43 protein-coding genes, 1 tRNA gene and 1 pseudogene are annotated in these 53069 nt (G+C 67.8%); 21 read left to right on the forward strand and 24 right to left on the reverse strand.

Annotated features, from left to right (window positions below; all coding sequences use genetic code 11):
- Positions 1–269: 269 nt before the first annotated feature.
- Complete coding sequence (locus tag VJ655_RS04325; protein ID WP_324109837.1) at positions 270–3299, reverse strand: glycosyl hydrolase family 28-related protein; 3030 nt, start codon at positions 3297–3299, stop codon at positions 270–272.
- Between the two features lie 20 nt (positions 3300–3319).
- On the reverse strand, positions 3320–6328 hold the full coding sequence (locus VJ655_RS04330; RefSeq protein WP_324109838.1) for a glycosyl hydrolase family 28-related protein: 3009 nt from the start codon (positions 6326–6328) through the stop codon (positions 3320–3322).
- A 172-nt stretch (positions 6329–6500) separates the two neighbouring features.
- On the opposite strand from VJ655_RS04330, the gene VJ655_RS04335 reads away from it, so the two are divergent.
- Positions 6501–7073 (forward strand): gluconokinase, encoded by a 573-nt coding sequence (locus VJ655_RS04335; RefSeq protein ID WP_324109839.1) that lies wholly within the window; start codon positions 6501–6503, stop codon positions 7071–7073.
- Here the strand turns inward: VJ655_RS04335 and VJ655_RS04340 are convergent.
- Positions 7062–7739, reverse strand: a complete 678-nt coding sequence (locus tag VJ655_RS04340) for a FadR/GntR family transcriptional regulator (RefSeq protein ID WP_324109840.1) — start codon at positions 7737–7739, stop codon at positions 7062–7064. The two genes, VJ655_RS04335 and VJ655_RS04340, sit on opposite strands and share 12 nt — an antisense overlap.
- 601 nt (positions 7740–8340) lie before the next feature.
- Between VJ655_RS04340 and VJ655_RS04345 the strand changes: the two are divergent.
- Positions 8341–8544, forward strand: a pseudogene (locus VJ655_RS04345) (response regulator transcription factor); the annotation flags it as partial.
- Positions 8545–8593: 49 nt separating this feature from the next.
- Here VJ655_RS04345 and VJ655_RS04350 read toward each other — a convergent pair.
- The gene (locus VJ655_RS04350; RefSeq protein WP_324109842.1) at positions 8594–9526 is read right to left on the reverse strand and encodes an AraC family transcriptional regulator; all 933 of its coding nucleotides are present in this window, start codon (positions 9524–9526) and stop codon (positions 8594–8596) included.
- A 121-nt stretch (positions 9527–9647) separates the two neighbouring features.
- Between VJ655_RS04350 and VJ655_RS04355 the strand changes: the two genes are divergently transcribed.
- The 5 genes from VJ655_RS04355 to VJ655_RS04375 all read left to right on the forward strand — a co-directional run bounded on the left by VJ655_RS04355 (position 9648) and on the right by VJ655_RS04375 (position 14224).
- Positions 9648–10391, forward strand: a complete 744-nt coding sequence (locus tag VJ655_RS04355) for an SDR family NAD(P)-dependent oxidoreductase (protein WP_324109843.1) — start codon at positions 9648–9650, stop codon at positions 10389–10391.
- 117 nt (positions 10392–10508) lie between these two features.
- Positions 10509–10997, forward strand: coding sequence for a nuclear transport factor 2 family protein (locus tag VJ655_RS04360; protein WP_324109844.1), 489 nt, complete (start codon positions 10509–10511; stop codon positions 10995–10997).
- A gap of 172 nt (positions 10998–11169) precedes the next feature.
- Positions 11170–11787, forward strand: a complete 618-nt coding sequence (locus tag VJ655_RS04365) for a glutathione S-transferase (protein ID WP_324109845.1) — start codon at positions 11170–11172, stop codon at positions 11785–11787.
- 74 nt (positions 11788–11861) lie between these two features.
- Positions 11862–13883 (forward strand): pyridoxamine 5'-phosphate oxidase family protein, encoded by a 2022-nt coding sequence (locus tag VJ655_RS04370; protein ID WP_324109846.1) that lies wholly within the window; start codon positions 11862–11864, stop codon positions 13881–13883.
- Positions 13884–13903: 20 nt separating this feature from the next.
- Positions 13904–14224, forward strand: coding sequence for a hypothetical protein (locus tag VJ655_RS04375; protein ID WP_324109847.1), 321 nt, complete (start codon positions 13904–13906; stop codon positions 14222–14224).
- On the opposite strand, the gene VJ655_RS04380 is transcribed toward VJ655_RS04375, so the two are convergent.
- Positions 14221–15132, reverse strand: coding sequence for an AraC family transcriptional regulator (locus VJ655_RS04380; RefSeq protein WP_324109848.1), 912 nt, complete (start codon positions 15130–15132; stop codon positions 14221–14223). The two genes, VJ655_RS04375 and VJ655_RS04380, sit on opposite strands and share 4 nt — an antisense overlap.
- Before the next feature lie 205 nt (positions 15133–15337).
- Here VJ655_RS04380 and VJ655_RS04385 point away from each other — a divergent pair, with 205 nt between their 5' ends.
- Positions 15338–16303: an MBL fold metallo-hydrolase gene (locus VJ655_RS04385; RefSeq protein ID WP_324109849.1), complete on the forward strand. Its 966-nt coding sequence runs from the start codon at positions 15338–15340 to the stop codon at positions 16301–16303.
- Between the two features lie 123 nt (positions 16304–16426).
- Here the strand turns inward: VJ655_RS04385 and VJ655_RS04390 are convergent, their stop codons facing one another.
- The 6 genes from VJ655_RS04390 to VJ655_RS04415 form a co-directional block, all read right to left on the reverse strand.
- Positions 16427–16900 (reverse strand): hypothetical protein, encoded by a 474-nt coding sequence (locus VJ655_RS04390; RefSeq protein ID WP_324109850.1) that lies wholly within the window; start codon positions 16898–16900, stop codon positions 16427–16429.
- A 114-nt stretch (positions 16901–17014) separates the two neighbouring features.
- Positions 17015–17791 carry an alpha/beta fold hydrolase gene (locus VJ655_RS04395; protein WP_324109851.1) on the reverse strand — a complete coding sequence of 259 codons (777 nt, stop codon included), beginning with the start codon at positions 17789–17791 and terminating at the stop codon, positions 17015–17017.
- A 3-nt stretch (positions 17792–17794) separates the two neighbouring features.
- Positions 17795–19195 carry an aldehyde dehydrogenase family protein gene (locus VJ655_RS04400; RefSeq protein ID WP_324109852.1) on the reverse strand — a complete coding sequence of 467 codons (1401 nt, stop codon included), beginning with the start codon at positions 19193–19195 and terminating at the stop codon, positions 17795–17797.
- Positions 19196–19340: 145 nt separating this feature from the next.
- A complete protein-coding gene (locus tag VJ655_RS04405) occupies positions 19341–22196 on the reverse strand; it encodes an ATP-binding protein (RefSeq protein ID WP_324109853.1) in 2856 nt (951 codons plus the stop codon).
- 69 nt (positions 22197–22265) lie between these two features.
- Complete coding sequence (locus VJ655_RS04410) at positions 22266–22469, reverse strand: hypothetical protein (protein WP_324109854.1); 204 nt, start codon at positions 22467–22469, stop codon at positions 22266–22268.
- Positions 22466–23056, reverse strand: a complete 591-nt coding sequence (locus VJ655_RS04415) for an AraC family transcriptional regulator (protein ID WP_324109855.1) — start codon at positions 23054–23056, stop codon at positions 22466–22468. The genes VJ655_RS04410 and VJ655_RS04415 overlap by 4 nt, the downstream gene beginning before the upstream one ends.
- A gap of 245 nt (positions 23057–23301) precedes the next feature.
- Between VJ655_RS04415 and VJ655_RS04420 the strand changes: the two genes are divergently transcribed.
- Both VJ655_RS04420 and VJ655_RS04425 read left to right on the forward strand, forming a co-directional pair.
- Positions 23302–23763 carry a nuclear transport factor 2 family protein gene (locus tag VJ655_RS04420; protein ID WP_324109856.1) on the forward strand — a complete coding sequence of 154 codons (462 nt, stop codon included), beginning with the start codon at positions 23302–23304 and terminating at the stop codon, positions 23761–23763.
- 222 nt (positions 23764–23985) lie between these two features.
- Positions 23986–24327 (forward strand): carboxymuconolactone decarboxylase family protein, encoded by a 342-nt coding sequence (locus VJ655_RS04425; RefSeq protein WP_324109878.1) that lies wholly within the window; start codon positions 23986–23988, stop codon positions 24325–24327.
- 3 nt (positions 24328–24330) lie between these two features.
- On the opposite strand, the gene VJ655_RS04430 is transcribed toward VJ655_RS04425, so the two are convergent.
- Entirely contained in the window at positions 24331–24927 is a 597-nt protein-coding gene (locus tag VJ655_RS04430; RefSeq protein ID WP_324109857.1) for an AraC family transcriptional regulator, read from the reverse strand.
- 13 nt (positions 24928–24940) lie between these two features.
- Positions 24941–25948 (reverse strand): zinc-dependent alcohol dehydrogenase family protein, encoded by a 1008-nt coding sequence (locus VJ655_RS04435; protein WP_324109858.1) that lies wholly within the window; start codon positions 25946–25948, stop codon positions 24941–24943.
- Positions 25949–26051: 103 nt separating this feature from the next.
- Between VJ655_RS04435 and VJ655_RS04440 the strand changes: the two genes are divergently transcribed.
- The gene (locus VJ655_RS04440) at positions 26052–26921 is read left to right on the forward strand and encodes a LysR family transcriptional regulator (RefSeq protein ID WP_324109859.1); all 870 of its coding nucleotides are present in this window, start codon (positions 26052–26054) and stop codon (positions 26919–26921) included.
- Positions 26922–27219: 298 nt separating this feature from the next.
- On the opposite strand, the gene VJ655_RS04445 is transcribed toward VJ655_RS04440, so the two are convergent.
- The 3 genes from VJ655_RS04445 to VJ655_RS04455 all read right to left on the reverse strand — a co-directional run bounded on the left by VJ655_RS04445 (position 27220) and on the right by VJ655_RS04455 (position 32858).
- Positions 27220–28134 carry an ABC transporter substrate-binding protein gene (locus VJ655_RS04445; protein ID WP_324109860.1) on the reverse strand — a complete coding sequence of 305 codons (915 nt, stop codon included), beginning with the start codon at positions 28132–28134 and terminating at the stop codon, positions 27220–27222.
- A 161-nt stretch (positions 28135–28295) separates the two neighbouring features.
- A complete protein-coding gene (locus VJ655_RS04450; RefSeq protein ID WP_324109861.1) occupies positions 28296–31064 on the reverse strand; it encodes a TonB-dependent receptor domain-containing protein in 2769 nt (922 codons plus the stop codon).
- Between the two features lie 777 nt (positions 31065–31841).
- Positions 31842–32858 carry an alpha/beta fold hydrolase gene (locus tag VJ655_RS04455; RefSeq protein WP_324109862.1) on the reverse strand — a complete coding sequence of 339 codons (1017 nt, stop codon included), beginning with the start codon at positions 32856–32858 and terminating at the stop codon, positions 31842–31844.
- A gap of 195 nt (positions 32859–33053) precedes the next feature.
- On the opposite strand from VJ655_RS04455, the gene VJ655_RS04460 reads away from it, so the two are divergent.
- Positions 33054–34478, forward strand: coding sequence for an aldehyde dehydrogenase family protein (locus VJ655_RS04460; RefSeq protein WP_324109863.1), 1425 nt, complete (start codon positions 33054–33056; stop codon positions 34476–34478).
- Between the two features lie 6 nt (positions 34479–34484).
- Here the strand turns inward: VJ655_RS04460 and VJ655_RS04465 are convergent, their stop codons facing one another.
- Both VJ655_RS04465 and VJ655_RS04470 read right to left on the reverse strand, forming a co-directional pair.
- Positions 34485–35480 (reverse strand): NAD(P)H-quinone oxidoreductase, encoded by a 996-nt coding sequence (locus VJ655_RS04465; protein ID WP_324109864.1) that lies wholly within the window; start codon positions 35478–35480, stop codon positions 34485–34487.
- 22 nt (positions 35481–35502) lie between these two features.
- Positions 35503–36357 carry a DNA-binding transcriptional regulator gene (locus tag VJ655_RS04470; protein WP_324109865.1) on the reverse strand — a complete coding sequence of 285 codons (855 nt, stop codon included), beginning with the start codon at positions 36355–36357 and terminating at the stop codon, positions 35503–35505.
- 204 nt (positions 36358–36561) lie between these two features.
- Between VJ655_RS04470 and VJ655_RS04475 the strand changes: the two genes are divergently transcribed.
- Positions 36562–37338, forward strand: coding sequence for an SDR family oxidoreductase (locus VJ655_RS04475; protein WP_324109866.1), 777 nt, complete (start codon positions 36562–36564; stop codon positions 37336–37338).
- A gap of 49 nt (positions 37339–37387) precedes the next feature.
- Here the strand turns inward: VJ655_RS04475 and VJ655_RS04480 are convergent, their stop codons facing one another.
- From VJ655_RS04480 to VJ655_RS04490, 3 genes are all read right to left on the reverse strand, one after another.
- On the reverse strand, positions 37388–38734 hold the full coding sequence (locus VJ655_RS04480; RefSeq protein ID WP_324109867.1) for an MFS transporter: 1347 nt from the start codon (positions 38732–38734) through the stop codon (positions 37388–37390).
- A gap of 126 nt (positions 38735–38860) precedes the next feature.
- Positions 38861–39664 (reverse strand): hypothetical protein, encoded by an 804-nt coding sequence (locus VJ655_RS04485; RefSeq protein WP_324109868.1) that lies wholly within the window; start codon positions 39662–39664, stop codon positions 38861–38863.
- A 3-nt stretch (positions 39665–39667) separates the two neighbouring features.
- Entirely contained in the window at positions 39668–40549 is an 882-nt protein-coding gene (locus VJ655_RS04490; protein ID WP_324109869.1) for a 3-keto-5-aminohexanoate cleavage protein, read from the reverse strand.
- Positions 40550–40757: 208 nt separating this feature from the next.
- Here VJ655_RS04490 and VJ655_RS04495 point away from each other — a divergent pair, with 208 nt between their 5' ends.
- The 4 genes from VJ655_RS04495 (at position 40758) to VJ655_RS04510 (ending at position 46316) form a co-directional block, all read left to right on the forward strand.
- Positions 40758–41684, forward strand: a complete 927-nt coding sequence (locus VJ655_RS04495) for a DUF6282 family protein (RefSeq protein ID WP_324109870.1) — start codon at positions 40758–40760, stop codon at positions 41682–41684.
- Complete coding sequence (locus tag VJ655_RS04500) at positions 41681–42424, forward strand: HpcH/HpaI aldolase family protein (protein ID WP_324109871.1); 744 nt, start codon at positions 41681–41683, stop codon at positions 42422–42424. The genes VJ655_RS04495 and VJ655_RS04500 overlap by 4 nt, the downstream gene beginning before the upstream one ends.
- A complete protein-coding gene (locus VJ655_RS04505) occupies positions 42424–43266 on the forward strand; it encodes a hypothetical protein (RefSeq protein ID WP_324109872.1) in 843 nt (280 codons plus the stop codon). Before VJ655_RS04500 ends, VJ655_RS04505 begins: the two co-directional genes overlap by 1 nt.
- Before the next feature lie 95 nt (positions 43267–43361).
- Complete coding sequence (locus tag VJ655_RS04510; protein ID WP_324109873.1) at positions 43362–46316, forward strand: TonB-dependent receptor domain-containing protein; 2955 nt, start codon at positions 43362–43364, stop codon at positions 46314–46316.
- 355 nt (positions 46317–46671) lie between these two features.
- Here VJ655_RS04510 and VJ655_RS21025 read toward each other — a convergent pair whose 3' ends face one another.
- Positions 46672–46773, reverse strand: coding sequence for a DUF6538 domain-containing protein (locus tag VJ655_RS21025; RefSeq protein ID WP_414646939.1), 102 nt, complete (start codon positions 46771–46773; stop codon positions 46672–46674).
- 133 nt (positions 46774–46906) lie between these two features.
- Positions 46907–46996, reverse strand: a tRNA-Ser gene (locus VJ655_RS04515).
- Between the two features lie 173 nt (positions 46997–47169).
- On the opposite strand from VJ655_RS04515, the gene msrA reads away from it, so the two are divergent.
- Both msrA and VJ655_RS04525 read left to right on the forward strand, forming a co-directional pair.
- A complete protein-coding gene (gene msrA / locus VJ655_RS04520) occupies positions 47170–47823 on the forward strand; it encodes a peptide-methionine (S)-S-oxide reductase MsrA (protein WP_324109879.1) in 654 nt (217 codons plus the stop codon).
- Positions 47823–48173, forward strand: coding sequence for an MmcQ/YjbR family DNA-binding protein (locus tag VJ655_RS04525; protein ID WP_324109874.1), 351 nt, complete (start codon positions 47823–47825; stop codon positions 48171–48173). Before msrA ends, VJ655_RS04525 begins: the two co-directional genes overlap by 1 nt.
- 6 nt (positions 48174–48179) lie before the next feature.
- Here the strand turns inward: VJ655_RS04525 and VJ655_RS04530 are convergent, their stop codons facing one another.
- Positions 48180–48809 carry a TetR/AcrR family transcriptional regulator gene (locus VJ655_RS04530; protein WP_324109875.1) on the reverse strand — a complete coding sequence of 210 codons (630 nt, stop codon included), beginning with the start codon at positions 48807–48809 and terminating at the stop codon, positions 48180–48182.
- A gap of 367 nt (positions 48810–49176) precedes the next feature.
- Between VJ655_RS04530 and VJ655_RS04535 the strand changes: the two genes are divergently transcribed.
- Positions 49177–51687 carry a TonB-dependent receptor gene (locus VJ655_RS04535; RefSeq protein ID WP_324109876.1) on the forward strand — a complete coding sequence of 837 codons (2511 nt, stop codon included), beginning with the start codon at positions 49177–49179 and terminating at the stop codon, positions 51685–51687.
- A gap of 128 nt (positions 51688–51815) precedes the next feature.
- Positions 51816–53069 (forward strand): glycoside hydrolase family 2 protein (locus VJ655_RS04540; protein WP_324109877.1); only part of this gene is annotated, 1254 nt, incomplete at its 3' end.

Raw genomic sequence — 53069 nt, forward strand, 5'->3', positions numbered from 1 at the left:
TGGCGCTGGACGCCTCCTGCGCGGGCGGCGTCTGCGTCGCCTGCGCATTGGCCGCTCCGGCCGCCAAAACACTCGCGAACGCACTCGTCGCGAACAAAGCCTTCAGAAAGGACGATCCCCCTCGCGTGCTACCGACAGCACTCATCCTGCAACCCTCCCATTATTCATTGGACCATGTTCGATGGCCTGGCGGGAATTTGTCAGACGAGAGAGAACCGAACTATACGACCATGGTCGTAGGCGCCGCGGAACAGGGTTCTCCGGCGCGGTTATTCGGCCCGAACCGCATAGAGCGCGCGATGGGTCAGCACGAAAAGCGTCCGCTTGTCGGCGCCGCCGAACACCAGCTGCAGGGGCCGCTCCGGGATGTCCAGGCGGCCCAGCTCACGCCCATCGGGCGCATAGACGAACACCTGGCCGTTGGCGACATAAACCCGCCCCTCCGCGTCCGTGGCGACGCTCTCGCCGCCGCGGTCGGCGAAGGGCTTCAGGTCGGTGATCGCCCCGCCCTGCCCCACCAGGCCGCTATAGGTCTTGTTCTCCGAACTGTTGGCCACGAACACCCGCTCGCCCGGCTTGGCCGCGGTGAAGCCATAGGTGTCCAGCGAGTCGGAGAAGCGCAGTCCCCGGTGGTCCGCCGGCCCCTGCTGGAAGACCCGATAGGCGGGCAGGACGAGGCTGCCGTCGGGCGAGACATATTCCTTGGCTTTCGGCGCGGCCATGTCGCGCGCGAACATCTCCGCCAGGGTGGTGAACTGGTAGGTCTGCGGATCGAGCTGATCCTTGAACTCGCCGTTGTTCCACCAGTTGACGGGCAGCACGGTCGCCGCCCCCGCGTGGGCGCTCGACGGCGTCGCCGCGATCACCGTCACTTCGGTGTCGGGGCTGCCCGGCTTGAAGCTGTAGACCGAGCCATTGCGGCCGTCCGACGACAGCACCAGCAGGTTCCCCGACGCATCGACGGCCAGGTTGATCGGGTCCAGCGTATTGTCGCGGACGATCGACAGCTTGCGCGCCTGCGACCAGCTGTAGATGCGCTGGAAGCGGCGATCGGTGAAGTAGAGGGTCCCGGCCGCATCGACCGCGCCGCCGCCCAGCGAATAGAAACCGTCGGCCAGTTTCTCGACCTTCGCCCCCGCCGGAAAGACGGATGGCGCGACCGGCGACGGCGTGGTGGTCAGGTCCAGCACGGCGAATTGGCGCTCGCGCACCTCCAGGCCGCTGGTGACGTCCTGGATGGCGTTCTCGTAGGGATACTTCGTCAGGCGCAGATAGGTCGCGCAGCCGGCCTCGTCGCAGGTCGAGAACCCGCTCTCGCCATTCACCGCCACGTTGCGGAACCGGATGTCCTGGGAGTTATAGACCCTGACCGCCGCCGGCGCCGGCTTGCGCGTCCGGGTGACGCGATAGCCGTGATAGTTGGCCAGCAGGATGTTGCGCGAGTCGCGGATCTCCACCGACACGGTGTCCTCGCCCTCGCCGGCCTCCTCCTCGGTCTGGGGGGCCAGGAACTCCCAGTTGGCGACGCGATTCAGGGTGATCTCGGTGCGCAGGTGATGCTCGACCGAGGCCTGGTAGACGTGGCCGGGCGTGGTGGTGTCGGAGACGTAGATCCCGGAATAGGCGTAGGTGTTGGGGCTCCAGACATTGGCGAAGGTCCCGCCGCCGCCGTTCGTCACCCAAAGGCTCGGATATTGCCCGGCCCAGCGCTTGGCCGGATCGGCGTCGGCGGAGGCGTTGGCGTTGTAGGGGTTGAACCGCGAACCGTCGGCCAGATTGGTGCCGTGGCCGCCCTGGAACTTGACGTCGTTGACCATCGAGGCCGCGCCCGCCGTCCATAGCAGGGCCGTGGCGCGCGGGTTTTGCCCGTCGGTATAGAGGCCTAGGCCCGAGACGATGGCGTCGCCGCCGGCCGCCGACTGGACCAACGCCTTGGGCGCGCCGACGCCTTGGTAGGCGGGCGTGCGGTCGGGCAGCACGATCTGGGTCAGGCTGGGATGCAGGCCGATCAGCACCGTGTCGGGCCGCAGCTTCAGGGTGTCGGTGACGTGGTAGAACCCCGTCGGAAGATAGACCACGCGATGGGTGTCGATGGCCTTCTGCAAGGCGGCGGTGTCGTCGGTTGCGTTGTCGCCCTTGGCGCCCAGGGTGCGAACATTGACCCATTCGGAGGTCGGCGGCAGGGGACGGATCGCCGCCGCGGCGAGCTTCGGCGCGGCCGAAAGGGCTTCGGCCTGGAAGGTCGTTCGGTACTCGCCCATCTGGCCCAGGGCCGGCACGGTCAGGCCATGATTGAAGGCGGCCACGTGATAGGCGCGGCCCTTGCCCGCCACGGTCTTGCCGCTGTCGCGGAAGCGCGCGAACACCGGGGTGTTGACGGCCGAGGTGTTCTCGAAGCCGACCTGGGTGTAGACGTTGCGCTCGTTGGAGATGATGACGCCAGCCTTCGAGACGTTCTCGAAGCGGACGTCCCTCCCCCACAGCCAGTCGCCGTAGCCGCGGTCGATCTCGATCCCGACCGGCGTGTCGCGCATGGCGACATTGACCAGGGTCAGGCCCGCCTCGTGCTCGCGGATCGCCGCGTCGCGTTGCCCCTCGAAGGTCGAGTCGAGCAGGACGAAGCCCCACGCCGGCGACGGCTTTTCGGTCAGAATGCCATAGCGCCCGCCCTTGAAGTGCAGGTCCTCGGCCTCGTTGCCGATCTGGTACAGCCCCGCCAGGCCCGATCCGATGTCGAAGGTCATGTGACTGAGGAAGGCGTGCTGGGCCGCGTGGAAGCGGATCGCCGTCGCCGCCGGATTGCCCTTGCCGATCGTGAAGTCGACATTGCTGATCGCGGTGTAGAAGGTCCCGGAATTGGCGTCGGGCACGTCCTTGGCGAAGGGCACGCTGCCCGGCGGCGGGAACGGCACGCGCCGCGCCGGATCGGGCTTCGCGCCGGCGACGATCAGCATGTTGCTGACGCCCTTCTGGAAGCCCGGCGTGGCGTCGCCCAGCACGATCTCGGGACGCGTGGCCCCGACGCCGAAGATCCGCACGCCCGGCCACAGGAAGAGCGTCCGGCTGATCCGATAGCGGCCCGAGGGCAGGAAGACGATCCCGCCGCCCGGCTTGGCCGCCGCATCGATCGTCGCCTGCAGCGCGGCGGTGTCGTCCGCGCGGCCATCGCCCTTGGCCTTGGCCACGATGGCGGCCGGGTCGTCAGGCGCCGTCGCCAGGACGGAGGCCGAGGCCCATGTCTCGCCGGCCGCCGAGGCCAAAGCGATCGATGCCGCGAACGCGACGAGCCAGAGCTTCATGCCAAACTCCCTAGAACGACCTACGGCGCCACTGCGTACAAGGAATGGTGGGTCAGGACGAACAGGGTCTTGTTGTCCTCGCCGCCGAAGATCAGCTGCAGCGGGCGTTCCGGCACGTCGATGCGGCCGGCCAATTGGCCATCCGGGGCGTACCGGAAGATCTGCCCGTTGGCGACGAACACATTCCCTCGGCCATCGACCGCGACGCTCTCGCCGCCCCGGTTGGCGAACACCTTCAGGTCGGTCAGCGTCCCGGCGGGACCGACCTTGCCGCTATAGGTCTTGTTCTCCGAGCCATTGGTGAAGAACAGTCGCTCGCCCACGCCCCCGGCGATCAGGCCATTGGCCTGCAGGCTGTCGGCCCAGCGCCAGCCGACATGGTCGGGCGGCCCCTGTTGCCACACCCGGAAGGCCGGCAGCGAGAGGCTGCCGTCGGGCGAGACATATTCCTGCGCCTTGGGCGAGGCGACGTCGCGGGCGAACATCTCGGCCAGGGTGGTGAAATGGTCGGTGGCCGGATCGTACTGGTCGCGGAACTCGCCGTTGTTCCACCAGTTGACCGGCAGCAGGGTCTTGGCCCCGGCTCGCGCGGCCGCGGCCGTCGGCGCGATCATCGTCAGCTGGTCCTTGGGACCTTCGGGATCGATCGAATAGACCGTGGCCTGCGGACCGTAGGACGACACCACTAGGAGCTTGCCCGAGCGGTCGATCGCCAGGTTGGTGGGGTCCAGGGAGTGGTCGCGCACGACCTCCAGGCCCGTGGCGGCCGTCCAGCGATAGATGCGCTGGAAGCGCTTTTCGATGAAGTACAGCGCGCCGTCGGCGCCGACCGTCGCGCCGGAGATCGACCAGAAGCCAGTCTCGAGCTTGCGGACCCGGGGATCGCTGGCCGGCGCGACGCCGGGCGACGGGGCGCCGGTGACGTCCAGCACCGCGAACTCGCGCTCGCGCACCTCCAGCTTGCGCGTCTTGTCCTGGATCGCGTTCTCGAACGGATACTTGCTGGCCCGCAGATAGGTGCCGCAGCCGATGTCGTCGCACAGGGCCACGCCGCTCTCGGCGTTGATATGGACGTTGCGGAAGCGGATGTCGGTCGAGTTGAACAGCTTCACCGCCGTCTCGGCCGGGTGATACGACCGGGTCACGCGATAGCCGTGATAGTTGGCGAACAGGATGTTCTTGGAGTTGCGCACCTCCAGCGACACCGCGTCGGGGCCGTCGCCGACCTCCTGCTCGGTCTGGGGCGCCAGGAACTCCCAGTTCTCGACATTATCGAGCACGAATTCGTTACGGACGTGGTGCTCGACCGAGACCTCGTAGATGTGACCCGGCGTCTTGGTGTCGCTGATGTAGAAGCCCGCCGAGGCGAAGGTGTTGGGGCTCCAGACGTCGGCGAAGGTGCCGCCGCCGCCGTCGGTCACCCAGATGCTGGGATACTGCGCGTCCCAGCGGCCGTCGGCTACCGGATCGCCGCTGCGGGCCTGGGCCGCGCCCAGCGGCTTGCCGTCCGAAGTCGGGGTGCCGCCGCCGCCCATGATCTTGACGTCCGTGACCAGGGAGTTCGCGCCCGACCGCCACAGCAGGGCCGAGGCGCGCGGATTGATGCGTCCGGTGAACAGACCGATGCCGGACAGGATGTTGTCGCCGCCCTTGGGCGTTTCCAGGATCGGCCTCACCGCGCCGACACCGGCGTGGCGAACATTGCCGTCGGGAATGACCAGCTGGGCCAGCGCCGGGTGCAGGCCGATCAGCACCGTATCGGGTCGAAGCTTCAGCGTGTCGGAGACCATGTAGAAGCCGGTCGGCAGGTAGAGCACCCGGTGGGTGTCGATGGCCTTCTGCAGGGCGGCGGTGTCATCGGTGCTTCCATCGCCCTTGGCCCCCAGCGTCTTGACGTTGGTCCACTCGGCCATCGGCGGCAGCGCGCGGAGCGCCGGCGCCTGGGCGGTCGGCAGCGCCTTCAGCGGCGCGATATCCGACAGCGTCTTGTACTCGCCCGTCTGGCCCAGACCCGACAGCGTCAGGCCGTAGGTGAAAGACGCGACGCGATAGGCCCTGCCCTTGCCGTCAACGGTCTTGCCGCTGTCGCGGAAGCGGGCGAACACCGGGGTGTTGGACGCCACGGCGTTGTCGAAGCCGACCTGGGTGAAGACGTTGTCCTCGGCCGAGATCACCACGCCGGCCTTGGAGACGTTCTCGAAGCGGACGTTCTTGCCCCACAGGCTGTCGCTATAGCCGCGATCGATCTCGATCCCGACCGGGGTGTTCTTGATGGCGACATTGACCAGGGTCAGGTCGACCTCGTGCTCGCGGATGGCCGCGTCGCGCTGACCGTCGAACGTGGAGTCCACCAGGGTGAACTGCCAGGCCGGCGAGGTCTTCTCGGTGACGATGCCGTAACGGCCGCCGTGGAAGTGGACGTCCTCCATGATGTTGCCGGCCTGGTAGACGCCGGCGAAGGCCGAACCCAGGCGGAAGTCCATGTGGCGGAGGAAGGCGTGCTGAGCCATGCGGAAGCGGACCGCCGCCGCGGCCGGATTGCCCTCTCCGATCTCGACGTCGATGTTGGCCATCGACGAATAGAAGGTGCCGGAATTGGCGTCGCGCACCTTGGCGGTCTTGGGCCTGACGGTCGGCACCGGCACGGGAATGTCGCCGACCTGATACTGGTCGCCGCCGGTGAACACGATCATCGTGCCCACGCCCTCCTGGAAGCCCGGCGTATTGGCGCCCAACAGGAAGACAGGGCGCGTCGGCCCCACGCCGAAGATGCGCACGCCGGGGGGCACCAGGATGCTGCGGCTCAGGCGATAGCGGCCCGAGGGCAGGAAGACGAGGCCATGTCCGGTCTTGTCCCGAGCGGCGTCGATGGCCTTCTGGACGGCGTCGGTGTCGTCGGCGCGACCATCGCCCACGGCCTTGACCACGACGGCCCGCGGATCGTCGGGCGCGGCGGTCAGCATGGACCGGGTTTCGGCCATGACAGGGGTGGAAACCGCCAGGATCGCCGCCAAGACCACCGCTCTCATGTCACTCTCCTCGTCACTATCGCCAAGCGATAGGAGATAGCCGCGCGTCTCGCATCCGCGACCATGGTCGTAGTTACGCTCCGCCAGCGGGCCGGTAGAAACCGAACTCCCGGCTGGCCGAGCGCGTCCTGATTTCGACGCCGAACGACCGGCCTGCTTTCGAGGAGGCCGCTTGCCGTCGTCATCCAGCCTCGCGCGGCCCGCCGGGCTCGCCGTCATCACCATGGGCGTCAGCGGCTGCGGGAAGTCGACGCTGGGGGCCCTGCTGGCGCGCCAGCTCGGCTGCTCGTTCCTGGAGGGCGACGCGTTCCATGACGCGCGCGCGATCGCCAAGATGCGCGCCGGCCAGCCTCTCGACGATGACGATCGCTGGCCCTGGCTTGACCGGCTGGGCGCGGCCATCGGCGAGACCTTGGCGGCCGAGGGACAGGTCGTAGCCGCCTGCTCGGCGCTGAGGCGCAGCTATCGCGAGCGCCTGCGTGGCATGATCGGCGCGCGCACAAGGTTCGTGCTTCTGGACGTCAGCCACGCCGAACTCCTGCGGCGGCTCACCGAGCGCTCGGAACACTACATGCCGGCCAGCCTGCTCGACAGCCAACTAGCCACCCTGGAGCGCCCCACCGCCGATGAGGCCGTGTTCACGCTCCAGGCCCTCGCCGAGCCCGATCGGCTTTGCGAGATGATCCAGGGCTGGCTGGAGGACGAAACGCGCCAGCCCAGCAGCGCGAGCGCTTCAGGGCATTAGCCGCTTTCGTCCGCGCGACAGGTGCCAGCGCATGGCCAGGGCGGCTCCGTCGCCGTCCTGCGCGCGGATCGCTTCGACGATCATCTCATGCTCGCGCATCATCTCGCCGATCGCCTCGGGCGGCCGCGAGCGCGAGATATCGACCCCCGCCCGCATGATCCGGTCCACGTCCGGCTGCAGCGCCTCGAATGTGACCAGGAAGGCCGGGTTGGCCGTGGCCAGAACGATCTGGCGATGCAGCTCCATGTCCTCCGCATGGGCCGGCGCGTTCGACAGCAGGGCGTCGCGCAGCTTCGAAAGCGCCTCCTCGATGCAGGCCATCTCTTCGGCCGAGCGCCTGGCCGCCGCCAACCGCGCCGCCTCGGCCTCGAGCACGAAGCGCACCTCGTAACTGCCCAGCGTCGAGGGCAGCTCCGATAGCGGCACATAGGCGCTCAGCTTGTCCGACGGCCGGTTCTTGACGAACGAGCCCGCGCCGCGCCGCGCCTCGGTGATGCTGTCGGCCGCCAGCCTCACCAGCGCCTCGCGGACGATGGTGCGCGACATGCCGAAGATCTCGGCCAGCCGCGCCTCGGACGGCAGCCGGTCGCCGACCGCCAGGCCGTCGGTCTTGATCATTTCGACTATGCCCAAATAGGCCTGGTCGGCTAGGCGGCCTTGGTTCATCCAAGGGATCTCCACGATCGCGGCTGGCGTCGTCGCGCCCCGCGCACCTCAAGACATGCCGACCGGACCCCAAACGGGTCGACGACGGAGATGCGCGGCTCCGTCCCCGGTCGGGCTGCGGGCCCGGCGCCGTCCAGGCGGTTCTTCACGAGCCGGAAGCCCCGGGTCATCGACGCGGCGCGAGAATAGCCAAGCTCGCCATGTTCGCAAAAGGGCCATGTTCGCAAAAGGAAGGTCGCTCACACGCGCTTCGCACGCGCCGGCGCCCGGTCGCTCCGGGGCGCAACGTGTCCTTCATCGGTTCCTCCCGCCGCCCCCGAGGGCGCGTCCTTATTCTCCCGAATCTGTACGACAGATTTCGGGTGCTGTCCAAAAACGCACCAACTGTTTACGCTAACATTGACCATTTCGCTTGAATCTGTCCAACTAATATAGCTACGTTCCACGGTATGGACCGCTGGCCGGCGAAGATCGGCGCACCTATCGAGGCGGAGACCGTCCGTTGCGAAACGACGGTTAGGGACAGGAAATTGCAGGGGTGAAAATGACCAGGAAACAACGGGACCACGCTGACACCGACATGCGGATCGGCTTCAGCGATCTCACGCCAACCCAGTTGAAGGTTCTGGAGGGCGTGAACTCCGGGCTGCTCAACAAGCAGATCGCCTTCGACCTCGGAATCGCCGAGGCGACGGTCAAGGCGCACATGACCGCCGTGATGCGCAAGCTCAACGTCCACAACCGAACCCAGGCCGCCATCGCCGCGCGGGCGATGAGCCTCGCCCCCAGGGTCGCGACCCAATAGGGCTTCTCAGCCAAGTCGGATCCGAGGGCGCGTCTGGAGCCTGCCTGGTTTAGATGGAACCTTCTAAACCGGAAGACTCCTCCCGCGTCGTCCCTTCTCCGCGCCACTCACCGACGAGCGCGGCGACGTCCCGCGACGGCGAGCGCCCGAACAAGCGCGCGTACTCGCGGCTGAACTGCGAAGCGCTTTCGTAGCCGACGCGCGTCGCGGCGGCCGCCGCCCCGAGCGCCTCCGCCATCATCAGCCTGCGCGCGTGCATCAGCCGTATGATCTTCTGGAACTGCAGGGGGCTCATGTTCGTGACGCGCTTGAACTGGCGATGGAAGGCCGAAGCGCTCATCGCCACGCGTCGCGCCAGGTCTTCAACGCGCAGAGGCTGATCGAAATTCTCCCGGATCCACCGCACGGCCGCGTGGATCCGGGAAAGCGCCGTGCCGGGCGTGGCGATGTCGCGCAGCAGCCAGCCCTGCGGCCCTTGCAGCACGCGATACAGAACCTCCCGCTCGTAGCCCGGCCCCAGGACCGGGATGTCTTCGGGGCGCTCCATCAACCGCATCAGCCTGACCCAGGCGTCCAGAAGCTCCGGTGTGACCGCCGCGACGGAGAAGCCCGATCCCTGTCCCGCCGATGGTCGCGCTGCGTCGAGGATCGAGGCGATGACCGCCGGCTCCAGGCTCAGGCCGACCGAGAGATAGGGCTCTCCGTCGGCCGCGGGATGGACGGCGCCGACCGCCGGCAGATCGACCGTCATGACGAAATAGGTCGCCGGATCGTAGCGTAGGGTCTGGCCGCCGATCGTCAGCGACTTGGACCCTTGCAGGATCAGGTTGATCATCGGCTCGTAGACCGCCGCCAGTTCATGCTCCGGTATCGCGCCGCGCACCATGACCAGGCGCGGTATCCCGGTTTCGGTTCGACGGTTCTCGGCGCGCGCGGCCAGACGGCGCAGTTCGGCCAGGGCCTTTTCCATGCGGACGTCCATGCGCGCCGATCGCGTCCCCGACAAGGACAAAGCAGGATCAGGCAAGTATCGGGCAGGATCGCCCAGCGCCATGGGGCCGCCTTGCGCCTATCTCCCGCGCACTTGAAACCGGAGAGACACCATGCGGATCGCCATCATCACGGGCGCCAGCCGAGGCCTGGGACGCAGCGCCGCCTTGCAGTGCGCGCAGCGCGGCATGGGCGTGATCGTCACCTACAACAGCCATCCCCAAGGCGCCCAGGCGGTGGTCGAGGACATCGCGCGCGCGGGCGGTAAGGCCGCGGCCTTGCCTCTGGACGTCAGCCAGACCTCGGGCTTCCCGGCGTTCCGAGACAGGGTGAGCGAGACCCTGAAGACGGTCTGGTCCCGCGACAGCTTCGACTTTCTGGTCAACAACGCCGGCTACGGCCTCTTCGAGCCGATCGCCAGCGTCAGCGAGGCGCAGTTCGACGGTCTCTTCAACGTGCACCTGAAGGGTCCGTTCTTCCTCACCCAGACCCTGCTCCCCCTGATGGCCGACGGCGGCGCGATCGTGAACGTGACCAGCGCCACCACCCGCGTCGCCACGGCCGGCGTCGCGCCCTACGCCGCCTTCAAGGGCGGCCTGGAGGTGCTGACGCGATACATGGCCAAGGAGTTCGGCGATCGACGCATCCGCGCCAACGCCGTGGCGCCCGGCGCCATCCGCACCGATCTGGGCGGCGGGCTGAGCGAGGACTTCGAGGCCCTGCTCGCCGGCCAGACCGCCCTGGGACGCATCGGCGAACCGGACGACGTGGGCCGCGTGGTGGCCAGCCTGCTGTCCGACGAGGGCGGCTGGATCAACGCGCAATCGATCGAGGTGGCTGGCGGCTACAACATCTAGCGCGGGGTCCCGACATCCGCCCGTCGGGCGCGATTTGGCCAAGCCTCGCGACGAAGCCCGTCGCAACGTCGCGAGGCCAACGGCGCCGCCGTGGCCGCCAAAACCATGGAGACTGACATGATCGACGAGATCGCCATCCGCGAGGTCCTGGCCCGCTATGTTCGCGCCGCCGATCACAGGAATGGCGCGGCGATGGCCGAGCTGTTCGTCGACGGCGCCACCGTCGAGATCCACTACGACAAGGGCGGAGCCGACCAGTTGCTCGGCGTTCTGGAGGGACGCGAGGCGATCGCGCACGCCGTGGGCGCGATGATGCTACCGCACCCGCCGCGCGGCTGGAGCCATCACACGACCCACGACGCCATCGTCTCGATCGCGGGCGACTTCGCCGAGCTCGACGCGCAGTTCGTGGTGTTCAGCGTCCTGGGCGCCCAACAGCCCGCCGACGGCTGGCCGGAAACCGCGGTCGGCGCTCAGGGCGCGGTGACGCCGATCGAGTCGGGGTACTATCGGCCCACCCTTCGCAAGATCGACGGCGCCTGGCGCATCCAGACGCACAGGATCTACCTCGACCTGCCGATGGCCTTTCCGCGTCAGGCGGCGTGAGCCGGTCCGGGATCGTTCAAGGTCGCGGTCCCGCTTCAAGACCCCCTTCAAGATCCCGTCGATCGTCACCACGTTCGCTACGCCGACAGCCGAGCCGCTCCTCGAAAGCGTCGCCGGAGGCGATCGCCAGCGCGCCGATCTCTCCCGGCGGGCCCAAACCGAAGGTCATCGCATGTCCCTGACGCTCTACAACTTCCCCCTGTCCGGCCACTCGCACCGGGCGCGCCTCTTCCTGTCGCTGATCGGCGCCGACGCCGAGATCGTCGACGTCAATCTGGCGCAAGGCGAGCACAAGTCGCCCGCGTTCCTGGCGATGAACAGCCTCGGGCAGGTGCCGGTGCTCAAGGACGGGGCGACGGTCATCGCCGACTCCAACGCCATCCTGGTCTATCTCGCCAAGAAGGCGGGACGTTCGGACTGGCTGCCGGAGGCGCCGGCCGAAGCCGCGCGTGTCCAGCGCTGGCTGTCGATCGCCGCCGGAGAACTCGCCGCCGGCCCGGCCTCGGCGCGGCTGATCACCTTGTTCGGCGCCAAGCTCGATCCGGAAAAGACGATCGCCAAGGCTCACGCCATCCTCAAGGTGATGAATGACGAGCTGACGACGTCGGACTACCTGGCGGGCCCCCAGCCGACCATCGCCGACGTCGCGGCCTATTCCTACGTGGCTCACGCCCCTGAGGGGAACGTCTCGCTCGACGACTATGGCGCCGTCCTGGCCTGGATCGCGCGGATAGAGGCCCTGCCCGGCTTCACGCCCATGCCGAGCTCGCCGGTTGGGCTGAGGGCGTAACACCCCGCGCCCGCCTCCATCTCGCAACCTGCTGGCTCGCCTGAGACAGAGCCGCCCCTTCGAGGCCCGACCGCATGTCCACGCCCCCGCTCCCGACCTGGCCCCACGCCCGCTCGCCGTTTCACGCCGGCGAACAGGCGGTTCAGGATCGCGTGGGCGTGCGGGAACGGATCGAGACCCTGGGTCGAAGGGTCATCCGGGGCGAGATGCCCGAGCAACACCAGCTGTTCTTCGCCCAACTGCCCTTCCTGGTGCTGGGCGTCCGCGACGAGGAGGGCTGGCCCTGGGCGACCCTGATTGGCGGGGCCCCAGGGTTTGCTCGCGCCCTGGGCCCGACCCGGCTCGCGGTCGGCGTCCTGCCCCATCCGGAGGATCCCGCCGCCCCGGGCCTGCGGGCCGGCGGAGCGGTGGGGGTGCTGGGCATCGAGCTTCCCACCCGGCGGCGCAATCGCCTGAATGGCCGGGTCCAGACCGCCGACCCGCTCGGCTTCGTGATCTCGGTCGATCAGAGCTTTGGCAACTGCCCGCAATATATCCAGACGCGCGCTTTCGAAGCCGCGCCGCCCCGCGATCCCAAGGCGGACGGCCCGGTGGTCAGCGCTCCCGGCCTCGACGACGCCGCTCGGGCCTTGATCACCCGCGCCGACACCTTCTTCATCGCCTCGGCCCCGCCCGAGCAAGCCGATGACCCGGTCAGCGGCGTCGACGTCTCCCATCGCGGGGGCAAGCCCGGCTTCGTGCGCGTCGAGGGCGACGTCCTGACCGTTCCCGACTTCGTCGGCAATTTCCTGTTCAACACGCTGGGCAACCTGACCCTGGATCCCCGGGCGGGACTGGTGTTTCCGGACTTCGAAACCGGCGACCTGCTGCATCTGGCCGTGACGGCGGAAATCATCTGGGAGGGGCCCGAGGTGGACGCCTACGCCGGCGCCGAACGCCTGCTTCGCCTCACCGTGGCCCGGATGGCGCGCGTGCCCGCCAGCCTTCCCATGCGGGCCAGGGGCGAGGCCGGACTGTCGCCTTTTCTGGAGCAGACGGGGGCCTGGTCACCCCAGCGCAAAGGAGACTGGGCCGCGCGCGACTACAAGAGCCTGCGCGTGACGAGAATTGTCGACGAGACGCCGCTGGTCCGATCCCTGTGGCTCGAGCGGGCGGACGGCGCGGCGCCGCCCTCGTTCAAGCCCGGCCAATTCCTGACGGTCAGGCTGCCGGACGCGCCAGGGCGTCTGGTGCGCACCTACACCCTCTCCGACGCGCCCGATGGCCGAGCCTATCGTCTCAGCATCAAGCGGCAGGGCGCGGCCTCGACCTGGCTGCACCAGGCGAAGGTCGGCGACCTGCTCGAGGCCCTGCCGCCCAACGGCGATTTCATGCTCGACGAACAATCCTCGCGCCCGATCGTCATGATCTCGGCCGGGATCGGCGTCACGCCGATGATCGCGATGCTGAACGGCCTTCTGGCGCAAGGTACGAGCCGCCGTGATCGGCCGATCTGGTTCTTCCACGGCGCCAGAAGCCGGCGCGAGCACGCCTTCGCCGAGCATCTGGCGCGCCAGGCCGCGCGCCACGACGCCCTGCGTCTGGTCACCACCTACAGCGCGCCGGAAGCCGGCGACCTCGACACGGGCGCCCTGCCGGGGCGGATCGATCTCGACCTCGTCCGTCGCACGCTGCCGCTCGACGACTACGACATCTACCTGTGCGGCCCGCCGGCCTTCATGCAGGCGCTCTTCGAGGGCCTGCCGAAACTGGGCGTCGCCCCCAACCGCATCCGCGCCGAGGCATTCGGGCCGGCCTCCGTGAAAATGAAGACTCCGGGTTCGAGGCCCGCGGCGGTCTCGCCTTCGAACGCGCTCGTGACCTTCGCGTCGAGCGGCAAGACGACGCCGTGGCGCGAGGGCAGCCTGCTCGACCTTGCCGAACGGTCGGGCCTGCAACCGGTGTTCAGTTGCCGCATGGGCGTCTGTGGCGAGTGCCGGACGGCGGTGCTGGCCGGAAGCGTCATCTATGACGACCAGCCCGTCGCCGACGTCGCGCCGGGCGAGGCGCTGCTGTGCTGCGCCAGACCGGCCACCGACCTGGTGCTCGATCTCTAGACCCGACCGAGGAAGGCAAAATGACCAGAGCTAGCGCCCCACAGGCCATCGAGATCACACGCTTCAACCTCGCGCCGGGCCTGAGCATCGGCGACTTCGTTCGCGCCAACGCCGACGTGGACGCCTGGCTCGTGCGCCAGCCCGGCTTCGTGTCCCGGCGGATCGCCCAGGACGAGGGCGGCGAGGTCATCGACATGCTGATCTGGGAGAGCGCGGCGCAAGGCGAGGCGGCCGCCAGCCGATTGATGTCGGAGCTCGCCAGCTCGCCCGTCCACGCCGCGATCGATCAGAGGACGGTCTCCTGGACCGTCGCGCCGGTGGTCCACAGCCTGCCGGCCTAGCGACCGGGCTTGCCTCTCGCCGCACCCGGGCGGACGCCGCGCCGGCGCAGGAACGCGCGGCTGAAGGCCGCCTCCGAGCCATAACCGTAGGCGCTCGCCACGGCGGCGATCGTCGCCGTTCCGGACGCCAACCTCCGGTGCGCCAGGCCCAGCCGCAGATCGGCCAGGAACTCCATCGGCGATCTCCCGGCCAAGCGCCGGAAGAGCCGCGCCAAGGCGGCGCGTGACATCGCCGCGCGCTCGGCCAAGGCGTCGAGCGTCCAGTCCGCGCCGGGGCGCTCGACCATCGCGGCCACGGCCCGGGCCGCGCCACGGTGCCCCAGCAGCGCCAGCAATCCCGCCGCCGGCGGATCCTGCTCGAGGTGATCGCGAAGCAGCATGACGAAAAGCGCGCTCGCGAGATCCGAAGCGATCGCCAGGCCGCCCGGCCGCGGCAGATCCAGCTCCTGCCGCATCGCTTCGACCAAGCGGGCGTGCTGGCCCTCTTTCGCGGGACCAGCGGCGCGCACGATGACCTCGGGCAAAAGGTCGAGCGGGGCGTCCGCGGCGTCGAAATGCAGGCGACCGCAGAGGATTTCGGCCTCAACGGCCTGAGCCAGGTCGGTCTTGAGGACAAGCCCGCCATGGGCGAAGCGCTCCAGTCGCGCGCCGCTGCCGTTCCCGGCGCGGGTTCCCAGCATGTGGGCGTCTCCGCGTGGCAGCAGCAACACATCGCCCGCCTCCAGCCGGAGGGTCGCGTGGCCCGGGCGTTCGAGCAGGCACGCGCCTCGGGTGACGATGTGGAACTGCGCGACGTCCTCGGCCTCGTGCCGCGAGACGACATTGGGGCCAAAACGGCACAGCTCCTGCAGTTGCGGACGCACCCGGAGCAGCGGCGCGAGATGGCTCAGCGGATCTTCGGTCGACACGGTCTCCAGCCCTCCTTCCGCGTGGCCTCGCCGCCGACGTCCACCGCTAAAGCCTGTTGCGCGCGCCTTCCATCCGCGGCCAGCCACCGGACGCGGGGTTTCTCCAAAGGCGCGCCACCGCTTCAAGCGCTCGATGCGGCGATGTCGCAGTTTCGACCCGTCGCGACAGCCCGCCGCGCGCCGACGTTTCCCGAGGAACCAAGACATGACCGATCCGCAACCTCATTCGCGTCCTCTTTCGCGCCCCCTTTCGCACAGCGGCGCGCTGCTCGCCGCGGTTGTCGCCGCGCTGCTGGGCGTCCAGCCTCGCGCGGCGGCGGCCCAGACGCCCTACGACAACATCAACAAGGCCGCCGAGGCGGCCAAGGTGACGATCACGCCGCTTCGGGGCGGGGTCTATCTCGTCGAAGGGTCCGGCGGGAACATGGCCGCGATCGGCGGCCCCGAGGGCCTGCTGCTGGTCGACGACGGCATCGCCGTCTCCAAGGACAAGATGCATGCGGCGCTGCGCGGCGTGGGCAAGGGACCGCTCCGCTACGCGATCAACACCCACTGGCATTGGGACCATACCGACGGCAACGCATGGGCGCGCCAGGACGGCGCGATCGTCGTAGCCCACGCCAACACGGCCCGACACCTGGAAGACACTCTCCGGGTCGAGGAATGGGGGCACACCTTCACCCCGGTCGCGCCCGCCGCGCGGGTCGACGTGCGCATCGACGCTCCGACGACCATCGCCTTCGCCGGCGACCAGCTGATCCTTCGCCCCTATGCGCCGTCCCATACCGACGGCGACCTGGCGGCCTACTTCCAGGGAGCCGACATCCTGCTGACCGGCGACATCTGGTGGAACGGACTCTATCCCTTCATCGACTATGTGGCCGGCGGCGGCATTGACGGCATGATCGCGGCCGCCGACGCCAGCATCGCCATGGCGGGTCCGCGGACGATCGTCATTCCGGGCCACGGCCCCGTCGGCGGCCGCGCGGACCTGGTCGCCTATCGCCACATGCTGTCGACCATTCGCGACAATGTCGCGCGCCTCAAGGCGCAAGGCCTGTCCGTCGATCAGGTGATCGCCGCGCGTCCCACCGCCGCGTTCGACGAGACCTGGGGCAAGGCGATCATCAGTCCGGCTCTCTTCACGCGTCTCGTCTATCGCGGCGTGTAACCCGATCCGAAGCCTTTTCCCCAGAAGGTCGCCGTTCGCGCGCGCAGCACGACGGCGGCTCAAGGCTTCGGAAGGCTCGTCGCCCCTCCCTCCCCCAGACGGGGCGACGAGCCGACCTCTACTCTAGGCTTTGGGATTGGCGTGGCGCAGGGCCTCGATCGTGGCGATCATCGCGCGCATGGCGGCGGGATTGTATTCACCCTGGCCGGCCGGGCCGTGATGGATCTCGATGGAGCGCCCTCCTCCCAGGTCCGTATGGAAGAAGTTGGGCGTGAAGAACCGCCCTTCAGCGGGCGCGCCGTCGGGCGCCGGTTCGCTCGCCCCGGCGTCGGTGTCGACGGCGCCCAACTGCGTGAGCTGATCATTCAGCAGCGCCTTGAGCCCGGGATCCAGGTCGCCGCCCGACGGTCCCAGCAGGTTCACCGTAAAACCGTTGGCGGTGTCAGCCTCGAAGAGGCTGGTCATCAACCCCTTCCCCGGGGCCATGTCGACCAACGGGGCTGGATCGTTCGGATTGGGAAACGAGGTCGACGGCGCGGAACGCCCCCGCGCGGCGGAGGCTATCGATTGCCCCGCCGCCAGTCCCATGATGCTCATGACGAAGTGCTCCTCGGGTTATGAGTAGCACCTGATAAGCAACATCCGAACCACGGAACATAAATACAAACCGCGATTCACAAGTACAAAAGCACCGAAAATTCTTGTATATATTTACACGGATACAACATCATTCGTGCCGCGCGGCATTTCCTGCCCGTCCCCGCGAGAGATATGCTCACCGCGTTCGAACCGATCCAGGATCCCGGCCAGTCCCTCGGGGTCGGACAGGAAGGGCGAGTGGTCCGTGTCGAGCGTGGCGGTGTCCGCCAAGGCCAGGCGGCCGCACAGGGCGGCCTGGGTCTCCAGCGGAATGGTCTCGTCGCGGCCGCATCGAACGTAGAAGCGCGCGATCTCGGCCGGCGGGTTCGCGCGCAGGGGATCGACGGCGGGGCCTAGCGCCTGCCATGTCGCGCCGGCGGCCACCGCTTCCTGGGCCACGGCCGGCGAACAGAGGTTGTAGAAAGCCGCCAGGCGATCCTGCCGCTCGAGGCCCGCGACCTGGCGCTCGGCGTCGATGGTCATGTGAGGGACCGCGCGTCCGGACGGCCCAAGAGACAGCGCCTGAAGATGCGTCTCCCCCGCCAGCGGCGCGCTCGCGGCGACGTAGACAAGTGCTTGAACAAGCTCCGGACGCATCGCCGCCGCCGCGGTGATCGCCGCGCCGCCAAGCGAATGGCCGACGAGCCAGGCCGGCTGGGAACCGGCGGCGGCCACGATCGCCCGGGCGCAATCGTCCAGGCTCACTAAGCCAACGCGCTCGGGCGCCTCGCCAACGCCGGGCAGGTCGACGGCCTGAACCTCGTGACCCCGCTGCCGCAACAGCGCGCTCAGGCGCGACCAGCACCAGGCCCCGTGCCAGGCCCCGTGAACGAGCAGAAAACGCGCCATCGGTCAGATCTCCGCGTGGGTCACGACTTGGACATTTGAAAAGGGCTCGTCGCGCTCCTGGCCTATCGCGGCGAGATCGGCGGCGAGAACCTTCGGATTCAGCGCGACATGATCCGCATGGAGACGAACGGCGACCGCCTCGGCGATCGAGGGCTCTTCAGACCACACCGCCGCGCTTGGCCTTCCTGGCAGGCTGTTGGCCGTGACGATCGCCTGGTCGAGGTCGGCGTAGGGGATCACCACCGCCACCGGCCCCCGGGGCTCCTGGCGTACGAGATCCATGTCCGCCGAGACGTTGGCGACCACCGTCGCGCCCATGATCGCGCCCGGTTCCGGCGCGCCGCCGTCCCGGCCGTTTTCCTGGCCGATGACCACGTCCGCGCCCATGGCCCTGGCTTGCGCGACGAGGAAGGCGGCTCGCGCCCGGGCCTCGTCGGATATGAGCGGACCGATCACCGTGCCAGGGTCGCGGGGATCACCGGTCGGGAGCGCCCCGACCATGGCCGTCAGCGCCTCGATGAATTCGGCCTGGCGGTGGCGGGGTACGAGAAGGCGGCTGGGATTGGACGGGGCCTGGCCGCTCGCCATGAACAGCCGGGGCCTCAAGGCCGCCGCCACGGCCGCGAGATCGGCGTCCGGCAGCAGGACGCCCGTGGCGCGGGCGTGCGAACTCAGGACGAGCGGCTTGGTCTCGGCCGCGCAAAGACGCGCCAGCTCCTGTCCCACGTCGGCGAGCCCGGAGAAGGCCACCCAGTCGACGTCCTCGTGAACGGCCATCCGCAGGCAAGCGGCTTCGTCCGCGACGACGATGTTCAAGACGCCATCGGGCAAGCCGGCCTCGGCCAGGAGCTCGCCCAGCTGCTGTCCGTCCAGCGGGCAGAGCGGCGGAAGCAGCAACACCATGGCGCACCCGGCCAGCAGGGCCGGAAGAAGCCAGGCCAGCGCGCTTGGCTGAGAGGCGTTCCACGCTGGGAACGCGGCGACCACGCCGCCCGCCTGCCGCCGATAGCTGCGGGAGACGCCGTCGCCAACGGCCAACGCCCCGCGCGTCATCTCCAAGCGCGCCTGCCCCGCCTCCAGGGCCTGCGCCACCAGGTCCAGAGTGGCGGTGACGGGCAAGGCGGTCTGGCGCGCGCTCAACAAGGCCAGCGCGTTCGCCTGCTCAAGGTAGAGGCGCCAAAAGCGCTCCAGGACGGTGAGACGCCGCTGGAGCGTGGTTCCCGACCAGATCCGACGCTCGACCGCCCGGCGCGCGGCGGCGATCGCCATCTCGATGTCGGGCTGGCCCGCCAGCGGCGCCTGACCGACCACGGCGCCGTCGAAGGGCGAGCGCACCTCCACCCGCAGGCGGCTCAGGGGCGCCTGTCGACGGCCGGCAATGAAGTTACGCCGATAGGAAAGCATGGACTGGCAATGCTCGTTCATTGTCGCCGGGAGGCTTCTCGACGAGCCTCGCCGCGGCCGATCCAAACTCGCGCACGGCCTGGGCCAAGACCAGTTCAAGGGTGTGAAGCGGCGTGAAAGCGCCACGCCTCGAGCCCGACGCGCTCTAGGCGGCCGCGGACAGCAGGGCGTGGGCGCGCCTGGCCATCGGACCATCGCGATCGGGCGTCAGGGCCAGGACCTCCTCCAGGCGCTGACGGGCCTTGGCGCGTTCGCCGTCCTCCGCCTCGTGAGCGACGAGCGCGACGGCCGCCGCCAGCTCGAGGCCAAGCGCCGATTGCGCGCGAGCGGCCTCGAGGGCCTGGAGCGCGTAGGTCCGCCCGGCCTGGGGATCGTCTTCCGCGAAGATCTCGCTGGCGATCAGGAACAGCCTGGGAAGATCATAATGCTCGCCGATCGCCCGAGCCTCCTCCAGGGCCGCGAGCACACGCCGGCGAGCCTTGGCGCGTTCGCCCATCGCATGGAGCCCCTTCGCGAACGTCCCGGAAAGCGCCGGCGAGAGGATGCGATGGGCTTCCCGATCCAGACGCTCAAGCGCTCGGCCAAGCGTCTCGACGCCTTGAGCGTGGCGCCCCCGGCCGATGTCCAGCTCTCCGGCGAGCGCCAGCCCCACGCCGTGATAGGGGCCGATGCCGTGGCGGGCGGCGTGCTCGATCAGGCGCGCCACGAGCCGCTCGGCCTGGCTCCAGTTCTCGTCCCAGAGCGCCACCGTGGCCGTGTAGATCAGGGCGATGCACAGGCTGACCGGACGGCCGCCGCGCTCGGCCTCCGCCACGGCCGCCTCTCCCACCTCGGCTGAGCGCTCGCGCTCTCCGCGCAGCCACAGGACGCGGCAAAGCACGATCATGGCGCGCACCTTGTGGTCATAGCCGAAGAAGTCCGCGCCATCGGCGTCCGCGCCGGCCCAATAGGCGAAGCCACGTTCCACCGCCTCCTGCGCCTGACGCTGATCGACGACCAGATGCATCGAGGTCCCCAGCATCCACTGGGCCAAGGCCGCGCCGCCCGGGTCGCGCACGGGATCGCAGAGCCGGGCGCACTGGCGTCCGCATTCGAGCGCGGCGGAAAAGTCGCCGATCCGCGTCAGGAATATGTGCTGCCCCGCCAGGAGGTGGACCTGATCGGTCGTCGCGCCGAGGTCCTGGGCGAGCGCCAGGCCCCGGTCGATGATCTCGCGCACCGTCTCGTGATTGCCGCGTCCGAACATGCGGGCGACCGCCACCGCCTCGAGCAATCTCAGTTCCTCCAGGCCGCCGCGTCGCTCGTCCGGCAGGGCGGCCAGGGCGCGCGCGCACCAGGTTTCGCACTCGTCGAGCATGGCGCGCGACAGCAGCAGCGGCGCGGCGGCGGCGGCGAGACCGGCGAACATCTCCCCCGGGCGCGCGACCTGGGCCCAGCGCAAGGCGGCCAGAACATCACCCACCGACGGCGGAGCCGAAGGCGCATGTCCCCGAAACAGCGAGGCGCCTTGGCCGACGCCATCCGCCGTGAGGCGCGCCAGAACCTGGGCCGCATGGCGCTCGGCGACCATGTCGGTCTCCTGGCTCTGTCCGAGTTTCGCCAGCGCATAGGCGCGCGTGGTGTCCAGGAGGCGGAACTGAACCGGCCCGGCGCCGCCATGGGAGGTCCAGACCAGCGACTTGTCGACGAGACTCGTCAGGGCGTTGGCCACATCGAGCGTATCGTCTCCCGGATCGCCCGCCACGGCGTGGGCGTCGCGCAGGGTGAAGGGGCCGGTGAACAGACAAAGGCGACGCAGGACGCGCCGGTCGCGCTCCCCGAGCAGGTCATGGCTCCAGTCGAGCAGGGCCTGCAGGGTCTGGTGACGCGGCGCGGCGTCGCGACGCCCCGGCCACTGAAGCCCAAGGCTGTCGTCCAACAGGTCCGCGACGCCGGTAAGGCCCAGGGCGCCGACGCGGCTGGCGACGAGCTCGATCGCCAGGGCCACGCCATCGAGCCGCCGGCAGATGTCGCCGGCCAGTCGCGCCTCTGCCGGCGTCCACGGCCCACGCCGCCCGCTGACCTGCGCACGCTCGATGAACAGCTGCACCGCCGAATAGCCAAGCGGGCCTTCCGCGCCAGGATCTTCCTCGGCGGAGGGAAAGGCGAGCGGCTCGAGTAGGTGAATGGTCTCGGCCTCAACCCGAAGCGCTTCGCGGCTGGTCGCCAGAACCAGATAGGCGTCGAGGCTGCGCGTGAGCCGGTCGCAAAACGCCGCGGCCGCCTCTACGACATGCTCACAGCCATCCAGGACGAGCAGCAGCCGATGGGTCGCCAGACAGGCGACGATCGCCTCCTCCAGCTCACGCCCCGGACCGTCCAGGCCAAGCGCGACCGCCACCGCCTTGGTCAGGGCCGCCTCGTCCGTCGCCGCGCTGAGGTCGACGAACACGGTCTCGAGCCCTGACCTGGATTTCAGGGCCTGGGCGACCAGGGCCGCGACCGTCGTCTTGCCCAGCCCGCCAGCGCCGACGAGCGTGATCAACGCCCGATCGCCCATCGCCGCGGCGAGCTTGTCGACGACGCTCTCGCGCCCGATGACGCGCGCCGCCGGCAGCGGCAGGCGCGTGGACTGGCGAGGTCTGACGGGCGCGGGCGACGGCGCGGCCTCGTCGGCCTCGGACTCCAGCCATCGGACGGGGGCGACGAAACAATAGCCTCGCCCCACGACGTTCTCGATGTAGCGCGCGCCGTTCTCGCCATCGCCGAGGGCCTTTCGCAGGCCCGAGACGGCGACCCGCAGATTGGATTCCTCGACCGTCAGTCCAGCCCAGGCGCGTTCGACCAGCTGTCTATGGGTGAGCACACGACCGTTCTCGCTCACCAGGGCGATCAGGACCTCGAGCGCGCGGGCGCCCACCGCCACCGGCGCGCCCTGGCGCGTGAGCAGCCGTCGTTCCGGAGCCAGGACATAAGGTCCAAAGACGGCCTGGCGTTCGACGCCGGCCTGGCCTTGGCGCATAGCGAGCGCGTCCCCCAAAGGCCCTTCCCCAAAGACGCCGCCACAGGGCCCCGCGCCATTTGACCACAATCAAGGCTTGATCGCTTGTTCGCAAGCCCGATCGTTCAAGTCGCCAAAGGCCGGATCGGCCGCCGGTTCGGGAGTTCGCAGGGTCTGAAGGCGTCCGAAGATCACGCCGGCCTCGCTGCGGGCCAGAACGGTCGACAGGTCGGCCCAGGTCTCCGAAACGACCGATCGATAGGGACGCACCCGAGGCGCGGGCGGGGGCCTCACGACAACACTCCCGGCGCGGTCGACCAGGACTGGGCCGCCAGGCGGTCCTTGGCGCGATGGTCGCGCCGCCAGGCCGCCGGCGAGTAGCCGTAGTGCTTGCGGAACGCTCGCGTCAGATGGGCCTGATCGCAGAGCCCGCACGCATAGGCGATCTGGGCCAGGCTGTCGTCGCTGGTCAGCATCATGCGCCGCGCGCGCTCCAGCCTCTGGCGCATGACGAAGCCCGATGGAGTCAGACCAAAGGTGACGTTGAAGCACCGTCCAAGCTGGCTGGTGCTGATGCGGATCACGCTCGCCAGTTCGCCGACCTTGATCGTCCGCTCGATATTGGCTTCGATGAATTCGGCCAGGCGGCTGACCCGCCAGCCGGTCAGGCGAGCCCCCTTGGCGCGAGACGAAGCCGGCTCCGGCAGACCGGGCGCGAGCTCGAGTTCGCGGTCGATGATCCTATGGGCCTGACTCAGATAGGTGCGGGCGGCGTGGCGATCGCGATCGAGCAGCTTGAGAGCGTCGTCGATCAGCGCTCGGACCTGGTCTCCGCCGGTCGCCGGCCAGGCCGGATGGTCGATCAGGGTGACGGTGCGCATGGGAGCCTCCTGGGTTGATGGAGGAAGCATCCGCCCAGACCGTCCCGCAGGCGCGTAAAGCGGCGTGACCCGGCGTTAGACATCGCGAAGACCGCCGCGCGCCGAATGGCGGCGGCTTGCTCTCGGCGTCTTCACGACGCTTCACAGCGCCTGACTCACGCCTCGGGGCCGGCTCGTGCGCAGATCGCCCCGACGACGCCAAGCACGCCGTCCTCCTCGCCGCCTCCCAATCCCGAAGGAACGCCATGCGCCCTCCGCTTCCGCCTTTTACCGATGACACCGCCCGCCTGAAGGTCCGGGCGGCCGAAGATGGCTGGAACAGCCGCGATCCCGCCGTCGTCGCCCAGGCCTATACGCCCGACAGCGTCTGGCGAAATCGCAGTGACTTTCTGACCGGACGCGACGCCATCGTCGCCTTCCTGACCCGCAAGTGGGAGAAGGAGCGTGAATATCGCCTGATCAAGGAGCTTTGGGCGTACACGGACAATCGCATCGCGGTGCGCTTCGCCTACGAATGGCGCGATGCGGACGGCGCCTGGTTCCGGTCCTACGGGAACGAGAACTGGCAGTTCAACGCCGACGGCCTGATGGAATGGCGGCTCGCCAGCATCAATGACCTGTCCATCAGCGAGTCCGAGCGCCTGTTTTTCTGGCCCCTCGGCGCGCGTCCGGCCGACCATCCTTCGCTGTCGTCGCTGGGCCTCTAGAGCATTTTCCGACGAAGTGGATGCCGGTTCGTCGTCAGAAAATGCGTCAAAACAAAAGACTAGAGCATTTCACCGATCCAGTTGGATCGGAAAATGCTTTAGTCGCGGGCCCGACTTTGATCCGAGCGGTCATCCCGCTGATCCGCTCGGTCATGGGCCGCACAGGTTTCGTCGCCACTTCCTGAAGGTCACAGACTTAGGAAAGAGGAGGCCCTGATGGCCATGCTCAATTGGAATGAATATCGCGCCCAGGTCATGCAAGGCGTGGGCGAGCTCGGAAAGCTGTCTCCCGACACCGTGCGCGGTTACGCCACGCTCAGCGGGGCCGGGGCCAAGACGGGCCAGCTCGACGCCAAGACGCGCGAACTGATCGCCTTGGCCGCCGCCGTCAGCCTGCGCTGCGACGGCTGTATCACGGTCCATGTGGAAGCGGCCCACAAGCTGGGCGCGACCCGCGAAGAGGTCGCCGAAGCCCTTGGCGTGGCGATCTCGATCAACGCCGGCGCGGCGCTGGTCTATTCGACCCGCACGCTCGACGCCTTGACCGCCCTGGAGCCGGCCTAAACCCTACAGTGCGGTTCCCGGCCCGTCCGGGAGCTGATCGGCAAAGGCCTGGGGCTGGACCGACAGCGGTCTCCCCAGGCCGCGATGCTCGCGCCGCCAGGCCGCGGGCGTCTGGCCGAAGGTCTTGCGAAAGGCGCGGCTCAGATGCGCCTGGTCGCAAAGTCCGCAAACCTCGGCGATCTGGGCCAGGGCGTCGTTGGTCTCGAGCATCAGGCGCTGGGCCAGGGCCAGGCGGCGATGCATGACATATTCCGACGGGGAGACCCCAAAGGTGGCCTTCAGGGCTCGCGCCAATTGGCCGGTGCTCATCTTGGCCGCGCCGGCCAACTCCGCGCTGTAGATGATGCGGCCGATGTTGGCGTCGACGAACTCGGCGATCTGACGCGCGCGCCAGGTCAGCGGCGCGCCGACGCCGACCGGGCTCGAAGCCCCGTCTCCGTCGCTTCCCGTGGACCCGGTCAGGGCGCGCGCGCGGACGATGCAGGCCCTCGCCGCCACGGGATCGCTGCGCCACAGGGAAAGAGCCTCGTCCAGCAGGTCGGTGATCGCCGTCTGCTTCGGCGCCGCCAGGCCCGCGCCGACCGGGTCGGTCACGGCCATGGCGCGCGCCGGATCATCGCGTCGGGCCGACATCGACGACGACCTTGCCCTTGCCCTTACCACCCGCGAGCGCGTCGTAGGCCTCGGCCAAGGCGTCCAGCCCGAAGCGATCCGGGTGGAGACGGGGCTTGAGGCCGTCCCGATCCACGAGGTCGGCGATCGCGGCCAGGATTTCACCGAAATGGCCCCGTCCTTCTCCGCTCAACAGGGGGTGCAGGGTGAAGACGCCGGAATAGGTCGCCTGCTTGAACGACAGCGGCGCGAGCGCGTGGACGCCCCATCCGAGACAGCTGACGACATGACCGAACCGCCTGACGGCCTGGAACGAGGCGTCCAGCAGGGCGCCGCCGCCGGTGTCGTAGACGATCTCGAAGCCGGCCCCGCCCGTGTGCTCCTCGACATAGTCCGCAACGGCCTGGGTCCCGTCGATGGCGACCGCGCCAAGCTCGCGCAGATAGGCCAGATCCTCTTGGCCGAGCGCCGTGGCGTAGACCTTCGCGCCCTTGGCCAGCGCGATCTGCACGGCCATGTGCCCCACGCCGCCAGCGCCGCCCTGGACCAGGACGCTTTGGCCGGCGCTCACCCGGGCGCGATCGACCAGGCCTTCCCAGGCCGTGATCGCCACCAGCGGCAAGGCCGCGGCGTCTCGGGGCGTCAAGGTTGTTGGCCGCCTCGCCAGCAGACGAGCGTCGACGGCCGCATACTGCGCCTGGGCGCCCTGCAGCCCGCCGACGCCGCCGACCAGGCCATAGACGCCTTGCCCCACGGCGAAGCCTTCCACCCCGGCCCCCACGGCCTCGACCTCGCCCGCGAGATCCAGTCCCAGCACGGCGGGCAGCGGATGGCGCGCGTGGGCCGCCTGCTCGGCCCGGATCTTCAGGTCCAGCGGGTTGAGGCCGCTGGCTTCGACACGGACCAGGACCTGGCCTGGCCCCGGCGTGGGGCGGACGACTTCCAACAGGCGAAAGGGGCCATCGCGGGTTTCGACGACGGCGGCGGTCATGGCTTGTGCAAGGCTCATCGGTGCGGCTCTGCGCTATTGGGAGCCCGAGGATCGCTCAACCACGATTGACTGGTAATAGACAAATCGACACGTTTAGCATTCACTTTTGAATGGATGACGCATGGCCTCGTTTGAGTGGAGCGATCTGCCGGTGTTCCTGGCCATCGCCCGGGAAGGCACGCTCGGCGCGGCCGGCCGGCGCCTGGGTCAATCCCAACCCACCATGGGACGTCGCCTGAAGGCCCTCGAGGGGGCGATGGGCGTGGCGCTGTTCCAGCGCACGGCGGACGGCTTTGTCCTGACCGACGAAGGCCAGACGCTGTTGGCCCACGCCGAGCGCATGGAGACGGAGTCGTTGGCGTTGATGCGGACGCTGTCGGGCAGTGACGCCGCGCTCGACGGCGACCTGCGCGTATCCTGCTCGGACTGGTTTGGCCGGGTGCTGCTCGCGCCGGTCCTGGCCGAACTGGCCCAGCGCCACCCCGGCGTCGTGGTGGAGACCCTTACCGATCCCAGGATCTACAACCTGGCCCGTCGCGAAGCCGACCTCGTGGTGCGCATGGTGCCCTTCGACGAAACCGAGGTCATCGCCCGGCGCCTGGTGACGATCTCCTACGGTCTCTACGGCCACCCCGACGCCTGCCTGGGCCCGATCGGCGATGGCGAGGACTGCTCGCTGGTGGTGATGGACACCGCGTTCGGCGGCATGCCCGACGTCGCCTGGATCACGCGGCGCCTGCCCCGCGCCAGGATCGCCTCGCGCAGCAACAGCCGCGAAGTGCAGGCGCAGCTTTGCGCGCTAGGGGTCGGCTTGGCCGTGCTGCCGCGACCGCTGGGCGACACCGCCCAAGGCCTGCAACGGATCGAACTGGAGGAGGATCCCCCGAGCCGGACTCAATGGCTGGGCTATCATCGCGACCTGCGACGGCTGCCAAGACTGCGCGTCCTGGCCGACCTGCTCATCGCCCGCATCCCGACCTTGGCCTACTGACGGCGCTCCGGTCGCGCTGGGAACGGCGAGAGTGACGAGTGGTGGCGGGGCTACCAGTCAAGGAAGTCTCCACCGTCGGCCACCCTGCCGAACGTGGGAGATGCGCAGGGGTTCGAGAGACCCGTTGCTGACCTTGAACTGGCCTGTGCGCCTATAGTGGTGCAGCGCGCCCGCGCCTAACACCGTCGAGTCCATCAAGAATTGGCCTCCGTGTCTCCTACCGCGCTCGCGGCCAGCAAAGCTTAGACGCTCACGGGGCTAAGATGGACGATGGAAGTGCAGGCCAAGCCTCACATCGTCACCTCACCGCGCGGCCCGCCTCATCGTAGATGCTGGTGTCGATCAGGCGGGCGAGCTGCGCGCGCGTACGGGGAGCGCGACCGTCTTGCGCCGCCAGCCAAGCCTCTTCCTCGACGAACTTGTCCAGCAGGTTGGGAGTGACTTCGCAGGGAAACCTAAAGCGCCACGATTGGGTGATCTGATCGAGCGAGTAGCCGTTCAGCGGCTGGATCAGGCTTTGAGCGTGGCTCGGATCTGCCGAGATCGCGCCGCAAGCCGAGAGCAGGTTCCTCACATAAGCCACGATCGCCGCCCGTTTTTCCGGATTGTCCAGCGCGGCTTGCGTGGTGTGGAGCGAATAGAGTTCGCGGTACATATCGGGCGGGGCGATCATCACGGCCTCCTCCCCGAGCGTCCGCAGCGCGCGCTCCGAATGGGGCTCCCAGGTCGCCATGGCGTCGATGGAGCCCGCGATCAGTGCGTCCGCCGAGGCCTGGGGCGAGAGAGGGACGATCGTGACGTCCTTTTCCGTCAGCTTGGCGCGCTGGAGCGCCTTGTGGAGATAGAAGGCCGCCGATGTGCCTGGATAGGTGCCGACCCTCTTGCCCTTGAGATCCGCCTCGGTCGCGATCCCCCTGGAGCGCCGGGCGACGATCCGATAGACGCCCTCGGTCACCGTGAGGAGATAGCGGCCGTCCGGATGCGCGACCGTTGCGCGGAGCAGCTGCGTCTCCGCGTTGCCGGCGACATCCGCCAGCTTGGTGTTCGACGGCGCTTTCGTTGACGCCTCGCCGGCGACCGCCACGGTCAGGCTGGCCAACTCCCGGTTCCAGAGGTTCGGGACGCCGCCAAGCGCGATCTCGACCTGCCCGCCCGACGCTTCCGAAGCGAGCACCAGGGGTGCGATCTCGAGCACCGTGATATTGCCGACCACTCGCAGCGGTTCGGACCAGACCGTCGTCGGAAGGACGACCAGCGCGGCGACCGCGGCGATGAGCTTCCTGCTTATTCTTCTCATTGCGTCCATCCTTCAGATTTTTCGAGGCTGCCGATCAAGCGGCGGCCGGGCGCGACCGTTGCGCCCCGGCCGGCTCTTCAGAACTGCGCGCGAACGCCGATTTTGTAGCTGCGTCCCACCGGCGGGAAATAGAGTCCGTTGCCGTTCAGGCGCAGTTCCGGCGGCGGGTCGACGTCGAAGACGTTATTCACCCCTCCGAACACTTCCAGCCGTTTGTCTTCCTTGCCGGAGAGCGTGACCCGTGCGCTCAGGTCGAGATAGGTCCGGGCGGATACGTGGTTGTAGGTCACGCTGTTCGGCAAGTACGGGCTGTAGCCCTCCTGCTCCGCTCCGATCCAATCTGGATTTTGCAGGGCCCTGGGGATGTGGGCCAGGTGCGCCGTCAGCGAGTAGGTGGGCTGGCTATAGGTGATGACCGCATCGGCGCGCCAACGCGGCACGCCCAGGATGTTGGTGACCCCGCCGGAATTGCCCGTGAAGTTGGAAAGCTCCTTCTTCGTCCCGTTGGGCAGCAAGGTCGAAAGCGTATCGACGTAGGAGCCGTTCAACGAGATGTTGACCTCACCGCTCATCCATCGCGCGACCTCGGCGAGATCGAGGGCGTAGTTCGCCACGAGCTCGTAGCCGCGCGTGTGGAGCTTGTTGATGTTCTGGTAGGTCGCGAAGAGCGCCAGGATGCGGTCCGGATTACCGTTGGCGTCGGCGCCGAGCGTGCAGATCGCGGGGTTGGTTCCCGCGCGGCAGATGCTTATGGCGAGGTTCGCGGCGGGGATGTCGATCGCGCCATCGACCGAGATGTCGTAGTAGTCGACCGACAGCTTGAAGTTCCGGAACCAGTCCGGCTGAAGGACCGCCCCCACGGTGAAGGTGTCCGCCGTCTCCAGTTCCAGGTCGGGATTGCCGCCGCTGAACGTCGGCATCAGATACTGTACGCCGTACTTCGGATCGGCGAGCGACAGCGTCGTTGTGCTCTTGTTCGGGTTGAGTTCCAGCGGCGAGGGCGCGCGGATGTCCCGAGAGCGGGTGATGCGAAGCATGTACTGGTCGTCGGGCCGGTAGACCGCGCCGACTTTCCACGTCGTGGCGTTGCCAGACAGGCTATAGTGGGTGCGCCGGACGGCGCCGTCGACGTCGAGCGACTTGCCCAAAGGCGAGTCATGGAGGATCGGCACGCTGACCTCGACATAGCCTTCCGTCACCTTCTGGGTGGTCGGCGGCAGGTACGTCCAGGCGACCTGGGAGAACAATCCAGCCTTGCTGTTCGGGTCGTTGTCGCCCTCCGAGGCGCTGCTGCGGTATTCGACCCCCGCCGCGGCCGAGATCGGGCCGGCCCATCCCTGGAAGAGGTCGCCCCTGATATTGGCGGCGAGGTTGTGATCGGTGAACTTACGTGTCGAGTAGGCGATCGTGTTGACCCAGGCGGCCGCCTCGGGGCTTATCTTGCCAGGCCCCATGATGTTGGCGGGAACGCAGCCGTTGTTCGGCGCGCTGATCGTCGTCCGGCATATGATCGTGCCGGCCGCGATGCCCGGGAGGCCCGCCGGCGCCCGCACGGCGTCGATGGCGTCCTTGAAGCGCTGCTCAAGCCGCGAGTTGGCGTTGCTTTGACGGCCCGTCGTTCGGCCGAACTGGTAATACGCATCCCATTTCCAGCCGCCGGGGAGCTTGCCGTCCAGGCCGGCGAAGGCATGCCATGTCTCGTTCCTCGACGAATAGACGTTGGGCCCGAGCTCGAAGTTGATGCGGCTCACCGGAAGGAAGGTGGTGCGCGCGGCGTCCATCATGGCCGCCGTCGCAGGCGTGAGGTAGGCGTTGTCCCGCTGAATCCGCAGCGCGCCGTTCGGGTCGGATCGCGGGTTGGCCCCCGTGGGCCCGCCCCTGACCTCGGCGTAACCAAGCTCCGCCGAGATCGTGATGGCGTCGGTCAGGTCGTAGCTGACGTGGCTCAGGACAGAACCGTGCTTCGTGCCCACCACGAACGGTCCCACGGCGCCGTAATAGCCTGTGATGCTCGGGTCGCCGCCGATCATCAGCGAGCTGGGCTTGGCCCGATTGTAGAGGTCGCCGAACTGGAACGGGACAAGGTTGCCGTTGCTGTCGAACTGCATCCCCTGCAGCGGGTGCACGATGGTGATCGACCCGGCCGGGGTGAGCGACGTCCTGACGTTGTCGGCGGCGACGTTGGCCGGCAGGCCGTTGCTGAGGGCCGGATTGGTGGAGAAGAACGGGTTAGGGATGAAGTCGTGAAGGCGGCGGCTCCAGTCACGGCTTAATTCGGGGACAGGCCCCTCCTTCGAATACTCGCCGCCGATGACCAGATGTCCCCGCCCGCCGGCGATCGACGTGCCGGCCGCCGCGGCGGCATAGGTGTTCCGGGCGTCGCCATGCTCGCTGACACCATAGCTCGCTTCCGCCTTGATCCCTTGCAGTCGAGTGTCGGTGATGAGGTTCACGACGCCTGATACAGCTCCGGCGCCGTAGGCGGCCGAGGCGCCTCCGGTGACGACCTCCGAGCGCTGGATCAGGATCGACGGGATCGAGTTGAGATCGAAGGTGCCGTCGTCCGCGCTCGAGACATGCCGGCGGCCATCGATGAGGGTCAAGGTCCTGATCGCGCCGAGACCCCGCAGGTCCAGGCTGCGGCCTGCGATGTTCGCGCTCGAACGGAAGGAATTCGTCGCCGGGCCGACGATCGGGCGAAAGGACGGGATCTGATTGAGCGCGTCCCCCACGTTGGTGATGTTGAGGGCCTGAGAGCGCTCCTGGCCGATCACGCTGACCGGCGTCGGTGAGTTGAAGCTGGTCCGTCCGAGGCGCGAGCCCGTGACGACCACCTCGTCCACCACGGCTTCTGTCTCCTGACCCGGAGCAACGGCGGGTTTCTCCTGCGCCATGGCGGGCGTGGCGTTGACGGCCGCGACGACCGCGAGCAGAGCGCTGGAGTTGAAAAGAGTCGATAAACTCCCCCTAAGCATACATTTCCCCCTTCTGTTTCGGCGTTATTTTTTTCAATTCAAACGCGTGGTTGTGCGGTGGGATCGTGAGTTGGCGCCCCGAATACCGAGCTTTAGAGCGCCCTGACGTGCACGGTTGAATTGCAACCTCGCCAGTCACGAGCCTTCTGGATTTGATTGTTGCTTTGAAAGCCGTGCACCCAATGCTTGCCTTGTTGAGGCGATCTTGGTGCACTGAGGGGTGGGGACGGAAGCGCCGAGTTGTAGCTTTCCGCAGTGCGAAAGCCTCGAACGCTCCGGCGGTATCGCTTGTGGTGCGACAGCTCGCGCAGTGGGACTGTCGAAACGGCGGAGCGGCTTGCGATGATCCCGGCGATCGCGTGGCGGGTCAGTTAGGCAGCGCGATAGGCGCGCCCCGCCGCAGGATCACTGGGGTGAACGCCGGCTCCGTGCAGAGCAACGAGGGCTGCGTCGCGGCAGCTGCAGCGTCCAATGATAGTAGCCGCCCCGGTCGATCCGAAGGTCTGTGTCGCCGGCCAGGCAGCGCCAAGAACGGACAGTATTGTCGTCTCACAAACACGACGTTCGGCATCTTATCGCTCTGCGAGGACGGCGTCCGAACGCGTCAGCAGAACAGCATCGGCGCGGGCCGCCGCAGCGAACCGGTCGCTAGCGCCCCCGCCCGGAGTCAAGCTTGTTGCGATGGAGAAAGGCCGAGAGCTGGTCGGCGACCGCGACGTTGTTGAGGTCGGCGAAGGGAATGTGGGTATTGCCCTTGAGACCTACGGACGGAAGGAACAGGATTTCGGCCTTGCCGCCCCGCGCGTTCACGAGATCGACGAACTTGCGACAGGTCTCGGCGTACATCGACCAGGTCGGCGACTTGTCGATATTGTCGCCAAAAACAAACTGGATCGGAATCTTGGTGAGCTTCTTGAAGTCCTCCGGCGACACGATCACCGGGCCGAAGCGTTCCGGCCCCTTGGGCGCGTCGAAGTCCGTGGGAAAGACGTAGCCTGGGTCTTCATAGGCGACGACGCCCTTGACGTTGTCACTCTTCAAGGTGGCCAGCAGCGCGCGCAGGCCGCCCGCTGAATTGGTGACCAGCACCGTCGGGCCGATCTTGTCGATGGCCTTGGCCGCCGCGTCGGCTTCCAACTGGGCGTTCTCGACGGTGTCGAACTCGTCGTAGCGGGCCCGAGCGGCCTGGTTCCAGGCCTCCGGGTCCTTGGTTGGGAACTGCACGCCCGGGAACCAGTCCGGGTACTTGGCGCCGAGGCGCCAGGCGACGAAGTTCTGCTGGTCTTGTCCGACGGCCGGCTTGTAGGTGTAGGACGCGCAACCCCAATTGCCGCGCCCGACGCGGGGGCCGTCCCACAGATAGACGGGAAACCCTCGGCGCAGGAAGATCGACTGGTAGCCCTCCCCGCCGTCCCAGCGGGTCTGCCAGACCTTGGTCGACGAGCTGTGCCACAGGAACAGCGCGACGCCCCGCGCCTTGGCTGGGATCTGGTATTCGACGAAGCCATGGTCGCATGACAGGGTCTTGTCACCCTCTCGCAGCATCGAGCCGCCGGCCTCGAACGCCCCTTGCTTGACGATTAGGATCGGCGAGGCCTCGCGAGCGGCGACGGAGGAAGCCAGCGCTGAAACCGCGCAAAGGACCACAAGACACTTTACGACCACCAACCTGCCTCCCTATGCCTTGGACCCATTCTTCACCGCCTTTCGCGACGCTGGGAAGCGCGCGGGCTGATCGGCGTTACGGCTTTTCGAAGCGCGAAATTTTCGCGAGGCGAAAACCCTCCGCTCGCCGATTGCGCGTCCCCGGGCGGATCGGGGAAGTCTATCGTCGCCAAGACGCGGAAAAGGGCGGGGACGATGGACAGGCTGCAATTCTACATCGACGGCGCTTGGGTCGATCCGGTCGAGCCGTCGGTCCTGGGCGTCGTCAACCCGGCCACCGAGCAGACCTTCGCGCGGATCAGCCTGGGCTCGCGCCAGGATGTCGACCATGCCGTCGCGGCCGCCCGGCGCGCCTTCGCGACCTATTCCACGACCAGCGTCGACGAGCGCCTCGGCTACCTGCGCAGGATCATCGACGGCTTCCGCGCGCGCCTGCCCGATCTTGCCCGAACCATGACCCTGGAGATGGGTTCGCCGATCACCTTCTCGACCGAACGGCAGGCCACGGTCGCGCTCTTCCACTTCGAGGAGGCCGCGCGGGTGCTGGCGGACTATCCGTTCGAGGAGCGAACGCCGACGGGCCTCATCCGCCGTGAGCCGATCGGCGTCTGCGGGCTGATCACGCCCTGGAACTGGCCGTTGAACCAGGTCGCCTCCAAGATCGCGCCAGCGATCGCGACCGGCTGCACGGTGGTGCTGAAACCCAGCGAGATCGCCCCGCTCAGCGCAATGCTGCTGGCCGAGATTATCCACGACGCAGGCGTCCCCCCAGGGGTCTTCAACCTCGTCAACGGCCATGGCCCCACGGTGGGCGAAGCGCTCGCCGCCCATCCCGACATCGACATGGTCTCGATCACGGGCTCGACGACGGCCGGAGTTCGGGTGGCCAAGCTGGCCGCCGACACGGTCAAGCGCGTGGCCCAGGAGCTGGGCGGCAAGTCCGCCAACATCATCCTGCGCGACGCCGACCTGAAGACCGCCGTGAAGTCGGGCGTCCACGCCTGCTACACCAACGCCGGCCAGAACTGCCAATCGCCCACCCGGATGCTGATACCGCGCGAGCATCGTCAGATCGCCTTCGACGCCGCCCGCGAGGCGCTGCAGGCCATCCGCCTGGGCGACCCGCTCGATCCGGCGACGACCATGGGCCCGCTCGTCAGCCAAGCCCAGGTCGACAAGGTCCGGAGCCTGATCCAGTCCGGCGTCGACGAAGGCGCCACCCTGGTCGCCGGCGGGACGGAACGGCCGGACGGGCTTGTGCAAGGCTATTACGTGCAGCCGACGATCTTCGGCGACGTCACCCCAGACATGCGCATCGCCCGCGAGGAGATTTTCGGGCCGGTGCTGTCGATCATCAGCTACGACACCGAGGACGAGGCTGTCGAGATCGCCAATGACACGCCCTTTGGCCTCGCCGGCTTCGTGCAGGGCAAGGACCCGGACAACACCCGGCGGATCGCCAACCGCATCCGCGCGGGCCGCGTCTATCTGAACGGCGCCGCCTTCGACCGCAGCCTACCGTTCGGCGGCTACAAGCAGTCCGGCAACGGGCGCGAGTTCGGCGTCTTCGGGTTCGAGGAATATCTCGAGGTCAAGGCCCTGGTCGGCTTCCCCGACTAGAGTCGCCTAGTCCAACTGCTGCGGATCGACGATCAGCACGATCTTGCCGATTTGCTGGTTGGCTTCCATCCGCGCATGGGCCTCGCCCGCGCGATCCAGCGGAAACGTCGCGCAGACGTGGGTCGTCACCCGCCCCGCCTCGATCAGCGGCCAGACATGGGTGCGCAGAGCGGTCGCCAGCTCGGCCTTGAATGCGGCGGTGCGCGGGCGCAGCGTCGAGCCGGCCAGGCTCAGGCGGCGGCGCACGATGCTCCGGGTGTCGACCTCACCGGTCCGGCCAGCGTGACTGGCCAGCAGCACCAGGCGTCCCCCCTCGGCCAGCAGATCCAACTGGCGCCCGGTGGTCGGCCCGGCCTGGGCGTCGACGATCACGTCGCAGCCGCCCGGCAGCAGGTCGCGGACCTGGGCTTCCCAGCCCGGGTCGCGGTAGTCGATGGCATGGTTGGCCCCGACCGACAGACAAAGGGCGCGCTTCTCGGCGCTGCTGGCAGTGGCGACGATGCGCGCGCCGCGCAGCCGATCGGCGATCTGGATGGCCGCCAAGCCCACGCCGCTGGCGCCGCCCTGGATCAGCAGCCCCTCCCCGACCTCCAGCCGCCCCAGCACCATCAAAGCGTTCCAAGCGGTGAAGAAGGTCTCCGGCAGCGAGGCGGCTTGAATCAAATCCAAACCAGCTGGAACCGGCAGACACTGCCCCGCCGGCGCGACACAGTAGTCGGCGTACCCTCCGCCATTGACCAGGGCGCAGACACGGTCGCCGGCGCGCGGCCAGGCGACGTCCCCCGCCGCCTCGACCACGGTCCCGGCGACATCCAGGCCCAGGATGGGCGAGGCGTCGGGCGGCGGCGGATAGAGGCCGCGGCGCTGCTGGACATCGGGCCGGTTCACGCTGGCGGCGGCTACGCGGATCAGCACTTGGCCCGCCCCTGGTCGGGGCTTGGCCCCTTCGGCCATCACAAGCCGGGCCGCCTCGCCCGCCCCTTCGACGGCGATCACTCGCATCGACGACGCCAGCGCGGCCCGATCAGGCGACACTGGAGAGGTCCGCTTCGGCCTCGATGAACGGGAAGTGGCAAGGTTCGCGAAGCTGGGGCGAGCGGTGCTCCAGCTCTGCGGTGATCGCCTCGGAGGTCGACAGGATGTGCGGCAGGTACTGGTCGACCGCCTTCTGCAGCGGCATGGCGGCTGTGATCCAGGTGAAGCCCAAGCACGCCACGACCCGGCCATTCTCGCGAACCGGCACGGCGATGGTCGAGGACTTCGGCTCGATCATCGAACTGCGCGTGGCGTAGCCTCGCGCGCGAACCTGGGCGATCATCCGCCCCATCGCCTCCTCGTTCCGCGCGGGCTCGTCCTCGGGATCGCCGCTGTGCTTGACGATCTCCAGGATGATCTTCTGCTCGTTGGGCGTGCTGTGCGCCAGATAGGCGCGCCCCAGGGCCCGACTGACCATGCTGAGCCGCATGTTCAGCGACGAATGGAACAGCGACAGCGAGGTGTAGGGAATGCTGCTGGCCCGCACGACCATGGCGTTCAGATCGAACAGCGCCAGGGCCAGCGGCCAGCCCTCGCGTTTGGTGAAGTCGATCATGATCTCCTCGGCCACCTCGATGATCTGGGGCTCGTGGTGGAAGCCGCTGGACAGCGTCTTGACCCGACCGAGCAACTGGTAGGTCCCGTAGCTGGAAGACTGCGCGACCAGCCCCTTGGCCTCCAAGGTGCGCAGCAGTCGCACGATCGAGGGCTTGGGCAGGCCAGTCTCGCGGTGCAGGTCGTTGATGGTGGAAAGCGGCCGGCGATTAAGCGCTTGCAGGAGGTCGATCGCGCGCTCGACTGAACGGATCCGGCTGCTCTTCTCCCGCCCGGCGTCTTTGGCCATGACAACCTCCCCAGGACGCGTTTTCTTGTTCGGAACGCTCGTCCAACGTCATGAGGGTGCAGGGCGTCGAGCGTCTCAGCAACGCCCATAGTAGTCGTGTTCCGCCAGACGAAAAGCGCCAAACGGACCGTTGAACCGCTTGGTCCCATGTCCCACTCGGCGGGGGCCGCGACGGGCGCGGCGTTTTTCGTGGAGATGGAAACGATGGTCGACGAGCTCTTCAGCGTGGCGGGCAAGGTGGCCCTGGTCACGGGCGGAACGAGCGGGATCGGGCGGATGATCGCCCAGGGTTTCGTCGACCGGGGGGTCAAGACGTACATCGCCGCCCGGGACCTGGACCGCGCCGAAGCCACGGCCGCGGAGCTCTGCGCCAGCGGCGGCCAGTGCTTTGGCCTCGCCGCTGATCTTGGCGACGCCGAAGGCCCGGCGGCCTTGATCGCGGCGCTGGCAGCGCGGGAGAGCCGCCTGGACATCCTGGTCAACAACGCCGGCGCCAACAATCGCGGGCCGATCGAGGGCGTGAGCGCCGAGGCCTGGGATGGGGTGATGGACGTCAATCTGCGCGGCCCCTTCCTGCTGGTTCAGCAGGCCTTGCCTCTGCTGCGCGCGGCGGCCAGCGCCGAGACCCATGCCAGCGTCATCAATCTCGGCTCGATCGGCGGGCTGCACATCCCCAATTGGGAGGCCTATCCCTATGGGGCCTCAAAGGCCGCGATCCACCATCTGACCAGAGCCCTGGCCAAGCGCCTGGGCGTCGACCAGATCCGCGTCAACGCGATCGCGCCCGGCCCCTTCCACTCGCGCCTGACCGACACGACGTCCGAGGCGGTCAAGAAGAGCGTCCAGACCTACATCCCGGTCAATCGCGCCGGCGAGGCCGAGGACGTCCAAGGCGTCTGCGTGTTCCTGGCGTCGCGGGCCGGCGCCTATGTTAACGGTTCGACCATCGCCCTGGACGGCGGCTACATCGCCGCGCTTTGAGATCGACGCAGGCCGAGAAGACCCTCCCGGCCTGCCGCCTTTCCCATCCCTACTCGGCCGCGACCGTGTTCGGTTCGACCGCCAGCGGCTTGCCGCCTCGCAGCGCCGGTGTCGTGAAGATCGCCGCGGCGCCCACCAGGGCCACCACGCTCATGCCGTAGAAGCCGGCGCTGAAGCTGCCCGTCGCGTCGCGAAGCACTCCGAACAGATAGGGCGTCGTGTAGCCCGCGAAATTGCCCAGGGTGGTGATCAAGGCAAAGCCCGCCGCCGCCGCCGCGCCCGTCACGAAGGTCGCCGGCAGCGAAAAAATCGGCGGCGAGGCCATGACGAAGCCGGAGTGGGCCAGAACCAGGCCGGCCAGCGCCAGGTACGGGTTGGCGCTGAACGTGCCGGCGATCCCAAGACCGACGGCCGAGGCCAGGAAGCCAATGGTGGCGTGCCAGCGGCGCTCGTTGGTCTTGTCGGAGTGCCGGGCGTTGACGATCAGCACCACGCACGGGATCAGCGCCAGGCCGGCGGCGATCAGGCCGGTATTGAACACCGTCGTCTTGCTGACCTTCTGGATGATCGTCGGCAGCCAGAACTGGATGCCATAGAGGGTCGAGAGATTGCAGAAATTGGCGAGGACGACGCACCAGATGTTGGGGTTACGGAACGCGTCGCCGAACCGATGGCCCAGGCCCGCATCGGCGTGCGCCTGCTTCTCGCTGGCGAGGTCCGAGATGACCAGTGTCTTCTCGCCGGGGTTCAGCCACTTCACGTCGGCCGGATTGTTGCGCAGCACGGCGAAGACCACGATGCCCAGGATCGTCGCCGGCAGCCCCTCGACCACAAACACCCACTGCCAGCCCGAGAGGCCACCCAGCCCGTTCATGAAACCCATGACCGCGCCCGACAGCGGGCTGCCGATGATCGAGGCGAAACTGCTGCCCAGCACCATCACCGAGATCGCCTGGGCCCGCAGGTTGCTGGGGAACCAGTAGGTCAGGAACAGCAGCGCGCCGGGATAGTAGCCGGCCTCCGCCACTCCCAAGACAAACCGGACGATGTAGAAGTGAGCCGGCGTCTGGACCAGGGCGGTGGCCGCCGAGAGGACGCCCCAGACGATCATGATCCGCGCCAGCCACAGCCGAGCCCCGACCCGGTGCAGGATCATGTTGCTCGGGATTTCGACCAGGCAGTAGCCGATGAAAAAGATACCCGCGCCAAAGCCGTACATGGCTTCGGTCAACCCAATCGCGGCGCTCATCTGCAGCTTGGCGAAGGCGACATTGACCCGATCGATGCTGGCGATCGTGTAGCCGATCAGCATCAACGGCAGGATCTTCCAGGCGATCCGATTATAGACCCGCCAGCGGGCCTCGTCGGTTACGCTCGCCCTGTCGATCAAACCCATGGCATTTCCCCCTCGGTGACGGTTGCGGCCGGTTGTCTCCATGCCTCGCGCCCCGGCGTGAGGATGCTTATGGCCTTGGGTTTCTGACAAGCATCGGCGTGGCGCATTCCGCCTGGCGGAACATCGTTAGGCGAAGGTCAGATCGATCTTTCCACACGGGCCGAAGTCGAACGCGAACCGGTCGCTCCTCGCGACCGGATAAGGCTTGATCACCGAGCCCGAGAGCACGATGTCGCCCGCCTCGATCGCGGCGCCGCGTTCGGCCAGGGCGCCGGCCAACCAGACCAGCCCGCGCTCCGGCTGCTCGAACACCAGGGCGAAAACGCCAGAGTCCTCGGCCTCGCCGTTATGGCGTAGCACCGCGCCGATCCGGCCAAGGTCGATCTCGCCCGGCCGCATACGCCTGTCCGAGACCACAAAGCCGGCCGCGCCGCCAGCGTCCGCGACGATGTCGATCGCTGAACGCGGCCGCCCGCTCTGTGGGTCATGCGTAACGGTGCGGCTGTCCAGGATCTCGATCGCGGGCGCGATCCAATCGATCGCCGCGATGGCCTCTGCTTCCGAGCATGGGCCTTCCAGCCGACACCGCATGCCGAAGGCGAGCTCCATTTCGACGCGCGGCGCCAAGAAGCGGTCGAACGGGACCGGCTGCGCCTCCTCGAAGGCCATATCGTCCAACAGCACGCCATACAGGGGTTGCTCCGCCCCGAAGGCCTGGCGCTGGCCGCGCGTGGTCAAGGCGATCTTGTAGCCGATCCTGCGGCGTCCCTCGCCCGCGATCCGCGCCGCCGCCCAGTCCGCCTGCACGGCGTAGGCCTCGGCCAGCGTCAGGTCCGGATGTTCCGTCCGCGGCAGGACCGTCGGCCGACGCTCCCGCCGCGCGAACTCCAGCCGGTCCGCCAGCGTCGTCCTCTGGTCCGCGTGCAGCATGGCTCAACGCGCCGGCAGGTCGAGCATGGCGCGGGCCTCGGCCGGTGTCGCGGGCTCGGCGCCCAGGAGGTCGAGCACCTTCACCGCCTGTTCGACCAGTTCGGCGTTGTCGCGCGTCAGCTGACCCCGACGAATATAGATGTTGTCCTCCATGCCGACCCGGACTTGGCCGCCCAGCAGGTGCGCCGCCGCCAGCATCGGATATTCCCGCGCCCCGATGCCAAAGGCCGACCAGATGGCGTCAGCCGGCAGCAGCGACTTCATGTAGGCCAGGGTCTCGACCGTGGCCGAGCAGCCGTATTTGACGCCGGTGACGATCTGGAAGAACGGCTTGCCGGGCAGCAGGCCCTCGGCGATCAGGTCATTGGCCAGATGGATGTCGCCGGTGTCGAACACTTCGAGTTCCGGCTTGGTCCCCGCCTCGACGATCGCCTTGGCCATCTTGCGCACATTGCCTGGCGTGTTGATCACCACCTGCTGGCCCGAGTTCATGGTGTTGAAGTCCAGCGAGCAGATGTCGGGCTTCAGTTCGACGATGTGCTCCACACGCTTCAACGGGTGCGCCAAGGTCGTCCCCGGCCCCGCCACGCGCGGCTCGTCCTCGGACGGCGCATAGCGGCCGCCCTCACCGGTCGTCAGGTTGATGATCAGGTCGCTGCCGCTGTCGCGGATCCGGTCCACCGCCTCGCGATAGAGGTCCAGGCGCATCGACGGCCGCCCTGTCTCGGGGTCGCGCACGTGGATATGGATGATCGCCGCCCCCGCCGCCCGCGCGTCCAGCGCCGCTTCGGCGATCTGCTTGGGCGTGATGGGCAGGGCCGGATGCTGCTCGAGCTTCACCAGGTTCCCGGTCAGAGCGCACGAGATGATCGTCTTGTTCGTCATGAAGTTTCCGCCCGTTCCGCGGACGGTTTCGTCCGGTCGGCGCGCACTTGGCCAAGCGTCCCGAAGCCTCGCAACGGACCTCGTCGGAGCTTTCCGCATCCCGGAACTTTCGCCCTGCGGAAAGCTGCAAGTTCCAGCTTTCGCCGCGACGAGGCCGACGCACAGGATGAAGCCAAGCGAAGAGACGCGAAGAGTGTGGGAGGATTGAATGGCTGACGACGTCAGGCTGACCGTCGGTGACCGCGAGTTGGAGGAGCACGTCAATGCGCTGCTCGTCGGCGCGATCGACATGCACTGCCACAGCGGCCCGTCCGTGATGCACCGCTGCCTCGACCACATCGAGGCGGCGCAGGAGGCGTCCAGCGCCGGGATGCGCGCCCTGCTGTTCAAGGACCACTTCTACTCGGCCACGCCGGTCACCGAGCTCATGAAGGCCCACTACGGCCACCTGAACGTGACCCTGGTCTCGGGCGTGCCGCTGAACGACACCTCGGGGGGCCTCAACCCCTACGCCGTCGACCACGGGCTAAAGCTGGGCGCGCGCTTGGTGTGGATGCCGACCTTCTCGGCCGCCAATCACATCCGCCACAACAAGAAGGGCCACCTGCTGGTGACCCGCTTGCCGATGCGCCCGGCCAAGATGCTCACGGTCGTGGACGAGAACGGCAAGATCAAGGACGAGGTGAAGGACATCCTCGACCAGATCGCCGAGTTCGACGCGGTGCTATCGGCGGGTCACCTGCACATCTCTGAGATCTGGCCCTTGTTCGAGGAGGCCGAGAAGCGCGGGGTCAAACGCCGCCTGGTGCAGCACCCGACCTATACGATCGACGCCACACTGGAGGACATCAAGGACCTCACCGACGGCGGCGCTTTCGTCGAGCATTCGCTGTGCATGTTCATCGAGGAGTCGCGGTTCAAGAAATGGAGCGGCGAGGAACTCAAGGCGATGATCGAGGCTGGCGGCACCCAGCAGACGATCCTGGGCTCCGACCTTGGCCAGGTCTCCAATCCTACGCCGGTCACCGGCTTCCGGGCCGTCATCAAGCTCTGCCTCGAACTTGGCTTCGATGACGCCACGATCCGCCGTCTGGTCGGCGGCAACGCGGCCCGGCTCTTGGGGCTGCCCGCGTGAGCCTCCAGGCCGGAACCTTCGTCAAGACCGCCGCCCCGCAGGTGATCGAGGTGCTGGGCCTGGCGGGCCTGGACTTCGCGGTCGTCGACGCCGAGCACGCGCCATTCGACCGTGCGACCATCGACCTGATGGTCCTGGCCGGCCGCGCCGCGAACCTGCCGGTGTTTGTCCGCGTGCCCGACGATCGGCATTCCACTCTGCTCTCGACCCTGGACGTCGGCGCCGCGGGTCTCCTGATCCCGCATGTCGACTCCGCCGAGCAGGCCGCCGAGATCGTCCGCAACACCCGCTTCAGCGGCGGCGAGCGTGGCTATTCAGGTTCGCCCCGCTATGCGGGCTACGGTTCGTTGGGCATGTCCGAGGCCCTGCGGCGCGGCGACGAGGCGACCATCCTCTGCCAGATCGAGAGCGCCGCGGCGGTCGAGGCCTGCGAGGCGATCGCCGCTACACCCGGGATCGACGGGGTGTTCATCGGCCGCTCGGACCTCTCCTTGTCGATGGGCGAGGCCAGCCCCGCCGCCCCCGCGGTCGTCGCCGCCACGCAGCGGATCATCGCCGCCGGCGTCGCGGCGGGGAAACTGGTCGGCATGTTCGTCGGCTCGATGGCCGAAGCGGCCAACTTCTCGGCCCTCGGGGCCAACTGGTTCGTCGTCGGTTCTGATCAAACCATCCTGCGGCAAGGCGCGCGCGAGATCGCCGCCGCCGTCGCCGCGCCGATCAATCGTCAGGAAAAAACGTGATGAGCACCCCCGCGCGCGCCGCCTCGGGCGGATGGCACTACAAAGAAGAGGCCCTGACCGACATCGACCCCGGCGCGCGCGCCTGGATCGCGCGCGGCGCCAACTTCGTCACCGTGGTCAGCGACGCCCCGGCGGGCACGACCCTCACGCGAACCGACAATCCCGACGAATACATGATCGTCACCGACAAGGTCGGCGCGACGGTGAGCGCGGGCGGCGAAACGCTCGAGGTCGCGCCCGACAGCCTGACGATCGTGCCGCCAGGCAAAAGCATCGTCACCCTGGCCGGCGACGGCGAGATCATCCGCGTCTTCTCCAGCCGCGCCGCGGACTTGGCCGGACGCGCGACCAACGCCGAGGCCTATGCCGATCGTCCGGTCGACGTCGCTCCGCTCGATCCCTGGCCCGAACCGGTCGGCGGCTATCGCCTGCGCACCTACGCCCTCGCCGACCACGTGCGCGAGGGAACCAACATGCGCGTCTTCCGCTCGACCAATCTGATGCTGAACGTCATGACGCCGCGCGAGACGCCGCGTGACACCTCCAAGCTGACGCCGCACTCACACGCCGATTTCGAGCAGGGCTCGCTGGCCATCGGCGGCGTCTACATCCACCACCTGCGCTATCCTTGGACGCCGGACATGGCGACCTGGCGCGCCGATGAGCACGTCGAGATGGCCAGCCCGTCGGTGCTGGTGATCCCGCCGACCGTCATCCACACCAGCCGCAACATCGGCGATCAGCCCGGTCGGCTGATCGACGTGTTCGCCCCGCCCCGCATGGACTTCTCTCTGCGTGGCGTGGTCGCCAACGGCGACGAATACCCGATGCCGGCGGGGTGACCGCAAACACGCCGCGACAAGAGCACCGCTGACAACCAATCAGCATCGACGCCGTCCGCTATCAGGGGACGGCCGCGTAGAGGGGGGAATGACCAATGGCGAACAACAGCCTTCTGCTCATGCTTGGCGCGTCCAGCGCCGTGCTCGTCACGGCCCTGGCGGGTGGCGGCGCGGCCATGGCCCAGACCGCCGCGTCCGACAAGGCCTCGTCCGACAGCCAGGCCGACCAGGCGGTTGTCGACGAGATCGTCGTCACCGGATCGCGCCTGGCCCGCACGGGCTATGACGCCCCCACGCCCGTCAATGTCATCGGCGAGGCGCGCCGTGAGGCCCTGGCCATCAACAGCGTCGGCGACGCCCTGAACCAGATCCCATCGTTCCGCCCGATCAGCTCGCCGGCGACCAGCAATTTCCGCGTCTCCAGCGCGATCAGCGCACGGACCCTGGATCTTCGCGGCTTGGGGGCCACGCGCACCCTGACCCTGGTCGACGGTCGCCGCTTCGTCACCACCACCGACAACGGCACTATCGACGTCAACGCCATCCCGACCATCATGGTGCAACGGGCCGAGGTCGTGACGGGCGGCGCCTCGGCGGCCTACGGCGCCGACGCGGTGGCCGGCGTCGTCAACCTGATCCTCGACACCAAGTTCACCGGCACGAAGGCCGAGGTCTCGACCGGCGTCACCCGGCACAACGACGGCAAGAGCTACTACGCCGCCGCGGCCCACGGGGCCAATTTCGCGGGCGGCCGCGGCCATGTCGTCGCCGGCTTCGAGTATCTGAAGGAAACTGGCGTGGGCCAGTGCGAGACCCGCGACTGGTGCTCCAAGTACACCAACTTCGTGGCCAACCCAGGTTACAACACGGCGACCCGGACCAGCACGAACGGCCTGCCGGCCACGCTGGTGCTGGATCACGTGATGTTCGTCTACAACGAGAACGGCATCCTGACCGGCGCCCAGAAGCCGAATGGGACCGGCGGTACGATCAATCTGGGCCAGCAGATCCTCAATGTCGGCGCCACCTCGTTGCCGGCGGCGCTGCGCGGCAAGCAGTTCGACCCCAATGGCAATCTCGTCCCCTATGAGTTCGGCGATCTCCTGAGCGGTCTCTTTCAGGTCAAGCCGAACGGCGACCCCACCCAGCCCTTCTTGATCGGCCAGGCCCCCGCCCCGCTGGTGGTGCCCGACAAGCACTTCTCGGGCATGATCCACGCCGACTACGACCTGACCGACAAGGTCTCGATGTCGACCGAGTTCATGTACGCACACGTCGTGGGCGGCCCGACCCAATCGACGGTGCCGCTGGATGGTCCAGCCACCCTCGACATCAACAACCCCTACATCTCCGCCGCGACGCGGGCCACGGTGCTGGCCGCCGATCCGGCGATCACCAAGCTGTTGGTCAACCACGGGGCCTGGTCGCTGGGCGCCTCGACGATCGGCGTCAGCACCAACGACCTCTATCGCGGCGCCATCGGCCTGAAGGGCGACTTTGGCGGCGGCTGGAAATGGGACGCCGGCTACACCTATGGTCGCGTCGAGGGGGACGTCGTGGACGAGCGGCTGCGCCTCAAGGAGTGGAACAACGCCGTCGACGCCGTGGTCGCGCCGGCCGGCCTGCCCGGAATCGCCGCCGGCGCGATCATCTGCCGTACGACCCTGACCAACCCGACCAACGGCTGCATCCCGATCAACCTGTTCGCGCCCACCGTCAGCGCCGCGGCCGACGCGCGCTACAACGTGACCGCCACCCAGACCCGCACCTATGTCAATCAGAGCGCGGCGGTGAACCTGCGCGGCGCGCCGTTCAGCACCTGGGCGGGCGAGGTCAACATCGCCGTCGGCGCCGAGTGGCGGCGCGACACGGCCGAAGGCGCGGCCGACGCCAACACCCTGGCCAACAACTACATCTCGCCGGCCACCTCGGCCCTGCCCTTCACGAAGACCTCGGTCACCGAAGGCTATCTGGAAGCCGGCGTGCCGCTGCTGAAGGACTCGCCGGTGGGCAAGTCGCTGGACGTCGACGGCGCCGTGCGGTTCACCCACTACAACCCGTTCGGCGACGCCACGACCTGGAAGGTCGGAACGGTCTACCGGCCGACGGATGACGTCACCTTCCGCGTCACCCGTTCACGCGACATCCGCGCGCCCTCGGCCCTGGAATCGACGCCCAACGCGACCCGGACTCAACTGCCGCAGCCCGACCCGTTCGTCGGCGGCACGACGCTGCAGTTCACCGTCACCGGCGGCAATCCGGCTCTGGAACTCGAGCACGCCGACACCTTCACCGCGGGCGTCGTGCTGAAGCCGAGCTTCATTCCCCGCTTCAACCTGTCGGTCGACTACTATGACATCAAGGTGGACGGGGCGATCGACTCCCTGAACAGCACCGCGATCGCCAACGCCTGCAAGCAGCAGAAGCTGCTATGCAACCTGATCGATTTCAATTCGAACGGGTCGATCAACACGGTCTACACGACCTATCAGAACCTCAGCCAACTGCATGCCGAGGGCTATGAGCTGGTTGTCGACTACCGGCTGCCCGCCTTCGGCGGCAATTTCGACTTCCAGGGCAACGGCAACTATGTCGTCGACCTGTCGACCATCGGCGCCACGGGCCTGGTCTCCCAGTTCGACGGCGTGACCGGCAATGCCGGCACCGTCCAGAACATCCAGGGCGTGCCGCGCTGGCGGGCCGATGGCGTGGTGACCTACACCCGCACCAACTGGTCGCTCACGGCTCATGGCCGTTATATCCCCAAATCCATCCTCGACCCGACCAAGATCGGTCCCGAGCAGCGCGGCTACGACATCAACAACCCCAACAGCGTGAACATCAATCACGTCTCCGCCCGCTTCTATCTGGACCTGTCGTTCCGGATCAAAATCCCCGAAGCCAGCGGTGAGAGCCGGTTCGAGGTCTTTGGCGGGATCAACAATGTCCTCGACACAGAGGAGCCGAAGCAGCTGCGCCTGTTCGGCAACGGCCTGTACTACGACCCCTTCGGCCGAGCCTTCAAGATTGGCGCGCGCATGAGGCTGTAGCCGCGGCCGCCCCTTCGCTCGCTGCCTCCCCGGCGGGCGAAGGGGCGGCCTTTTGAGGCCGCCGAGAACCGAAGACGATACGCAGCACGCCGCCGTGGCGATCTGATCCAAGCGATGGCCCAGCGGAATGAAGTGATTTCTCCGCTGGGGATCAAGATCTGCGGATCGGGGCTGACTTGCTTCGGGCGCTCACCACGCTCGCATCCAGGATGACTTCAAACGCCTTTCCGCGCTTTGCCGCTGGCGCGAATGCACGAGTGTCACGCCTGGCCCAAAGCGTTGGCAATGCGCCCGGCTGAGCGCCCCTAACCTGGGCGAACTCCTCGTCCAGTTTCCGCCACGCGATCGGTAGCAATCAGCGGGCCTCGGCCGGGTCGGCGGTTCCCAAGGCTCGAACGATCTGCTCACGCCCAAAATGCTCGATCAGATCGATCGGGTACGCGGCGCTTAATCGAATATCTGCCGCCCCCGCGGAACAACCCTGTCAGCACGTCGCTCCCACACCACGTGTTACAGACACGGAGCGCTTTACCATGGACAAGTACCTGATTTTCCGAGGCTTCTTTAAGTTTCAAGGACTTATGGAAGCGTGGCGGTGAGAGAGGGATTCGAACCCTCGATAGAGTTTCCCCTATACACGCGTTCCAGGCGTGCGCCTTCAACCACTCGGCCACCTCACCAGCGCACTCGGGTCGGGGGCGGTTGGGGCCCCCGGCGCGGGAAGGCGCGCAATATACTCAGGGACCGTCTCAGAGCAAGCGGACAAAAAGAGGCCGGCGCGATGCGGGATGAAACCGGTCGCGGGACCGCCTATATCTGGCCCCACGAGATCCAGCCTTCGAAAGGCCCCGCCATGCTGTCGTTCAAGAAGACCCTCGAAATTCCCACCATCGACACGGCCCTGCCCGGTCGCGCCGAGTCGATTCCGACGGCCGACATCCATTTCATCAACGGCCATCCGCTGAAGGGTCCGTATCCGGACGGGCTGGAGACGGCGGTGTTCGCCATGGGCTGTTTCTGGGGCGTCGAGCGCGTGTTCTGGCAGATCCCCGGCGTCTATGTGACCGCCGCCGGGTACGCGGCCGGGATCACGCCGAACCCGACCTACGAAGAGGTCTGCACCGGCCGCACGGGGCACACCGAGGTGGTGCTGGTGGTGTTCGACCCCAAGGTCGTCACCTACGAGGCGCTGCTGAAGACCTTCTGGGAGAATCACGACCCGACCCAGGGCATGCGCCAGGGCGGCGACATCGGCACCCAGTACCGCTCGGGGATCTATGTCGCCAACGACGCCCAGGCCGCCGCGGCCGTGGAGTCGAAGGAAGCCTACCAGCAGGCGCTTTCGGCCAAGGGCCTGGGCGACATCACCACCGAGATCGCCGCCGCGGGTCCGTTCTACTTCGCCGAGGACTATCACCAGCAGTACCTGGCCAAGAACCCGAACGGCTATTGCGGCATCGGCGGCACCGGCGTCGTCTGCCCGATCGGTGTTGGCGTCGAGGCCTGATGAGCCCGGAGGCCTTCGACCGGGCGTGCCTGGCCCTGCCGGGCGCGACCCTCTCGATCCAGTGGGGCGACGACCACGTCTTCAAGGTCGGCGGCAAGATGTTCGCCGTCCGCGGCGAGGGCGTCACCCTGGGCGGCGGCGTCTCGTTCAAGGCCTCGGACGTGGCGTTCGAGGTTTTGACGGAGTCCGGCCAGGCTCGCCCCGCCCCCTATCTGGCCCGCGCCAAATGGGTGCATTTCGGGGACTTGTCGGCGTTGGACGCGGACGAGGTGGCCGATTGGGTGACCACCGCCCACGGTCTCATCGCCGCCAAGCTGACGAGGAAGGTCCGCGCCGAGCTGGGGCTTTGAAGACGGTCATTTCGCCGCCAGCCCCCGCAACGCCATAGCCTCGATCGCCTCCAGGAGGCGCTCATTGGTCAGGCCCGGCGTGGCTGGCGTCCACTTGGTCAGCCAGATCAGCATCCCGACCATCAGCTGCACCACCAGGGCCGGCTCGCAGGGGGCGATCGACCCGTCGGCCATGCCCTCCTTCAGAAAACGCTCCAGGGTCTTGCTGAGTTCGGCGGTCCGCGCCTCGATCGCCCGGCGCTGGACGTCCTCCAGGTAGGAATTGTCCCCGAAATAGAGTTGGGGACCGTTGCTGACCGCGTCGTCGAGCAGCGCCCGCAGGAAGCACCCCAGCTTGCAGAGCCCGGTCCCGCCGGCTTCGTCGACGGCCGCCAGTATGGCCTCGAAGCGATCGAGCGAGCGCTGATGCCCCGCGAAGGCCAGGGCCTGCTTGTTGGGGAAATAGTAGTAGAGCGCCGCGTCGCGCAGATCGAGGGCGGCGGCGATGTCGGTCATGGTGGCCGCGGCGAAGCCCTTGGCGTTGATGATCTCGATGGCCGCGCGCAGGATCGCCTCGCGCTTCTTCACCGATTTCTGGCTCTGCGCCATCGGCCTGGCCTCTTCCGCCAGGACCGCGGGATCCCCGGCCTTAGACAATCGCTCGCTTCCTCCGCCCGGCCGGCTCGATTCTGGGTCGAGCGAACGCCGGTCGCCAAGGGTCGTCTCGAACGTGACGCCGATCAATCGGATAATTTCTAACTTGCGCTAGAATATCGAGGGCATGCTAGAATCGTCGCAGCAACGTGCGGGATGCAAGACCGCGCGGGCTTGGGGCGAAAAATGGCGCATAGCGTCCGCATCCATGATCCGGCTCTTCCGACCGCCCCGCGCGGCTCGGCCGGCCGGCTGGGATCGCCTTTACCCAACGTAAGCAAAACCGCCCTTCCCCCCGTAAACCCCGGCCCTGCTCGAGCCGGGATGGGAAGGCACGCGGCGCATAAAAAAAGAAAACAGGGAGTTGAATATGAGAAACGTCCATCTGCTGGGGGCGACAGCCCTGGCGCTCGTCATCGCGGCGCCCGCCTTCGCTCAACAAAAGCCGGCTCCGGCGCCTGACAACACCGCCATCGACGAAATCGTCGTCACCGCCACCAAACGCGAACAGACCCTCCAGGACGTGCCGATCTCGGTGGCCGTGACCGGCCAGCAGACGATCGAACGCGCCCAGGTCCGCGACCTGATCGACCTGCAATCGGTCGTGCCGTCGCTGAAGGTTTCGCAGTTCAACGCCACGGGTCAGACCAACTTCGTCATCCGCGGCTTCGGCAACGGCAACGGCAACGACGGCATCGAAAGCTCGGTCGGCGTCTTCATCGACGGCGTCTATCGCAGCCGCTCGGCCGCGGCCCTGGACGACCTGCCGGAAGTCGAACGCATCGAAGTGCTGCGCGGCCCGCAATCGACCCTGTTCGGCAAGAACGTGTCGGCCGGCGCGATCAGCATCGTCACCAAGAAGCCCCAGTTCGAGGCGGGCGGTAAGCTCGAAGCCACGATCGGCAATTACAACACGCGCCAGATCAAGGGCTCCTTCACCGGCCCGCTCAGCGACACCCTGGCCGTGCGTCTGTCGGGCAGCCTGAACAAGCGCGACGGCTTCTTCACCAACCTGACCACCGGCAACGACGTCAACGACCGCGACCGCTGGTCGATCCGCGGCGACGTGCTGTGGGAGCCGACCGACAAGACCTCGTTCCGGGTCATCGCCGACTACAACAAGATCAACGAAACCTGCTGCGCGGTCTCGTCGATCTATAACGGCCCCGCCACCCTGGCGATCGGCGCGGTGCTGAAGAAGCCGATCAGCGACACCACCAAGGTCTTCGACCGCAACGTCATCTTCAACACCGACCCCAACAACACCCTGTCGGGCAAGGGCGTGTCAGGCCAGGTCGACCATGACCTGGGCTTCGCCAAGCTGACGGCGATCACCGCCTATCGGAACCAGAAGAACGCCTCGTTCCAGGACATCGACTTCACCGGCGCGGACATCTCCAACAACAAGACCGCCAACACCATCAAGACCTTCACCCAGGAAGTGCGCCTGGCCTCCAGCGGCGATGGTCCGCTGAACTGGCTGATCGGCGGCTTCTACCAGAAGGAGAAGATGGATACCGGCCGCACCATCACCTACGGCAGCGACATCCGCGCCTTCGCCGACGCCCTGTCGGGTCCGGTCCCGGCCACGCTGCTGGGCGCCCTGCCGGCCACGCTTCGCCCCGCCCTCACCGGCCGGTCGAACCTCTATGCTCTGGAATTCCTGCAGAGCCTGGCGACGCCGACCCTGGTCAAGCCGGGCCTGACCTACTTCCAGCCTGGCCAAGGCATCAACGACTTCTACAAGATGAACCAGACGTCGTACTCGCTGTTCGGCCAAGTTGATTACCAGGTCACCGACAAGCTGACCCTGACCGGTGGCCTCGCCTACCTGAACGACGACAAGAAGGCGCGCTCGAACGTCGTCATGAACGACCCGTTCTCATCGCTGAACCTGTCGGCCGTGCCGCAGTTCCCGGCCCTGGGCCTGCCCGGCAACCTCTACAGCGCCCTGGGCGCCCTGCAGTTCTTCTATGGCAACTCGCCGACCCACGGCCCGGTCAACTATCCGAACGCCACCGAGTCCGGCGAACTGAAGGGCGACAAAGTCACCTACGCCGTCCGCGCGGCCTACGACTTCGGCGCCATCAACGCCTATGTCAGCTACTCCACGGGCTGGAAGGCCGGCGCCTACAACCTGTCGTCCGACAGCCGTCCGCCGAACGCCAACGGCGTGGGCCGCACCGCCCAGCCGGAAAACGTCGACGTCTACGAACTGGGTGTGAAGGCCAACTTCCCCGGCGGCTACGCCAACGCCGCGGTGTTCAAGCAGTCGATCAAGGGCTTCCAGTCCAACGCCTTCACCGGCCTGGGCTACAGCCTGGTCAACGCCGGCGAGGAGTCGGTCAAGGGCTTCGAAATCGACAGCGCCTGGCGCCCGGTCGAGTGGCTGAACCTGACGGCGGCCGTCACCTATCTGGATCCGGTCTATGACAGCTTCACCGGCGCGGCCTGCGTGAACTACGACACCGCCCGTTGCCCGGTCGATCCGGCCACCGGCCGTCGTCCGAACTTCCGCGACCTGACCGGCGAGCGGCCGGCCGCCATTCCCAAGTGGTCGTTCTCGACCTCGGCGACGGTCAACCACGACTTCGGCGGCGACTATCGGGGCTACGCCCGGGTGGAATTCGACTACGCCAGCAAGACCCAGCTGACGGAAACGACCCCGCCGGAACTGTCGACCTGGGGCCAGAACGTGGTCAACGCCAGCCTTGGCCTGACCAACACGGCCAAGCAGATCGAGGTCTCGGTGTGGGCGCGTAACCTGACCAAGGACAACAGCCTGATCTCGACCTTCGCGACCGTGGCTCAGGACGGCAGCTACAGCGGCTATCCGAACGCCCCGCGCACCTATGGCGTGACGGTTCGCAAGTCCTTCTAATCCAGACTATGGGGCGGTCGCGCATCTGTGCGGCCGCCCTTCCTTCTTGACGATTGGTCTGACCACTTTCCCTGCCGACCAGACCATGCTTCAACCTTCCGAAGGCCGAACGGCCACGGGAGGTTGCGATGAGACCGGGATTCACCGCCCTGATCGGCGCCGTCTGCGCCCTGGCGATCGCGATCCCACTCGCCGCGGCGGCGTCCTCGCCGACCCTGACCCGAGCCGATCTTCGCGACGGCTTGGACCTTTCCGGAACCTGGCGCTACTCGGTCGATCCCTATCGCGACGGCCTGGCCGGCTTTCATCGCGGCGAGGCCGGCGCGGGCCACCGGCGCTATGATGATGTCGACGTCGACGCCCTGACGCGGGCCCATCCCACGGCCCTCTATGAATACGACATGGACCGCAGCCCGGCGGCGACGCTGCCCGGCGGCTGGATCGGCCACGACCCGACCCTGCGCTACTATCAGGGGCTGATGTGGTACCAGCGCCGCTTCGACGCTCCGGCCCTGAAGCCGGGCCAGCGGGCCTTCCTGCGCTTCGAGGCGGTCAACTACACCGCCAGGGTCTTCCTGAACGGCAAGGCCGTGGGCGAGCACGAGGGCGGCTTCACCCCGTTCTCGATGGAGGTCACCGACGTCCTCCGCGCCAGCAACAACCAGATCACGGTGGGCGTCGACTCCACGCCCCAGGCCGACGGCGCGCCGCCGCCAGTCACCGACTGGGAGAACTATGGCGGGATCACCCGGCCGATGCGGCTGGTCATCACCCCGGGCACCTTTGTCGACGAGGCCTGGGTGCGTCTCGGCAAGGACGGCAGGATCGCCGCCACCGTGAAGCTGGACGGCGCCCAGGCGGCGAACCAGGCGGTCCATGTCCGCATCGCCGAGCTGGGCCTGGACATCGCCGGCAAGACCGATGCGAACGGCGTGTTGAATGCTTCCGCCCCCGCGCCCAGAGGCCTCACCCGTTGGTCGCCCGAGACGCCCAAGCTGTACGACGTCGTCGTCCAGGCCGGCGAGGATCGCCTGACCGACCGCGTCGGCTTTCGCATCATTGAGACCAAGGGCTCGGAGATCCTGCTGAACGGCAAGCCGATCTTCCTGCGCGGGATCTCGATCCACGAGGAGGAGTTCGGCGAGAACCCCGCCCGCACCATCACCGAGGCCGGCGCGCGGGCCTTGCTGTCCGAGGTCAAGGACGGCCTGCACGGCAACTTCGTGCGCCTGGCCCACTATCCGCACAGCGAGATCACCACGCGCCTGGCCGACGAGATGGGCCTGCTAGTCTGGAGCGAAATCCCCGTCTACTGGCTGGTCGACTTCGGCAATCCGCGCACCCTGGCCCTGGCGCGCGGCATGCTGGCCGACAACATCCGC

This window comes from Caulobacter sp. (genome assembly GCF_035254145.1).
GTDB lineage: Bacteria > Pseudomonadota > Alphaproteobacteria > Caulobacterales > Caulobacteraceae > Caulobacter.

Bases quoted from the DNA above. Each gene is read 5' to 3' on its own strand.
- VJ655_RS04325 (WP_324109837.1), bottom strand. From the start codon at position 3,299: ATGAAGCTCTGGCTCGTCGCGTTCGCGGCATCGATCGCTTTGGCCTCG.
- VJ655_RS04330 (WP_324109838.1), bottom strand. From the start codon at position 6,328: ATGAGAGCGGTGGTCTTGGCGGCGATCCTGGCGGTTTCCACCCCTGTC.
- VJ655_RS04340 (WP_324109840.1), bottom strand. From the start codon at position 7,739: ATGAACCAAGGCCGCCTAGCCGACCAGGCCTATTTGGGCATAGTCGAA.
- VJ655_RS04350 (WP_324109842.1), bottom strand. From the start codon at position 9,526: ATGGACGTCCGCATGGAAAAGGCCCTGGCCGAACTGCGCCGTCTGGCC.
- VJ655_RS04355 (WP_324109843.1), top strand. From the start codon at position 9,648: ATGCGGATCGCCATCATCACGGGCGCCAGCCGAGGCCTGGGACGCAGC.
- VJ655_RS04360 (WP_324109844.1), top strand. From the start codon at position 10,509: ATGATCGACGAGATCGCCATCCGCGAGGTCCTGGCCCGCTATGTTCGC.
- VJ655_RS04365 (WP_324109845.1), top strand. From the start codon at position 11,170: ATGTCCCTGACGCTCTACAACTTCCCCCTGTCCGGCCACTCGCACCGG.
- VJ655_RS04370 (WP_324109846.1), top strand. From the start codon at position 11,862: ATGTCCACGCCCCCGCTCCCGACCTGGCCCCACGCCCGCTCGCCGTTT.
- VJ655_RS04375 (WP_324109847.1), top strand. From the start codon at position 13,904: ATGACCAGAGCTAGCGCCCCACAGGCCATCGAGATCACACGCTTCAAC.
- VJ655_RS04385 (WP_324109849.1), top strand. From the start codon at position 15,338: ATGACCGATCCGCAACCTCATTCGCGTCCTCTTTCGCGCCCCCTTTCG.
- VJ655_RS04390 (WP_324109850.1), bottom strand. From the start codon at position 16,900: ATGAGCATCATGGGACTGGCGGCGGGGCAATCGATAGCCTCCGCCGCG.
- VJ655_RS04395 (WP_324109851.1), bottom strand. From the start codon at position 17,791: ATGGCGCGTTTTCTGCTCGTTCACGGGGCCTGGCACGGGGCCTGGTGC.
- VJ655_RS04400 (WP_324109852.1), bottom strand. From the start codon at position 19,195: ATGCTTTCCTATCGGCGTAACTTCATTGCCGGCCGTCGACAGGCGCCC.
- VJ655_RS04405 (WP_324109853.1), bottom strand. From the start codon at position 22,196: ATGCGCCAAGGCCAGGCCGGCGTCGAACGCCAGGCCGTCTTTGGACCT.
- VJ655_RS04415 (WP_324109855.1), bottom strand. From the start codon at position 23,056: ATGCGCACCGTCACCCTGATCGACCATCCGGCCTGGCCGGCGACCGGC.
- VJ655_RS04420 (WP_324109856.1), top strand. From the start codon at position 23,302: ATGCGCCCTCCGCTTCCGCCTTTTACCGATGACACCGCCCGCCTGAAG.
- VJ655_RS04425 (WP_324109878.1), top strand. From the start codon at position 23,986: ATGCTCAATTGGAATGAATATCGCGCCCAGGTCATGCAAGGCGTGGGC.
- VJ655_RS04430 (WP_324109857.1), bottom strand. From the start codon at position 24,927: ATGGCCGTGACCGACCCGGTCGGCGCGGGCCTGGCGGCGCCGAAGCAG.
- VJ655_RS04435 (WP_324109858.1), bottom strand. From the start codon at position 25,948: ATGAGCCTTGCACAAGCCATGACCGCCGCCGTCGTCGAAACCCGCGAT.
- VJ655_RS04440 (WP_324109859.1), top strand. From the start codon at position 26,052: ATGGCCTCGTTTGAGTGGAGCGATCTGCCGGTGTTCCTGGCCATCGCC.
- VJ655_RS04460 (WP_324109863.1), top strand. From the start codon at position 33,054: ATGGACAGGCTGCAATTCTACATCGACGGCGCTTGGGTCGATCCGGTC.
- VJ655_RS04465 (WP_324109864.1), bottom strand. From the start codon at position 35,480: ATGCGAGTGATCGCCGTCGAAGGGGCGGGCGAGGCGGCCCGGCTTGTG.
- VJ655_RS04470 (WP_324109865.1), bottom strand. From the start codon at position 36,357: ATGGCCAAAGACGCCGGGCGGGAGAAGAGCAGCCGGATCCGTTCAGTC.
- VJ655_RS04475 (WP_324109866.1), top strand. From the start codon at position 36,562: ATGGTCGACGAGCTCTTCAGCGTGGCGGGCAAGGTGGCCCTGGTCACG.
- VJ655_RS04480 (WP_324109867.1), bottom strand. From the start codon at position 38,734: ATGGGTTTGATCGACAGGGCGAGCGTAACCGACGAGGCCCGCTGGCGG.
- VJ655_RS04485 (WP_324109868.1), bottom strand. From the start codon at position 39,664: ATGCTGCACGCGGACCAGAGGACGACGCTGGCGGACCGGCTGGAGTTC.
- VJ655_RS04490 (WP_324109869.1), bottom strand. From the start codon at position 40,549: ATGACGAACAAGACGATCATCTCGTGCGCTCTGACCGGGAACCTGGTG.
- VJ655_RS04495 (WP_324109870.1), top strand. From the start codon at position 40,758: ATGGCTGACGACGTCAGGCTGACCGTCGGTGACCGCGAGTTGGAGGAG.
- VJ655_RS04505 (WP_324109872.1), top strand. From the start codon at position 42,424: ATGAGCACCCCCGCGCGCGCCGCCTCGGGCGGATGGCACTACAAAGAA.
- VJ655_RS04510 (WP_324109873.1), top strand. From the start codon at position 43,362: ATGGCGAACAACAGCCTTCTGCTCATGCTTGGCGCGTCCAGCGCCGTG.
- msrA (WP_324109879.1), top strand. From the start codon at position 47,170: ATGCTGTCGTTCAAGAAGACCCTCGAAATTCCCACCATCGACACGGCC.
- VJ655_RS04525 (WP_324109874.1), top strand. From the start codon at position 47,823: ATGAGCCCGGAGGCCTTCGACCGGGCGTGCCTGGCCCTGCCGGGCGCG.
- VJ655_RS04535 (WP_324109876.1), top strand. From the start codon at position 49,177: ATGAGAAACGTCCATCTGCTGGGGGCGACAGCCCTGGCGCTCGTCATC.